Origin of the sequence: Peribacillus simplex (assembly GCF_900156045.1) — a bacterium.
GTDB classification, from domain to species: Bacteria; Bacillota; Bacilli; order Bacillales; family DSM-1321; genus Peribacillus; species Peribacillus simplex_D.
On record NZ_FTMX01000003.1, the window covers coordinates 288,358 to 346,028 of the forward strand.

General features: G+C 41.0%; 49 protein-coding genes and 1 pseudogene (2 of these 50 only partly in view). 16 read left to right on the forward strand and 34 right to left on the reverse strand.

Translation table 11 applies throughout. The annotated features are described in order from the left end of the window. The 19 genes from hpf to BW986_RS12885 all read right to left on the reverse strand — a co-directional run. Positions 1-165, reverse strand: the 5' end (the start) of a protein-coding gene (gene hpf / locus BW986_RS12795; RefSeq protein WP_076368278.1) for a ribosome hibernation-promoting factor, HPF/YfiA family. The gene continues 393 nt to the left of window position 1, outside the view; only the first 165 of its 558 coding nucleotides appear in the window; it begins with the start codon at positions 163-165; its stop codon lies off the left edge, out of view. Positions 166-417: 252 nt separating this feature from the next. Further along, complete coding sequence (fliT, locus tag BW986_RS12800; protein WP_076368279.1) at positions 418-762, reverse strand: flagellar protein FliT; 345 nt, start codon at positions 760-762, stop codon at positions 418-420. Further along, complete coding sequence (gene fliS, locus BW986_RS12805; RefSeq protein ID WP_076368280.1) at positions 762-1,163, reverse strand: flagellar export chaperone FliS; 402 nt, start codon at positions 1,161-1,163, stop codon at positions 762-764. The genes fliT and fliS overlap by 1 nt, the downstream gene beginning before the upstream one ends. Before the next feature lie 24 nt (positions 1,164-1,187). Further along, entirely contained in the window at positions 1,188-2,699 is a 1,512-nt protein-coding gene (locus BW986_RS12810) for a flagellar hook-associated protein 2 (protein ID WP_081395602.1), read from the reverse strand. A 14-nt stretch (positions 2,700-2,713) separates the two neighbouring features. Next, positions 2,714-3,076 carry a flagellar protein FlaG gene (flaG, locus tag BW986_RS12815; protein WP_076368281.1) on the reverse strand — a complete coding sequence of 121 codons (363 nt, stop codon included), beginning with the start codon at positions 3,074-3,076 and terminating at the stop codon, positions 2,714-2,716. Positions 3,077-3,884: 808 nt separating this feature from the next. After that, positions 3,885-5,108: a flagellin N-terminal helical domain-containing protein gene (locus BW986_RS12820; RefSeq protein WP_076368282.1), complete on the reverse strand. Its 1,224-nt coding sequence runs from the start codon at positions 5,106-5,108 to the stop codon at positions 3,885-3,887. 137 nt (positions 5,109-5,245) lie between these two features. Then, entirely contained in the window at positions 5,246-5,479 is a 234-nt protein-coding gene (gene csrA / locus BW986_RS12825) for a carbon storage regulator CsrA (protein WP_076368283.1), read from the reverse strand. Next, on the reverse strand, positions 5,479-5,922 hold the full coding sequence (fliW, locus tag BW986_RS12830) for a flagellar assembly protein FliW (RefSeq protein ID WP_076368284.1): 444 nt from the start codon (positions 5,920-5,922) through the stop codon (positions 5,479-5,481). Before fliW ends, csrA begins: the two co-directional genes overlap by 1 nt. Positions 5,923-5,930: 8 nt before the next feature. Next, complete coding sequence (locus BW986_RS12835; protein WP_311316556.1) at positions 5,931-6,512, reverse strand: DUF6470 family protein; 582 nt, start codon at positions 6,510-6,512, stop codon at positions 5,931-5,933. Positions 6,513-6,553: 41 nt separating this feature from the next. Further along, positions 6,554-7,432, reverse strand: coding sequence for a flagellar hook-associated protein FlgL (gene flgL / locus BW986_RS12840; RefSeq protein ID WP_076368286.1), 879 nt, complete (start codon positions 7,430-7,432; stop codon positions 6,554-6,556). A 15-nt stretch (positions 7,433-7,447) separates the two neighbouring features. Further along, positions 7,448-9,007, reverse strand: a complete 1,560-nt coding sequence (flgK, locus tag BW986_RS12845) for a flagellar hook-associated protein FlgK (RefSeq protein ID WP_076368287.1) — start codon at positions 9,005-9,007, stop codon at positions 7,448-7,450. Positions 9,008-9,036: 29 nt separating this feature from the next. Then, the gene (locus BW986_RS12850) at positions 9,037-9,525 is read right to left on the reverse strand and encodes a flagellar protein FlgN (protein ID WP_076368288.1); all 489 of its coding nucleotides are present in this window, start codon (positions 9,523-9,525) and stop codon (positions 9,037-9,039) included. A gap of 77 nt (positions 9,526-9,602) precedes the next feature. Further along, on the reverse strand, positions 9,603-9,866 hold the full coding sequence (gene flgM, locus BW986_RS12855; RefSeq protein ID WP_076368289.1) for a flagellar biosynthesis anti-sigma factor FlgM: 264 nt from the start codon (positions 9,864-9,866) through the stop codon (positions 9,603-9,605). Between the two features lie 322 nt (positions 9,867-10,188). Continuing rightward, positions 10,189-10,506 (reverse strand): TIGR03826 family flagellar region protein, encoded by a 318-nt coding sequence (locus BW986_RS12860; RefSeq protein ID WP_081395604.1) that lies wholly within the window; start codon positions 10,504-10,506, stop codon positions 10,189-10,191. 95 nt (positions 10,507-10,601) lie between these two features. After that, entirely contained in the window at positions 10,602-11,294 is a 693-nt protein-coding gene (locus tag BW986_RS12865) for a ComF family protein (RefSeq protein WP_076368290.1), read from the reverse strand. Next, positions 11,287-12,678, reverse strand: coding sequence for an ATP-dependent helicase ComFA (locus BW986_RS12870; protein WP_076368534.1), 1,392 nt, complete (start codon positions 12,676-12,678; stop codon positions 11,287-11,289). Before BW986_RS12870 ends, BW986_RS12865 begins: the two co-directional genes overlap by 8 nt. A gap of 123 nt (positions 12,679-12,801) precedes the next feature. After that, entirely contained in the window at positions 12,802-13,644 is an 843-nt protein-coding gene (locus tag BW986_RS12875; RefSeq protein WP_076368291.1) for a DegV family protein, read from the reverse strand. 184 nt (positions 13,645-13,828) lie between these two features. Then, on the reverse strand, positions 13,829-14,512 hold the full coding sequence (locus BW986_RS12880) for a response regulator (protein WP_076368292.1): 684 nt from the start codon (positions 14,510-14,512) through the stop codon (positions 13,829-13,831). 47 nt (positions 14,513-14,559) lie between these two features. Next, positions 14,560-15,702, reverse strand: coding sequence for a sensor histidine kinase (locus BW986_RS12885; protein ID WP_076368293.1), 1,143 nt, complete (start codon positions 15,700-15,702; stop codon positions 14,560-14,562). A 619-nt stretch (positions 15,703-16,321) separates the two neighbouring features. Here BW986_RS12885 and BW986_RS12890 point away from each other — a divergent pair. Both BW986_RS12890 and BW986_RS12895 read left to right on the forward strand, forming a co-directional pair. Next, positions 16,322-16,957: a YigZ family protein gene (locus tag BW986_RS12890; RefSeq protein WP_076368294.1), complete on the forward strand. Its 636-nt coding sequence runs from the start codon at positions 16,322-16,324 to the stop codon at positions 16,955-16,957. Positions 16,958-17,135: 178 nt separating this feature from the next. Next, positions 17,136-18,158, forward strand: a complete 1,023-nt coding sequence (locus BW986_RS12895; RefSeq protein WP_076368295.1) for an LCP family protein — start codon at positions 17,136-17,138, stop codon at positions 18,156-18,158. A 210-nt stretch (positions 18,159-18,368) separates the two neighbouring features. On the opposite strand, the gene BW986_RS12900 is transcribed toward BW986_RS12895, so the two are convergent. The 3 genes from BW986_RS12900 to BW986_RS12910 form a co-directional block, all read right to left on the reverse strand. Beyond that, the gene (locus BW986_RS12900; protein ID WP_076368296.1) at positions 18,369-19,430 is read right to left on the reverse strand and encodes a glycosyltransferase family 4 protein; all 1,062 of its coding nucleotides are present in this window, start codon (positions 19,428-19,430) and stop codon (positions 18,369-18,371) included. A gap of 76 nt (positions 19,431-19,506) precedes the next feature. Next, positions 19,507-20,610, reverse strand: coding sequence for a glycosyltransferase family 4 protein (locus BW986_RS12905; RefSeq protein ID WP_076368297.1), 1,104 nt, complete (start codon positions 20,608-20,610; stop codon positions 19,507-19,509). Positions 20,611-20,628: 18 nt separating this feature from the next. After that, a complete protein-coding gene (locus BW986_RS12910) occupies positions 20,629-21,372 on the reverse strand; it encodes a WecB/TagA/CpsF family glycosyltransferase (RefSeq protein WP_076368298.1) in 744 nt (247 codons plus the stop codon). Positions 21,373-21,483: 111 nt separating this feature from the next. Here BW986_RS12910 and BW986_RS12915 point away from each other — a divergent pair, with 111 nt between their 5' ends. From BW986_RS12915 to BW986_RS12925, 3 genes are read left to right on the forward strand one after another with little or no spacing between them, the layout of a single operon-like run. Further along, the gene (locus BW986_RS12915) at positions 21,484-22,914 is read left to right on the forward strand and encodes an O-antigen ligase family protein (RefSeq protein WP_076368299.1); all 1,431 of its coding nucleotides are present in this window, start codon (positions 21,484-21,486) and stop codon (positions 22,912-22,914) included. 4 nt (positions 22,915-22,918) lie between these two features. Beyond that, positions 22,919-24,445 carry a murein biosynthesis integral membrane protein MurJ gene (gene murJ / locus BW986_RS12920; RefSeq protein ID WP_076368300.1) on the forward strand — a complete coding sequence of 509 codons (1,527 nt, stop codon included), beginning with the start codon at positions 22,919-22,921 and terminating at the stop codon, positions 24,443-24,445. Positions 24,446-24,469: 24 nt separating this feature from the next. Next, entirely contained in the window at positions 24,470-25,636 is a 1,167-nt protein-coding gene (locus BW986_RS12925; RefSeq protein WP_076368301.1) for a glycosyltransferase family 4 protein, read from the forward strand. A gap of 37 nt (positions 25,637-25,673) precedes the next feature. Here the strand turns inward: BW986_RS12925 and tagH are convergent, their stop codons facing one another. The 5 genes and pseudogenes from tagH to BW986_RS12950 all read right to left on the reverse strand — a co-directional run bounded on the left by tagH (position 25,674) and on the right by BW986_RS12950 (position 33,600). Then, the gene (gene tagH, locus BW986_RS12930) at positions 25,674-26,471 is read right to left on the reverse strand and encodes a teichoic acids export ABC transporter ATP-binding subunit TagH (RefSeq protein WP_076368302.1); all 798 of its coding nucleotides are present in this window, start codon (positions 26,469-26,471) and stop codon (positions 25,674-25,676) included. A 17-nt stretch (positions 26,472-26,488) separates the two neighbouring features. After that, positions 26,489-27,286, reverse strand: coding sequence for an ABC transporter permease (locus BW986_RS12935; protein WP_076368303.1), 798 nt, complete (start codon positions 27,284-27,286; stop codon positions 26,489-26,491). 3 nt (positions 27,287-27,289) lie between these two features. Then, positions 27,290-28,495, reverse strand: a pseudogene (locus tag BW986_RS12940) (CDP-glycerol glycerophosphotransferase family protein); the annotation flags it as partial. Positions 28,496-28,634: 139 nt separating this feature from the next. Then, entirely contained in the window at positions 28,635-30,170 is a 1,536-nt protein-coding gene (locus BW986_RS12945) for a glycosyltransferase family 2 protein (RefSeq protein ID WP_076368305.1), read from the reverse strand. A gap of 100 nt (positions 30,171-30,270) precedes the next feature. Next, positions 30,271-33,600, reverse strand: a complete 3,330-nt coding sequence (locus BW986_RS12950) for a CDP-glycerol glycerophosphotransferase family protein (RefSeq protein WP_081395605.1) — start codon at positions 33,598-33,600, stop codon at positions 30,271-30,273. Positions 33,601-34,440: 840 nt separating this feature from the next. Here BW986_RS12950 and tagD point away from each other — a divergent pair. The 4 genes from tagD to BW986_RS12970 all read left to right on the forward strand — a co-directional run bounded on the left by tagD (position 34,441) and on the right by BW986_RS12970 (position 38,517). Next, positions 34,441-34,839 carry a glycerol-3-phosphate cytidylyltransferase gene (gene tagD / locus BW986_RS12955; RefSeq protein ID WP_057278149.1) on the forward strand — a complete coding sequence of 133 codons (399 nt, stop codon included), beginning with the start codon at positions 34,441-34,443 and terminating at the stop codon, positions 34,837-34,839. Next, entirely contained in the window at positions 34,832-35,995 is a 1,164-nt protein-coding gene (locus BW986_RS12960) for a CDP-glycerol glycerophosphotransferase family protein (protein WP_076368306.1), read from the forward strand. Before tagD ends, BW986_RS12960 begins: the two co-directional genes overlap by 8 nt. A gap of 288 nt (positions 35,996-36,283) precedes the next feature. Further along, entirely contained in the window at positions 36,284-37,324 is a 1,041-nt protein-coding gene (locus BW986_RS12965) for a C40 family peptidase (protein WP_076368307.1), read from the forward strand. Between the two features lie 266 nt (positions 37,325-37,590). Beyond that, on the forward strand, positions 37,591-38,517 hold the full coding sequence (locus BW986_RS12970; protein WP_076368308.1) for an LCP family glycopolymer transferase: 927 nt from the start codon (positions 37,591-37,593) through the stop codon (positions 38,515-38,517). 20 nt (positions 38,518-38,537) lie between these two features. Here the strand turns inward: BW986_RS12970 and BW986_RS12975 are convergent, their stop codons facing one another. From BW986_RS12975 to secA, 3 genes are all read right to left on the reverse strand, one after another. Next, on the reverse strand, positions 38,538-40,325 hold the full coding sequence (locus tag BW986_RS12975; RefSeq protein ID WP_076368309.1) for an LTA synthase family protein: 1,788 nt from the start codon (positions 40,323-40,325) through the stop codon (positions 38,538-38,540). A gap of 238 nt (positions 40,326-40,563) precedes the next feature. After that, positions 40,564-41,025: an SLAP domain-containing protein gene (locus tag BW986_RS12980; protein ID WP_076368310.1), complete on the reverse strand. Its 462-nt coding sequence runs from the start codon at positions 41,023-41,025 to the stop codon at positions 40,564-40,566. Further along, positions 41,022-43,409, reverse strand: coding sequence for a preprotein translocase subunit SecA (gene secA / locus BW986_RS12985; RefSeq protein ID WP_076368311.1), 2,388 nt, complete (start codon positions 43,407-43,409; stop codon positions 41,022-41,024). Before secA ends, BW986_RS12980 begins: the two co-directional genes overlap by 4 nt. A gap of 261 nt (positions 43,410-43,670) precedes the next feature. Here secA and BW986_RS12990 point away from each other — a divergent pair, with 261 nt between their 5' ends. Further along, complete coding sequence (locus BW986_RS12990) at positions 43,671-45,104, forward strand: alkaline phosphatase (RefSeq protein WP_260320845.1); 1,434 nt, start codon at positions 43,671-43,673, stop codon at positions 45,102-45,104. 135 nt (positions 45,105-45,239) lie between these two features. After that, positions 45,240-45,470 (forward strand): hypothetical protein, encoded by a 231-nt coding sequence (locus tag BW986_RS29605; protein WP_142244591.1) that lies wholly within the window; start codon positions 45,240-45,242, stop codon positions 45,468-45,470. Between the two features lie 50 nt (positions 45,471-45,520). Here BW986_RS29605 and BW986_RS12995 read toward each other — a convergent pair whose 3' ends face one another. The 3 genes from BW986_RS12995 to BW986_RS13005 form a co-directional block, all read right to left on the reverse strand. Further along, the gene (locus BW986_RS12995) at positions 45,521-47,587 is read right to left on the reverse strand and encodes a SpoIID/LytB domain-containing protein (protein WP_076368312.1); all 2,067 of its coding nucleotides are present in this window, start codon (positions 47,585-47,587) and stop codon (positions 45,521-45,523) included. Between the two features lie 343 nt (positions 47,588-47,930). Beyond that, on the reverse strand, positions 47,931-49,937 hold the full coding sequence (locus BW986_RS13000; protein WP_076368313.1) for a penicillin-binding transpeptidase domain-containing protein: 2,007 nt from the start codon (positions 49,935-49,937) through the stop codon (positions 47,931-47,933). A gap of 155 nt (positions 49,938-50,092) precedes the next feature. After that, positions 50,093-51,529 carry a hypothetical protein gene (locus BW986_RS13005; RefSeq protein WP_076368314.1) on the reverse strand — a complete coding sequence of 479 codons (1,437 nt, stop codon included), beginning with the start codon at positions 51,527-51,529 and terminating at the stop codon, positions 50,093-50,095. 465 nt (positions 51,530-51,994) lie between these two features. Here BW986_RS13005 and BW986_RS30220 point away from each other — a divergent pair, with 465 nt between their 5' ends. Next, positions 51,995-52,138 (forward strand): hypothetical protein, encoded by a 144-nt coding sequence (locus BW986_RS30220; RefSeq protein WP_179086066.1) that lies wholly within the window; start codon positions 51,995-51,997, stop codon positions 52,136-52,138. Between the two features lie 28 nt (positions 52,139-52,166). Here BW986_RS30220 and BW986_RS13010 read toward each other — a convergent pair whose 3' ends face one another. Further along, the gene (locus BW986_RS13010) at positions 52,167-52,481 is read right to left on the reverse strand and encodes a hypothetical protein (RefSeq protein ID WP_076368315.1); all 315 of its coding nucleotides are present in this window, start codon (positions 52,479-52,481) and stop codon (positions 52,167-52,169) included. Between the two features lie 547 nt (positions 52,482-53,028). Here BW986_RS13010 and BW986_RS13015 point away from each other — a divergent pair. From BW986_RS13015 to BW986_RS30225, 4 genes are all read left to right on the forward strand, one after another. Beyond that, a complete protein-coding gene (locus BW986_RS13015; protein ID WP_076368316.1) occupies positions 53,029-53,922 on the forward strand; it encodes a helix-turn-helix domain-containing protein in 894 nt (297 codons plus the stop codon). Between the two features lie 140 nt (positions 53,923-54,062). Next, a complete protein-coding gene (locus BW986_RS13020; protein ID WP_076368317.1) occupies positions 54,063-54,296 on the forward strand; it encodes a hypothetical protein in 234 nt (77 codons plus the stop codon). A 246-nt stretch (positions 54,297-54,542) separates the two neighbouring features. Continuing rightward, the gene (locus tag BW986_RS13025; RefSeq protein ID WP_076368318.1) at positions 54,543-56,168 is read left to right on the forward strand and encodes an SWIM zinc finger family protein; all 1,626 of its coding nucleotides are present in this window, start codon (positions 54,543-54,545) and stop codon (positions 56,166-56,168) included. After that, positions 56,161-57,671 carry the 5' portion of a DEAD/DEAH box helicase gene (locus tag BW986_RS30225; protein ID WP_076368319.1) on the forward strand. 1,462 nt of this gene lie beyond the right edge of the window, so the window shows 1,511 of its 2,973 coding nt (coding positions 1-1,511); its start codon is at positions 56,161-56,163; its stop codon lies beyond the right edge, outside the window. The genes BW986_RS13025 and BW986_RS30225 overlap by 8 nt, the downstream gene beginning before the upstream one ends.

A 57,671-nucleotide genomic window follows, 5' to 3' on the forward strand; every position in this document is an offset into this window, starting at 1 on the left:
CGTCACTTCGACCTTAGATGTATTATTGTTCACTTTTAAATTCACTAACACATTTGCATCTGGTGTATTGTTAAAATATCTTTCTAACTTGCCAATTTTCTTTTCGACGTATTCTCGAATTGCTGGAGTTACCTCAATGTTTTCACCGCGTACGTTGTAATTCATAAAGTGAGTCCTCCTTAAATTAAGACTATACAGTTAGATTCTACAATACCCCTCCGGTTCCCTTTAGAAACACATCATGAAATATGTCGAAATAATAAAACAATTGTCGGAAGGTTTGGAAAGGGTTGATGTCTGCCCTAGCTTCATTATATCAAATGCTATGCTATAAAGAAAAAATTAAGCCTATATTATTTACAGAAAATTTAAAAATATTTAACATAAAAACCGTTTGGAATCCAAACGGCAGGATAATCAATTTCTTTTATCATAAAACATGCCATCCACTGATAGACTTTCATACGGGTTCGTGTATTTACTGGATGATCGTTTCTTCTTATTTATTTCAAGGATATCCCGCTGTATCTCCTGCTTTTGGAGCTTCAGCAAGTGATCGACCTGCTGGTTGAGCGACATGACTGCATGTCCCAATTGTTGCTCTTCACCAGTAAACGGCGGTTTGATTTGGGAAAGAAGCCCATCCCGCCGATCAATCAGCTTTGTAACCCTTTCTATTTTATCATCACGCTCTGTAATCGTGCGATCTTTCAGAACGGCAAGCAATTCAGCAGTCAAATCATGAAAGGCTCTAATCACCATTACACTTGACCGCTTTGGGTAAATTGTTTTTTTCGATTGATCTGGATTACTTCCTTCCAAGTATTCCTGAACTCAGTAACAAGTCCCTCCACTTCTTCCAAGGCAGCAACATCATTTTTCATATTCGCTTCGATCAGACGCCGGTTCATGAAATCATACAGACTCATCATATCTTTGGATACATCCGCATCCATATTCAGCGTCACCATCAATTCGCGGATAATGTTTTGCGCCTTGATGATGTTCGTATTCTTCACTTCGATATTTCCTGCTTCAATGGCCTTCTTCCCAAGCATGATGAACTTCAAACAGCCATTATAAAGCATTAATGTAAGCTCTCCCGGGGATGCTGTATTGACCGAATTTTGCTGGTACGATTGATATGGATTATTTGTCGCCATACTTAACTTCCTTTCCGACTTACCTTAACTAAAATAAGAAGCTAACGATGCACTTTGGCTGTTTGCCTTTTGAATCGCTTTTTCCATCGCCGTGAACTGGTTGTAGTAACGCGATTCCAATTTCGTTAACTTTGCTTCAAATGTTGAAATCTTCTTATCCAGCCCATCAACCAATTTTCCGATTGTAAAATTGTTATTAACATAGCCGGCCTTTCCGGCTTTTTCAGTAATCACCTTCATCGAGGATTCTATATCATCCCTTAACCGGCGCGCGAGGCCTTTGTCGCTCTTTTCCGAACCATTGGCCATGAACATATCATAAATCGCATTGGGATCCTCACTAATGGCCGCCCGGAGCTTGTCCTCATCAATCGTTAATTTACCGCCCTCCAAATAATTCTTGGTCGTGGTGATCCCCAAACTGCTGAGATTGTTTTTTCCCGTGATTCCATCCACCGAGGTGTATAGGGATGACCTCATCGTGGTCAGGAGACTTTTTAATGTCGAATCGCTTTTTAACGTTCCGCTCTTCGCTTTTTCTTCCCACAGCTTCACTTCATCCTCTGTCATTGCCTTCTTTTGCTCCGAGGTAAGCGGCGTAAAGGAGCGATATTTCGCTTCACCCGTTTTATCTTGAACCTTTTTAATGACTCCATTGTATTTATTCACAAACTGTGTGATTGTATCCAGGATGGCATCCACATCAGCTGTTGATGAGAATGTGACTGTATCGGTCGTTTTTTGCTTTACCGTTATTTCCGCTCCATTAATCTGAAACGTATTCGAAGGCCGGGAAATTTCCAGTCCATTATAAACAATCGACGCATTTTCCCCTTTTGAGCCGCCAGTCCCTTCATTGTTACTGCCCATTTTTAACGTATCGAAAAAATCTCCGGTGCCTCCCAATTCAATTTCAGGCCGATCTTTTACATCACCGGTATTTTTAGCAGTGATGGAAAACTGCTGGGACGTTTCATCGAAAAATAGAGTCACTCCCGAGTTAGCGTTAATTTTATTAATGACACTCTCTAACGTATCGTCCGCATTAAGGGTAAGCGTATACGGTTTTTCCACTATCACTCCATCTTTTACTTCCGTATCAAAACCGCCATCTTTATTGATGGCGAGTATCGTAATATCTTGTGGTGTCGTGAAACCCAATTCCGATAGTTTCTTTTTGGGGTCGGTAACAGCTGATTTATCCGTACTTGTCATGGTTGCTGCTTTGGCAAGTCCATTCACTTGTACATTCCCGGAAAAATCACTGGTCGAATTCACATTTCTCACTGATACAGCATCTGGATTCGATACCGAAACCTTCTTTTTAATAAAGGAAGACTGCTTCCCGATTCCATCACGAATGAGCGTATCCAATTCTGATAAGGCTGTATTGATAGAGCGGTAATCATCCCGCTGCCACTCGGAATACTGCTTTTTCTGTGTTAATTTATCCAATGGCACCCGTTCTGCCTGCATCATGCTCTTAACTAGTTCATCAATGTCCATCCCGCTTGCTAAACCACTGATTCGTACCAAAATTGATCACCCGCTTATATTTTTTCATCCACCATTATGCCGACAAATTCCGTCATTGCCGCATAAAAATCCAATAACTTCTTCGGAGGTATTTCCCTGATCGTCTCATCCGTCACGTCATCGACTACCTTGACATAGTACTCATTCAGCTCCTCATGATACTCAAAACGAACGGCCGTATGTGCCGGGTTCAGGAAGGTGTTCAAACTATCCACCATTTCCTGCACCTTTTCCTTTGTAGGCTCATCAGTAGATTCCACACTTTGCTCCGAATAGGCAAGCGTATTCATTTCCCGCTGATAATATGAACTGATTCCTTCCGAGATTGCTGTTCTAAGTTGTGAGGAAAGAATATTCGTGGACAAACTCTCCAGCATCTAAATAGCCCCCAATATGATGTCTTTACTTTTTATATCGGTTCTTACAGTATTATATTTAGTCACTCTTAGATTTTGGTTGCACCTGCAGACATTCATTAAAGATCCTTGGCTATAAAAGAGATTCTACTAAAAAAACTCCAGAAAAATATCTAGGCTTTTAAATTTTGGCCGTTGATTTCCACTCCAGGCACTCGCTTTCCGCGGGCGGTCCGGGAGCCTCCTCGGCGCCTTTGCGCCTGTGGGGTCTCCCTTGGACTCGTATTCCCGCAGGAGTCTCGTACCTTCCGTTCTAATTAGATCTCCATGAAATATAAGGTGGAATCCCTATTGCCCATACGTATTGAGGGTTTATACTGTGACCGTTGACTTCCACTCCAGGCACTCGCTTTCCGCGGGCGGTCCGGGGAGCCTCCTCGGCGCTTTGCGCCTGCGGGGTCTCCCTTGGACTCGCATTCCCGCAGGAGTCTCGTACCTTCCGTTCCAATCAACTTTGTTTTAACAGTTAGATTGCTCCTTTTACCTAAGTCTTTTTTATAATAGAAGGATTAAAACTGAGGTGATAATCGCTTCTCTACTTTTTGAAAAAATTATGACTGACTATTTAATTTTAGGACTTCTCTTTTTATTCATCTATTAGGATTGTAGCCATAAGATTCCTTGGTGACGTAACGAATGACCCCCTACTTTTTAAGGGGCAGTAATCTCTTTTTTTATACATGTAGTGTTCCTTGCAACCTACAATCAGTACAAACAAAAGAGCCTAACACAAAGTGTCAGACCCTTTATTGTTAGGCTAACGATTCAATTAACGAAGTAACTGAAGAACGCCCTGCGGTTGCTGATTTGCTTGAGCTAACATTGCTTGAGATGCTTGCGCCAAGATAGAATTTTTAGTTTGCTCCATCATAGTTTTAGCCATATCTGTATCACGGACACGCGATTCAGCAGCAGTCAGGTTTTCAGAAGAAGTTCCTAAGTTGTTGATCGTATGCTCTAAACGGTTTTGGTTAGCACCTAGTTTAGAACGTTCAGCTGATACTGTATCGATCGCTGTTTGGATTTTTGTGATAGCTGCTGATGCGTTTTTAGCATTAGAAACATCCAGGCCGGATTCAACACCTTTAGAATCTGTACCATTGCTTACATTTGTACCAGCTGTGAAGCCTGTACCTGTACCAGTCAATCCAAGAGCACTTGCACGCATGTCACCAATTTCAAGTGTCAGGCTTTGGTTTTCGTTAGCACCGATTTGGAATTGCAGACCTGCGCCAGCTTCTACAGCTTCTTTGGCCTCAACAGCTTCTTTTCCTGCTGTATCTTCTGTGAATGTTGCACCTGATGGGCCTGTAGAAGATTCTTGACCTGTTTTTTGAGTTAAAACAAACTTACCTGAATCTTCGGTTGCGGTATACTTAGCGGACAAAGTAGCATCTGCATTCACTAAAGCAGCTAATTCAGCAGCATCACTAAACTCCCCTGCACCTGGTGTACCGTTATAAGTAAATGTTGTTCCATCAATCTCAATATCGCTTGTACCCGGTGTAAGGGAATATACACCAGCAACTGCTGCTTCTGCTTCCACTGCTGCTTGAGCTTCTGTTGCTGAATCCTTAGAACCATTCAATAATTTTTGTGTATTGAATTCAGTCGTGTTACCGATACGGTTGATTTCAGATGTTAATGAATCCATTTCCTTTTGGATTTCTCCACGGTCACTAGTTGTATTAGTATCCGTTGATGCTTGTGTAGCAAGTTCACGCATACGTTGAAGGATGTCAGTCGTTTCGTTCAATGCACCTTCAGCCGTTTGGATCAATGAGATGGCATCTTGTGAGTTACGGGAAGCTTGGTCCAAGCCGCGGATTTGCCCACGCATTTTTTCAGAGATTGCAAGACCGGCTGCGTCGTCGCCTGCACGGTTGATGCGCATGCCTGATGCTAGTTTCTCCATTGATTTGGATTGCGCATTCGTTGCACTTGATAATTGACGGTGCGTGTTTAGAGCTGAGATATTGTGATTGATAATCATTTATGTTTCCTCCTTGAGTCTTAAGTCCCCACGTCCATGTGGTTGTTTACGATGGGCAGTGAATAAGTCGGCCGCCTATTTCACTGCCATCGTTGTATAGTTAATATCGACCTGCTTGGAAACATATTTAGCGGATTTCACGATTTTTTCTTGAAATACTCATTTATATTTTCCAGAAAATTGGTTTCTGTTTTTGAGGCTTTTTTATTTTCCTGCTGGATGGACAGGTAGATTTCCTTCCTATGGATATCGACGTTTTTAGGGGCATTAATCCCCAATTTGATCTGTTCCCCCTCGACGGACAGGATCGTAATTTCGATATCATCGCCAATCATGATCGCTTCATTTGGTTTTCTGGTCAATACGAGCATCATTTCCCCCCCTGTTCTTCTGGAAGTTCAAACAGTCTGTGCTTTGTACGGTATTCACTAGCATTCATGATAAATTGCTTACCGACTTTTTTGGGGCCGTTCATGATGATGGGAGCCTGGAGATTGGCCGTCGTTTCATTGAAAGGATCCTGGATCGTTAAGATGACCAAAGTGATGACTTCCAGTTCCGTTTCAATTTGTAAAGAAGATAACACTTCATCCGTTAGCTTCACTTCGTAATCATGAAACACTTCGAAAGGATCCGTCACAATGAAGGCAAGCTCTTTTGTTTCTGTCGATTGCAGGACGAAAAATGGCGTGTCATCCAAAGCTAGCAAGCAAAACTGTTTTTCTTCTGAAAATCCTGGTATCCCGCTTTCAAATATATAAATCTCTTTCTCTGCCAATTCGAGTTCACCATGAAATTTTGTTTGTATGATCATCTATGTTTTCACTGCCCTATCCCATCTGGAAATAAATCGATGAAATCTATATCCAGCGCATTTTTTTGTAGAATTTCGAGATCCACAATTCCTGGTGTGTATGTATGGTCCGCCCCATTGATTTGAGCATCAATGATCGGTTTTTGTACGGTTGCTTCAATCTCCACTCGTGCTGGCTCGTAATCCAGCTTCACGCTGAAATGAGAGGGAATCCAGCCGAGATTGAATTGCTTATCAGGCCCTTTGCTGTTTTGCCTGGCCTGTTCAGCGAGTGGATTACCGCCTTTTTCAATATGCCTAAGCTCCGTTCCCTGCTGGGCACGTCTTGCCATACCCGCCAGCCAATCTTGATATCCCTGCTTCGCAAATTCATCGACTCTTCTTGAGAGGCTTTTCAAATCCATGTCTTCCCTTGCTTGTGACTGATCGATCGTCAGCTTGCCTGGGGTCGTTTGAATTTCCAGTATGGCTTGCGGCTGTTCGATGGATTGGACCGCCGCCTTCTGTACGATTTGCTGTACAGGCTGCTCTAGATTCAATCCAATCTTCATCGGGGTGGATTGCAATCTGATTTGTGGAATCTGCATCATCAACACTCCTTATAGAAAAAAGCTATCCATTTAAGAATAGCTTAGCGAAGAAAATCCAATAAACTCGGTTGCATGATTTTTGCTCCGATACTTAATGCTGCACTATGGACACTTTCCTGGGTCGTCAAATCCATGATCGCCTTTTCGATATCGACATCCTCATTTTTCGAAAGGATTTCAGTGGCAAAAACCTCCTGCTGCTTGAGACGGTCCGCCATCAGCTCCATCCGATTCTGTCTTGCGCCAACCTGTGCCTGCATGCCTAAGAAAGTATTTATCGTTGCGTCAAGCCCTTCAAGCGTCCCGCTCACATCCCCGCCGTTTTCGAGTGCATCGATCGTCTGGTCGATGCTTCCGCCGGCAGCGAGTGCCTCACCAAAAATCTTGGAACCGTCCGTATTGATTTTGAGGGAAATCCCGGAAAACACTTCAAGGTTTATGTCCCCTGTGCCATACACCGTATTTCCATTTGCATCTTTAACGGACGATGGCCTCACATTCGTATCCTGGCCGTTGAAAATATACTTCCCGCCTATTTGTGTGTCACCGAGAGTTACGAGATGTTCTTTTAATTGTTTAATTTCTTCAGTAATGGTTTTAAGTTGTTCCCCTTCATACGTGCCATTACTGCCTTGAACTGTTAATTCACGAATCCGCTGCATGGCGGAAACCGCTTCCGTAATGGCATCATCCGTGCTGTCGATCCAATTGGCCGCCTCGGCAATGTTACTTTGATACTGCCCTATTTGATTGAGGTTTGTCCGGTACCCCATCCCCATCATGGCCGCAACAGGGTTATCGGATGGTTTGGAGAATTTCTTTTGAGAGGAAACCTGCTCTTGCAGCTTGGACATCTTTTCGTAACTGCTGCTTAAATTGCTCAACATATTATTGGTTAGCATCGATTGCGTTACCCGCATGTTCGTCCCCTCCTATTATCGGCCTGCCGTACCCATTCCGTTTATGATTTTATCGAGCATTTCATCCATCATCGTCATCATTCTTGCAGATGCGTTGTATGCCTGCTGGAATTTGATCATGTCCGTCATTTCTTCATCAAGGGATACGGAACTGACGGACTCCCTATTTTGATTGACCGATGCAGCAAGCACGACAGAATTGGAAAGGTTCTTTTGGGCGCTTTGGGAATCCACGCCAAGCTTTCCGATGATACCGGAATAATAGGTGTCGAAGCTTCCCGTCAATTCGTCAGAGTTTTGGTCTTTAGTCGAGTACTCACTGAACTCCTTCTTTTTAAGGTCAGCCAGGAGTTTGGCATTTTCATTATCACCGGATGCCCCTCCGCTTTTTCCGCCTGCGGCTATTTTTGTTGGATCCTTAACGATTTCACCATTCACCTTGATGCTTTGGGCGGCACTCTTACCAGGTTCAAGTTCAAAGAAGTTCAATGTTGAAGTGTTGTCATTACCTAAGGCATACCCTTGTTTATGGATGGCATTGAACTCATTCACAAAAGCCGTCGTCATATTATCGAGCTTTTTCAGCATATCAGGATAAGCGCCGCCGATCGTGCCATCAGCCTTCTTATAGCCGAAGCTTTTGATCAAACCGGATAGTTCTCCAGAGAATTTGTAATCCGTCAATGTTTTCGAACCAAACTTCAATCCGTCTACCATACCTGTCTTTTTATCATGGCTAACTACAACTTTTGAAGTTCCCACCATCCCGCTTTGGTTAACACTGACAAGATTGATGGGCGGCACAAAAGACGAACCGTCTTCTTGCATCAATTCGATGTTGTATAGCCCTGTAGCCACATCGCTGGCCCTGCCGTAATCCGTCGGAATGACGTTATTCACTTTAATGCTGACAAGCTGCGAGAGATTGTCCACGAGTACATCCCGTTTATCATAAAGGTCATTGGGGATATAACCATGCGGCTCCACTTTACTGATCTGTTGGTTAAGCTGATCAATACTGCTGATGAGCGTATTGATTTCGTTCGCTTTGACGTTTATCTGATTGCCGATATCCGTTTGAACATTCGTTAGCGAGTTATAGTAGTAGTTCAGGGTATCCGCGACCATGACCCCCGCCGAGGCAACGACTTCACGGGCCCCGGAGTTTTCCGTATGGGCCGTCAGCCCCTGCAGCGAATTCCAGAACTTCTCCATCGTGGCTGCTAATCCGCTGTCGGTCGGTTCGTTCATGACCCCTTCCATTTTCGTCAGGGATTCGCTCATGGCCCCGTAATAACCGATTTTATTACTTTGTGTCCTGTATTGTACATCCAGAAAACTGTCGCGGATCCGCTGAACCGTTTCAGCTGCCACCCCTGTCCCGATATGGCCGGCAACACGCGGGCTGTTCAAACCGACAGTAGGAAAGCCCGACGTCTGGACCATGTTGACCCGCTGCCTTGAATATCCTAATGTATTGGCATTGGCCACATTATTTCCTGTTGTATACAAGGCTCCTTGAGAGGTGGATAATCCGCGCTTGGCAGTCTCAAGACCCATAAAGGTTGAAATCATTTGCTCGCCCCTCCATCTTTTTCTGCTTCTTATGCTTTGGAATCAAACATTCCCATGCCGATTTTCGCCGCTTTCCTAACCGAATCCCCGTAATTCAAATTCTGGTTCCGCGGTCTCAGAATATCCAAAGATACATTGATGAATTGAAGGGACTGATAGATCAATTGCTGATTTAAACCGTTCCTCTCCTTCAGCTTTGCCACTTCATCAATCAATTCCGCTTTTAGCATTGCAAGGACTTCCGTATCTTCAGGTCCTGTCAGTTCCGTCACGGTATGGATGGAGGCAGGCTGTCCCGCCATTCCATTGGCTACAAGAAATTCCCCGACTGCCCTTTCCCTTTCCTTATCCGTTTGACCGATGGCTTTAATATGCTTTTGTTCCGAAATCAGCAGGGCAGTAATCGCCTCGGTATCATTTGCTTTCAAAATGGCCGTTTTCCTTATCGCCAATTGATTGAAGCTTTTATGAAGCTTGATCAATTTTTCAAGCGATCCGATGATGTTCCGTGCAGACATGTTCCTGCCTCCTCCGCTCATAAATGAAGGACGGAAAATGGCTCCGTCCACTTCATTCAAGCTTTTACATTGAAAATTCATTTCCGGTAAAAATCGATGAGACCCTTTGCCGTTGCTTGTGCATTCAATTTATAATTTCCTTTTTCAACTTGGATTTTCAATTCGTCCACTTTTGCTTGTCTTGCAGCAAGAATCGGGGATGATTGCTGCATTTCTTTTGCCGCTGAAGAAATTTCTACTTTATCCGAGGGTTTGACCTTGGACTCTTTGATATTCCCCGTTTTATTGGCTTGTAGTTTATAAGGGTTAACACCTGTCATACCGACGTTATTGATTTTCATATTCCAGATCCTCTCCTTCGGTCGATTTTATAAATCCCATAATGTTTCGATTCCTTAACACATGAAAATGGCTCTGGACTGTGTTATTCTCCCTATCTTTAATATCGACAAGGATTGGATTTCTTTAATTGTTTCCTGTAATCTTTCCTTCGACACCCATTGTCGAATTTCGTTCTCAATATCGAATATTTTAACAAATAACGCATCATGTTACCATGATTTATCCTTTTTGATCATCCTTCATGTAGTACGTATTTTTTTTATCATTTCCTTGAATTTCAGTCAGGCGCTTTTCCTCATTTTCAAATGCCTGTAAATCCGATCACAGTGAATCGCCGCATTTGCCGCATAACCTTCCGCTCTTGATATTAGCGCCGCACTTTTCACATGGAATTCCTAGATTGGCAAACTGCGCAATCCTCAGTTTTCCGGTTCTCACAAATTTGATTATTAACGTTTCTTCAACGCCGGTGTCCTTAACCACCTGCACCATGGACGCCGTTCTATTTATTTTCTTGCGAATATATGCATATACTTTATCATATTGGGCTTCTTCTTCTTTATAACAGGCATCGCATACATCCCGGAATTTCGTCATAACGAATAACGAATTACAGTACGGACAGTTGAATACTTCCATCGAGGCCCCTCCTTCACCATCACAGCGATTATTCTTTAGTGTATATATCGAATAATCCCGGCGATACTTTAGGATATTCATTAAAATAAGCTGTTTCACCTAGCTAGGGTGATGGATGATACTTCTTTGGCCCCAGCCATTTTCAATGCTTTCGCTGCATGCCTGAGAGTTGTGCCTGTCGTGTATATGTCATCGATGATCAAAATAGATTTATGCTCCAGCAAATCAGATTGCATGACCTGAAAAACCTGCGGTAATGAGATTCTTTCTTGCCGTGATTTTTTTGATTGTTTTTCCGTATGGATTCTGGTCAAGGTCTCAACCGTGTGAAGTCCAATGAGATCTGCCAAAGCCTGCCCTTGGTTGAATCCCCGCTCCCTAAGCCGTTCATGACTAAGCGGGATGGCCGTTACCAGGTCAAATTCCATGTCCTTTAACCTTTCTTTCAAAAAAGGGGCGAAAACCTCAGCTAATGCATAATCCCCCCGGTACTTATATTTAGCAATAATATCTTTTAAGTGTTCATTATAATGAAATAGAGATATGTTCTTCGACAAAAAGCCTCCCCATTCACCATCCCTTTCCCATCTTAAACAATCCAGACAGAGGTCACTGGTCATATATTCCCCGTCCAACTCCCTTGAGCACATTGAACATGTCTTTCCGGTAATCCTATTAAGTTTCCCCTCACATACTTCGCAGATTGCCCTTGCCTCGGCTCGCTTAAGCAAACTCCTCCATGTCAATGCCCGACTCATTCCATCATCACAAACAAGACATCTATTCATCCAGCAGCCCCCTTTTCATGGCATCATTATTCATTATTTGTATATGGTGAACCGCATCGACCATCGCTTTACTTTTACCGTAATGAAAAAAGGTTATCGTCCCGGCGGGGTTAGCAAAGCTTCTCCCTACCCTGCCGGCAATCTGAACGAGGGCACTTTCAGAAAACACTTCATGTTCAGCACCGATCACGGCTACTTCCAACCGATCAATTGTCACGCCGCGTTCCAGGATGGTCGTTGTCAGTAATCCTGGAACCATTCCATTCCTTAGTGCCATTACCTTTTCCTTTCGATCAGGGTGCCTGGAGTGGACAATCGATAATTTCGGGGACAGCCTTTGGAACAGCGGAATGGCCTGCTCCATCACTTGAATGCTTGGAAAAAACAAGAGGAAGGGGATTTTCTGCTTAAGGCGTTCACTTACCCATCCGGTGATTGCGGGGGGAATCTTTTGTTGAAGAAATAGTTTTTGCCAATTGCCGCTCCACTTCATTCCAGGGACAGGAATTGGCTGACGATGATAACGGGCCGGGATTATGACGGCTTTCAATTTACCGCTTCGGTATAGCCGCTGCATCCGTTTTGAAGGTGTGGCGGTCAAATAGATGGTCGCCGCAGAAACCTTTTTCGATTTATTTACCGCATAATGCAGCGAATCATCAATTGAGTAGGGAAACGCATCGACTTCATCAACGATGATGACATCGAAAGCTTCAATAAAACGGAAAAGCTGATGTGTCGTGGCAACGGTCAGCGGTGAAAAGCCATGTCTATCTGCACTGCCGGCATGGAGGGTCATAACTTCAATCGCAGGAAAGGCTTTTTTTAACCTTGGGGAGAGTTCGAGAACGACATCGGTCCGCGGTGTTGCCAAGCATATCCGTTTCCCTGCATGCAAGGCTGCCTCAATCGCTGGAAATAGGACCTCTGTCTTCCCCGCCCCGCATACAGCCCATACCAGGAATTCATCTTTTCCGTTCACGGCTTCAACGACACGGTCGGAGGCATTTTGTTGACCTGACGATAAAGTGCCTGCCCACCTCATCACATTGTCAGGAACCTTAAACGGAATGCCGGGCCCGGTCCACCTATAAAGCTTGGCACATTCACTGACCCGTCCCATCATGATGCATGAGCGGCAGTACGTGCAATCTTGCTTGCAAATCTTGCAAGGGAATGTATAAAACAACGTTTGATTTTTGTTACCGCAACGTACACAGTTATAACTGCCGTTTTTGGATTGCACGCCGAAGGTTTCCGAGACATACCCATTTTTGAGGTGCTCTGCGAGGAGTTCTTGGGAGAAGGGGATTTCGAAGGCCAAAAGGTGTTTTCCGGTGAGATGGCTCTGAAGTTCCGGGGAATAAGGGGGGGAAATGCTCATGTTTTCCAAATTGTAACCTCCATTTCCTGATAAATTAAACTCCTCCTTATCATTCGCTTTTTACTCCCGGATTCCTTTTTGAATCCATAAAAAACGCCTTCCACTTAGTAAAGGCGTCACAACTTAAATTTTATACCAGCCCATCCCCATTGAACCTTCGCCCAGATGTGTTCCGATTACCGGACCGAAGTAGCTGATGTCGAACTCGACATTTGGGAAACGCGCTTCAAGTTCGGCTTTCCAGTCTTTAGCTTCACTTTCCCGTTTTGCATGAATGATGACGGCTTTATATTTCTCGCCGCTCGCCGCGTCTTCCCCAAGTAAATCGGCAATCCGTTTCATCGCTTTTTTTCTTGTACGGATTTTTTCGAATGGGACGATGACTTTATCAACAAAATGGAGGACCGGCTTCACTTGAAGCAAACTGCCAATCAATGCTTGGGCACTGCTTAAGCGGCCGCCGCGCTGCAGATGGGATAGGTCATCTGCCATGAAGTAGGCCCTTACCGATGGTTTCATTTCTTCGAGCCTTGCCATGATTTCTTCTGCACTTTTACCATCAAGTGCCATCATTGCCGCCTCGATCACGTAAAACCCCTGTACCATGCAGCTGATTTCCGAATCAAAGGCATGAACCCTAATTCCTTCGACCATTTCACCTGCAGATACCGCTCCTTGATACGTTCCGCTGATGCCGCTCGATAAATGAATGGAAATAACATCATCATATTCTTTTTGCAATTCCTCGAACTTCTCGACAAACTTCCCGATTGGAGGCTGTGAAGTGGTCGGCAATTTCTCCTGCATCTTCACTTCCTCATAAAACTCATCCGCAGTTATATCAACTTCCTCACGGTAAGCTTCATTGGAAAAAATGACATTAAGCGGCATCATATGTATATGTAAACGATCACGAATTTCCTTAGGTATATATGCAGTGCTATCTGTTACGACTGCGGTTTTCATAATAGTACCATCCTTATAAAAATTTACTCTGTATCATATTCACCATTCTATCCGAAAATGCCTTTATTTGCATTAATAGCTTTCTGCATTACCAAGTATTTGAATCGGGTCATCCATCCAAAAAAATCCAGCCCTTCAGCACGCATTGCGGTACTTGAAGAGCCGGACTTATCGAACACTTTAATTACTTCACTTCCACCCAGCCATTTTTAATAGCTAGGACAACCGCTTGTGTACGGTCATTCACATTCATCTTCTGAAGAATGTTACTCACATGGTTCTTGACTGTTTTTTCACTGATATATAGAGTTTCGCCGATGGCCCGGTTGCTTTTCCCGTCCGCTAAAAGTTGAAGCACTTCGCATTCGCGTCGAGTCAATAGGTGAAGCGGCCTCCTGATTTCTATCGTATGTACGGAATCACGATCAGCACCCTCTTCAGCTGCTAAGCGGCGATATTCTTTAACCAAATTATGGGTCACCTTCGGATGAAGGTACGAGCCGCCTTCAGCGACTACACGCACAGCATCAATCAACGCATCTGCGTCCATTTCTTTCAAAAGATAACCTTGTGCTCCTGTTTTCAATGCGTGCTGCACGTAGTTTTCATCATCATGAATAGAAAGGATGATGACTTTTGTTTCAGGGTAACGGTTCACGAGCATTTTTGTTGCTTCGACCCCATTCATGGTCGGCATGTTGATATCCATGATAACAACATCAGGTTTATGTGTTTCAACGAGGTCCATCGCTTCGCTTCCGTCATCACCCTCGGCAACAACATCAAAGGATGATTCAAAATCTAATATGCGCTTTACGCCTTCACGGAAAAGCTGATGGTCATCGATAATGATGATACTAGTCTTCAACGGCTTCTTCCTCCTAGTTTCTATTTAATATGTCTATTCTCTATAATTTATAAATGGTAGGGAACTTGTATAAATACCAAAGTGCCTGCCCCCGGTTGTGAATCGATCGTCATTTCACCTTCCAGCAGCTCGACTCTTTCCCTCATTCCTACCAAGCCAAATGAACCTTCTTTTTGAATCGAAGAGTCAAACCCCTTTCCATCATCTTTGACGACGACGGTCACCATCTCCTTGGAAATGGACAGTTTAACTTGAATCTGTTTTGGGTCCGCATGCTTCAATGAATTTTGTACAGCCTCCTGAACCAGCCTGAATAAAGCGACCTCCATATCGGAAGGAAGCCTTTTGACCTGTCCAAGGTTGACGAAATTCAGATTCACACCATTATTATAGTCTTCGGTCGTTTGCAGGTACTTTCTGAGGGTAGGTACAAGGCCTAAATCATCAAGCGCCATAGGACGAAGGTCATAGATGATCCTGCGCACTTCATATAAAGCATTCCTTACCATGACCTTTAAACTGCGGATTTCCACTAACGCTTCATCAGGACCTCTCTCCCGCTGCACTCGTTCTATCAAGTCTGAGCGCATCATGACGTTTGCCAGCATTTGCGCAGGGCCATCATGAATTTCACGTGAGAGCTTTTTACGTTCCTGCTCCTGGGCTTCGATTATTTTCAGGCCGAAGTCCTGTTTGCGTTTCGCTTCTTGAAGGGCTTCCCCCACAAATTTAAGATCCTGGGTCAAATAATTCTGCACTACCGATATTTGCGAAACGAGATGCACCGCTTTATCGATCGTCTGCTGCAGTCCCCTTAACCTTAACTCAAGCTCATCCCGGCGATTACGGAGCTCTTTCTCCAATTGCCGGTTAATTTGTAAATCGACTTGCAGCTTATGTGCCCTTTCATAAGCATCGCGCACCTGTTCTTCAGAAAAATGGTTGAAGTGCATACTGACTTCTGAAAGCCTTTTTCGAGCAAACCTGGCTTTTGAATCCAATGCATCGCTGTCGGTTATCACAATGGCAACCCTGATTTTCACATCATCAAGCTCTTTTGATAATGACTCGAAATCCTTTCGGCATTGTTCGCCGATATCAAAGACTTCATCCTTACTCTCACTAACAGTGCTCACCATTGTTTCTAAGATCTTGTCCAATGCTTTAGCATCAACCTTTTTTATGGACATTAAGATCCCTCCACTTAAATCAAAAGACTTAAACAATTTATTGTCTTAAAGACTATGTATATGGAAAAAAGTTCTTTCCCTTTTTCATGAATGGTTAAATTTCAGGAAAAATTTGTATGAAGTAACCTTCATGAACATATTGTACCAAAAAAAGATTAAAAATACGTTAATTCCCTTTTATGATTTCCATAAAATGTACCAATTTATTACTATACATCTCATATTTTGGCATTTACGTCTGCCTATTAAAGGCAGAAAGCCATTTCAATTATCCTAATACAAAATATCCTTTTCAATCAAATGGAATATTCCGCTCCATTGATTATCATATGAAATAGATGCATTTATTAAATGGCAAAATCCCTGAAATGAGAGGACGCGTTAAAGTAAAGTCAGGATAATGGCACGGAACTCATGTTTTTCCTACAATGTTATTCTTTTAAGCATATATGACCAGCTACTAACAATAACAGGCAATGAAATTAATTATAACACGTCCAGCTTTTTCTTATATTAAAGTTTCTTTACACATGCGGTATGTAAATGAATCGTCATTGCCACTTTTTCCGCAAAGCCTTATAATAAATCAACTAATAGGAAGTACGAAGGTGGAATGGTAATGCTCACTAAATATTTAACGGTGGCAGGTCGCGGCGAACATGAAATCGTCATTGAAAAATCCCGTTTCATTTCCCACATCGCCCGGGTTGAAACCGAAGATGCCGCACAGGCCTTTATCCAGGAAATCAAGAAAAAGCACAAAGATGCTACACATAATTGTTCCGCTTATATGATCGGGGAACAAAATCAAATCCAAAAAGCCCTCGATGATGGGGAACCGAGCGGAACGGCAGGCGTCCCTATCCTGGAAGTGCTTAAGAAAAAAGACCTGAAAGACACCGCTGTTGTTGTCACACGATATTTTGGCGGCATCAAACTTGGTGCTGGCGGCCTTATTCGCGCTTACAGCAAAGCGACTTCAGAAGGAATAAATACCACTGGTGTGGTCGTAAGAAAACTAATGCGGGTCATTTCGACAACCGTCGACTATACCTGGCTTGGAAAATTGGAAAACGAATTGCGATCTTCCATTTATCAAATAAAGGAAATTCAGTACCTTGATCAGGTCATTATCCTTGTATATGTTGAGGAAACACAAAAAGAGACATATACCGCTTGGATTACAGAGCTGACAAATGGTCAAGGCCATATCACTGAGGAAGAAATGCTTTATTTGGAAGAGGAATTCTCCTGATGAACTCCTGCATATTTTTCCTTTTTTACGCTGTAATATAATTGAAAAGAAATATTTATTTTACGAAATTATTAAATCATTGTAAAATTAGGTGTAATATATGACGAAATATAAACTGCAGGATTCGAAAAATAGCGATATATGTCTGATGTTCGTTATTTAAAAGGAGAAGAAAAAGATGTCTACTACTAGGCGTGTTTATAAAATTAAAAAAACAAAGAAAAAAAGGCGAAAGAGGCTTTGGTTATTGCTTGTTCCCCTGCTGGTACTTGGTCTGGGAGCTTCTACGTATGCTGCAACCCTGTATATGAAAGCCCAGAATGTATTCAGTGATTCTTATGACCCTGTGGAAGCATCAGCAAAGCGAAGTGAAGCGATCGACCCGCTCGAAGATAATTTCTCGATCCTTTTCATAGGAATCGATGATAGTAAGGACCGTGACTTAAAAGGAAATTCCCGCTCGGATGCCTTAATTCTGGCCACATTCAATAAAGATCAAAAATCTATCAAACTATTAAGCATTCCACGTGATTCCTATGTGTACGTGCCAGCCAAGGGCGTAACCACGAAAATCAACGCGGCCCACGCAGCCGGCGGACCAAAAGCGACGATGGACACCGTAGAGGAGTTATTCGATATCCCTGTCGATTATTATGTTCGCATGAACTTTAATGCTTTCATCGATGTCGTAAATTCATTGGATGGTATCGAAGTCGACGTCCCTTATGAAATAAATGAAATCGATTCACATGACAAAAAGAATGCCGTCCATCTCGAAGAAGGATTACAGACCGTTGATGGTGAAGGAGCATTAGCGTTTGCACGGACACGTAAAAAGGACAGTGATATCCAACGTGGTGAGCGTCAGCAGGAAGTCCTAAAAGCCATCATTGCCAAAGCAACCTCTGCTGGATCACTGACGAAATATACAGACGTAATGGAAGCTGTCGGTGACAATATGACAACGAACCTTAAATTCTCACAAATGAGAGGTTTCATAAAATATGTAACTACCGATAAAGGACTGAATCTTGAAACCATCAAACTTGAAGGTCAGGATTCTACCATTAACGGAAGCTATTATTATCAACTGAACGATACATCATTAGCGAACACTAAGCTGTTGCTTCAATCCCACTTAAACCTGGGACCGAATGAAGGCAATCAAACCGAAGCCGCTCAATCACAAACACAAGAATAAAAGGAAACCCCCACTCATGAGTGGGGGTTTCCTTTTTTGAAGCGTTCGCCTCCATATTACTTAAATGAAATGACATGCTTTGCAGACAGCCTTAAATGATCCACACTCAATACAACAAAAAAAGCCACCAACCGTTACTTTAAACGATTCGTGGCTTTTCATTTTTACACTAGCAAAATTAGCTAATCTAGTAATCTACTTCCATAACGATCATGGTTTGTTTTTAAAGTTGAGCATCTTGAGCAACGGCTGATAGTTTGAATTGACCAAACCAATCTTCTCCACGAAAATCTCAATGATCAGCAGGAGTCCGGTCACAAGGATCAAAGCTCCCCACATCGTTGCAAATGAAAAGATTATGGCCGCTAAGCCAAAGCAAGCAGCTAAAGCGTATATGAGCAAGACAGTCTGCTTATGAGTGAATCCCAAGTTTATCAAACAGTGATGTAAATGGGATTTATCAGCAGCCGAGATCGGCTGTTTATTGACGACCCTGCGGATAATCGCGAAGAATGTATCCGAAATGGGAACACCCAAAATGATGATCGGTACGATCAATGAAATCATCGTAACGTTTTTAAACCCTAGCAGGGATAGAACGGCAATGATGTAACCTAAGAATAATGCACCTGTATCTCCCATGAAAATCTTTGCCGGATGGAAGTTATATTTCAAAAAGCCAAGAGTGCTTCCAATCACGATCAATGCGATCATAGCAACAAATAGGTCCCCTTGAATAAGGGCCATTGTTGCAATTGTCACTAATGCGATCGTTGAGACACCGCCTGCAAGACCATCCAGTCCGTCTATCAGGTTGATTGCATTAATGATGCCGACAATCCACAAAATGGTGATCGGTATACTAAAAACACCAAATTCAAGTGTATCGGTAAAGAACGGTAAATTGATGAATTCCACTTCAAGACCGCCCCATAATACGATAATGAGGGCCGCCAAAACCTGGCCCAGGAATTTGGGTGCAGCTCTTAATTCAAAAATATCATCAGCCATCCCGATCAAAATGATGACAAGGGCTCCCACCAGAAGGGGCAACTGCTCCCCAAAGTCATTCATGAAAAACTTCATGAAAAGTAAGAAGGTAATGAAAAAACTCAAAAATATAGCTAAACCGCCCATGCGCGGCATAATTTTACTATGCACTTTTCGCTCACTCGGTTTATCGGTAGCTCCTAATTTAAAGGCCAGCTTTCCGACAAAAGGAGTCAAAAAAATGGATAATAAAAAGGCTACCAACAAGGCCCCTATTAACATCAAGAACCACCTCAATTCCACTAAAAATCTAATACCCGTAACGATCTATAAGAAAACCTATATATAAATGCTTATTTTAATTTTTCATCCTCAAATAAACATTATATACGTTTTTGGCTAAAATCTCTATAGAAAAGTTGCTTTTTGCAAATTTTTGTAAATCCGACCCTATCTTTGTCAGGTCTCCGGATTTTTTTAATTCCATAGCATTGCAGATGGCCAATTTGAGCTGTTCGACATTGCCGATTTCCGTAATCCAGCCCTTGCTCCGATCGGGAATCAATTCCTGTACACCGCCGACATCACTTGTGATTGCCGGAAGACCCGATCTTGCTCCTTCAAGTAAAACCAGTGGAAAACTTTCGCTTAACGAAGTCAATAACGTGATGTCCCCTAACGGGTAGATTCTTTCTAAATCTTCACGATACCCTAAAAAGTGCACATGATCGGATAATCCCTTTTCCGAGACCATCTCTTCCAGAGCGGATCTCCTGCTCCCGTCCCCTGCAAGCAACAGCTTTATATAAGGGAATTCCGATACCACTTCACTTAATGCCGCTAAAGCAAATTCATGACCCTTCACCGGTTCAAGCCTTGCAGGCATGATGACGATGAAATCATCCTTCCCAAACCCGAAATCTTCTCTTTGAAGCGGGAAAGCCAATTCCTTTTCAAAGTCAATTCCGTTCAGAATCTTTGTTATTTTTGACGAATGGATTCCTTGGTCAATCAAGTCCTGCTTAAAGCGGTCGGAAACTGCCAGTATATGATCGGCATATTGAAATGACCTTACATGAAGGCCGGTAAACAATTTTCCTTTTACACCCTGCCCCAAAAAGTCATGATGAGGTGAACTGTGAACAGTAAGGAGCCAAGGGCATTTAATGAGGCGCTTTATAAATGCACCATATATATTCGCCCGCGGACCATGTGTATGGATGATGTCTATATTATTTAGACGGATAAAGTCCCGTAAAGGTTTCAAAATTGAAAGGTCATATTTGGAATGTTGCTTGAAAAGTTCGGTTTGTATCCCGGAAGACCTGGCCCGCCGGTAAAGTTCACCCTCTTCAAATACACCAAGCAAACATTCCTCTTTATTCAATTGGTTCAGTAAGGACATAATATGAAACATTCCGCCGCCAGTTTCATTACCAGCGTTTAAATGCAAGATTCTCATCCAGTCCACTCCTTATGTTCAGGAACGCTGCACCGTTCTCCTTAACCGCTTAACCTTTAAAACGAATCTTGGCAGCGCAAGCATCCGTTTCCAGCGCGAAGGTTGCTGGATCAGTCGGTACAACCATTCAAGACGCATCTTTTGCCAGATAACCGGGGCGCGGTTCACCTTTCCCGCAAGGACATCAAAGCTTCCCCCAACTCCCATGAATAACCCCTTATTGAATAGCCCATAGTGCTTGGAAACCCATTTTTCCTGCCTAGGGAACCCTAATGCAGTCAAAATGATGTCCGGTTCAAGGTCCGCTATCGACTTAGGCAGGGCATCATCCTTTATATCAATGTAACCATGGTTGTATCCCACCAACTTGAGACCCGGGTATGATTCTTTTACTTTCAGGGCCGCTGCTTCAATCACGCTTTCCTCCGCTCCAAGCAGGTATACCTTCAGCGCTTTTTCATCAGCGACCCGAAATAATTCATTCATCAAGTCGAATCCGGTAATCCGCTCTTGTAAAGGTTGATTTAGCCATTTAGAGGCCATAATAATACCAACGCCATCCGGAGTGATGTAATCAGCCGATATAATGATGTCTTTATAATCCTGATGTTCATTTGCATACTCAACTATTTCCGGATTTGCCGTAACGATAAACGTTTTTTCCTGATTCATCAATCTTGGATAGATCATTCCATTCATGAATTCATTCATATTGCTATCAATGAATGGTATGGATAGTATCTCAACAAACTTCTCTGTCATTTCACTTCAGCCTTTCATATGTACTATACATCTAAAGGGTGGGGTATTATTCAAGAAATTTTTTCATACACATCATAGAACGTGATTTTTGATTCAAAGGTGGTTAATCAATTGAAGTTTATAGAAAAGCAATCGTTACCCATTCTATTTCTGTGCCTGCTCGTCCCATTGGCAGTGCCTCACCCTATCGCCGGTTACATCGCAACGGCGCTGATGCTCATTTTTATCGGTATAAATAAAAAAAACCTGTTATTAATTCTATTCATTTATTTCCCTGCCCGTCCCTTATTGATGGAACTGAATAGCGGCTTAACCTATACAGGTGATCTGGTCATCCTCACCTTATTCATTTCTTTGCTTATTGAAAGATTCAAAAAGAACGAATGGCAATTCTCGAAATATCATTTTACCGCGCCATTTTGGTTGTTTTGTTTAATTGGTGCCGGGGCTGCACTCATGAACGGAGTGGGAATCCTCCCCATCCTATTTGAACTCCGTGCATTGCTTATTACATTCTTGCTTCTTTACATTATCGGTGAATTAAATCTAGAAAGAAAGGATATCTTTCGCTTTTTAAAGGTTATCCTAATATTTACAATCTTACTTTGCCTGCATGGCATGGTGGAGAAAATCTTTTCACGTACAATCCTGCTTCCCCACGCATGGGAAATATGGAATCTTTCACCAACAAACCGGATGAGGATTTATGGAGCACCCGCCAATCCTAATGTATTTGCCTTATTCTTAAGCATCCAGTTATTCCTTAGTTTCTTTCTATTTCAGTCGTTGAAAAAACATAAATGGATCGTCTTCCTGGCAGCCATCCTGCTTTCCGGAACGTTACTGCTTACCTATTCACGGGGCACGATGATTGCATTCGGGTTCTCGGCGCTTGTCTTTATGATATGGACTAGAAATAAACCATTTCTCAAATATGCTGTAGGAGCATTTTGTCTCGGCCTGCTTCTTATTTATTACCCAGTTTTATTTGCATCAAGTAAAGTGGAGGTATCCGCATCGATTCCTATGGAAAATGTAGTAATTGGCAACACCCCCTCTCCTGAACACGAACATGCCCTCTCCAATCGTTTTTCAGAAATGTTCTCTGATAAAACACTGCACCAAAGTACGGAATGGGGCCGGTTATATGTCCTAATCAAAGGGATTGAAATTTTCACAGATCACCCGATAATCGGTACCGGTCTAGCAACCTTCGGGGATTCTGCCACACTTTCCTATTCCTCACCAATCTATCAGGAATACCAAATTGGTGAAAGGATGTATACCGATAATCAATATATCCAGATTCTGGTCCAAACTGGTGCACTGGGATTTCTTTCAGTTCTTACATTCATCTTTTTCACCTGCCGTAAAATCCTGAAATCGGGAAATGGCACTTTAGCAGCGTTCACCATCTGCCTGATGTTGGCCGCATTATTAGCAGGACTTTTCTACAATATTCTCGAAGATAAAACGTTTACGCTGATATTTTATAGTTGTTTGGGAATCTGTTTACAGAAGGACATCATTTTAAAGGATTGAAAATATGCCTACTCTTTCACATGTCATTAAATCGGTCGGGCTCGTCACCATTATTGCAGCCATTGGAAAAGTCCTCGGATTCGGGCGGGAATCGATCATAGCCGCCTATTTCGGGGCATCATCAATGGCAGATGTTTTTTTCGTGGCAAGCCTCATACCGACCATTCTTTTTACGGCTCTCGGCAGCGGTCTTCAGGCCGGCGTTATTCCCATTTACTTGGAAAAGAAAGCGGACAATCCGTTGAAAGCTGATGAATTCATCAGTGTTTTAGGCTCTTTCTTTATGCTGGTAGCCGGAGTCCTGACCATTGCCTGCATGATATTCATAAAGCCGCTCGTCATGTTGACAGCCCCGGGTTTCTCTAGTTCAGAGCTTGCCCTGACGGAGTCACTGACCCGGATCATGCTGCCAAGTTTACTATTTTTCACGCTATCATACATGGCGACGGGGGTCCTGAATGCGAATAAGCGTTTCATTCTGCCGGCACTCACTTCAACTGCACAAAACACGGTCATTATAGCAGCCACTGTATTGTTCGCTGCTCCGTTTGGGATTGAAGGATTGGCTTGGGGGTTTTTATTCGGTGCAGCAAGCCAGTTCCTTATTCAATACCCATCATTGAAGAAATACGGAATCCGGCCCATCGTCGCTTTCCTGCCTCATAAAAGGCAGATCGTTCAAACACTGTACACCTTTTATCCAATCATCATCGCCGCTTTGGCGATCCAGTTGAATAGTGTCGTCGATCGGATTATTGCGACTTCGCTCGAAACGGGGAGCGTATCGGCACTGAACTATGCGAATCGCCTGCTGTGGCTGCCATTAAGCATTGTCCTCACGCCGCTGATTACCGTATTGTATCCTTCAATCGTCGAGCGCGCACTTATAGGCTATCAACCTTTCCTTAATTTGACCTTAAAGGGATTGAAGTCGCTATTATTTTTAGCGATTCCGTTCATGGTCGTCATGTTAATCAGCGGAAACAGCTTAATCACTCTCGCTTTCCAACGCGGGGCCTTCGATGCTTCAGCAACCGAGGTGACTCATGGGGCATTCATCTTTTATTCAGCTTGCCTCCCGTTCTTTGCACTGCGGGATTATCTGATGAACGCCTTCTATGCCTTGAAGAAAACGAAGGTGGCCATGTATACCTGCCTGATTGCCGTATTACTTAACGTCCTGCTCAGCTGGGTCCTATCACGTTATCTAGGCGTCGGCGGAATCGCTTTAGCATCGGGCATTTCCATGTTCCTGCAATCTCTCTATCTTTTCGGCTACCTATGGCTAAAGACAGAAAGAACGGACAAGGCAGCTTTCAGGGATGTTTTTCAGGAAAGCAGCAAGCTTGCGATCATCGGAATCATCATTTACGGACTCGCTCTCTGGATCCATCCGCTTACCATGACGTTGCCCATCATCATGGAATTAGTGATCATCACGCTGCTGGTATTCGGATTATATCTCGCATTATCCATTCTTTTTAAAGTAAGCAGCCTGCAAGCGATGAAAAAGATCAGATCATCCAAGTAATACATTAGAAGAAGGAGTGCCATTATGAACATTTTAATCACGACGATTTTCAACTACCCTCATGAAGGAGGGCTATCGAGCCATATCACTACGTTAAGAAAGGGTTTAATGTCGCGGGGCCATAATGTGGACATATTATCTTTCTCTCAATTGCCGCCTTTCAAGAGGAAGATGCTCGCCCAGGCTCCAGGATTTTTATTAAATAAAGTAAAACAGGGGAGCGGCCAGCTTTTCAATGACCGGCAACGGCAAAAATTATTGGCTTCATCTATTAAAGCCTTGAAAAAGAACTATGATGTCATTAATGCTCAAGACATTTTCGCAACGCTTGCCTCCATCGAATCCGGGATACCAACGGTGCAAACCGTCCATGGGTATTATTCATTCGAGGCAGTCAGCAGGGGCGCCCTTCTTCCGGATAGTGAAGAAGATTTGATCATTCGGGAGCTGGAAAGAAAAGCTTATCAGACTGCTGCAAAAGTGGTGACGGTCGATCAAAGAATCAAAGACTATATAAATCATTTGGCACATATAGAGGCGGAAACGATCAAGAACTTCATTGACGTGACTGCTTTCAAACCGGAAATGGCAAAGCGGGAGCAAACTCGCCGGGACTTTCAAATACCGCTACATAAAAAGATGCTTTTCGTTCCAAGAAGAATGACGGAAAAGAACGGTGTCATCTACCCGCTCCTTGCTCTGCCGGAGGTGCTGGAAAATCATCATGAAACGGTATTGGTCTATGCAGGTACAGGGGAACAGCGAAGCCGGCTTGAGGAAACGGCAGGCAGGCTCAAAATATCAGATTCCGTACTTTTCCTGGGTTCAGTGCCGTTCGAGAAAATGCATAATCTCTATGAAGCATCGGACATCGTACTCATCCCAAGCGTTCATTCCCACGGGGTGGAAGAAGCGACTTCCATTTCTGCATTAGAAGCGATGAGTTGCCGCTCACCCGTCATTGCAAGCGCAATCGGAGGTTTAAAGGAGATTCTCATTGACGGTGAAGATGGTCTGTTGGTGGAGGAAAAAAATAAGGAAGCACTTGCACAAGCCATCTCCATACTGCTTAACGACACTGAATATGCAACAAAGTTAGCAGCAAAAGCAAGATATAAAATGGAAAGCGAGTACTCCCACATTTCAGCTGCGGAGCGGTTTGAGAAAGCTTATGATGGAGTGCTTAACTAAAAAAGCAGACCCGAAGCCCGGGTCTGCTTTTCACTTTTCATACCAGTGCGGAACTACGCCTTTTCATTTGTTCTTCACGGTATTTTTTCTGTTCTTTTTTAGACATCGCGTTATATTCTTTTAAGAATGCTTCATATTGTGGCATTACTTCGTTCATGGCACCGTATGCCTTTAACTCTCCATATTCAAGCCATAAAGCCTTTTGGCAAAATTTCTTCATCTGACCGATTGAATGGCTGACAAAGAACATCGTTTTGCCCTTCTCCTTAAATTCGTTCATTTTCTCCAAACACTTTTCAGCAAAGTTTTTATCCCCGACTGATAAAGCTTCATCAATAATCAGGATATCTGGATCGATATGCACGGAAATGGAAAAACCAAGCCTGGACTTCATGCCGCTTGAGTAGGATTTCACCGGTTGGTCAATGAACTTGCCAAGCTCTGAAAACTCGATGATTTCAGGCTCAAGTTCTTTGATCTGGTTTTTGTCGAATCCGAGCATCAGCATTTTCAGTTCGATATTTTCTCTGCCCGTCAACTGATTATTCAGGCCCGATGCAACGGCAATCAAAGCCGTTTTCCCGTTAGTTTGGACATTTCCGTCCGTGGGCGGGATAATGCCTGCAATAATATTGGACAATGTGGATTTCCCTGATCCGTTGACCCCGACAAATCCTATTACATCGCCCTTTTCAGCTTCAAAACTTACATTCCTCAGAGCAAAATACTCTTCCCCATAGCTTTTGGGCAAAAGGAGATCCAATAATTTTTCCGAGTTTTTATTATATAATTTATATTTTTTTGTTATATCTTTGACAATTACCGATTTTTCCATTTTTTCTCACTTCCAGTTTACTTAAAGTCAACAAAGCGATCTCTGAACCTGACATGCAGTGAGGAACCTATCAAAAACAAGATGATAACGACTGCCCAGAAATAAAGCGTATATTCCCAATGCGCTATCAGATACCATGATTCCCCCAACAACGAAGCTCGATACCCTTCCACAATATAATATAGTGGATTCAGCTTCATGATGTTGACTATGGTAGGGTGGTCCTTAGCATCCAATACCCAAAGGATTGGTGTTAAATAAAACATGACTTTCATTAAGGACACGATGATATTATGAACGTCACGAATAATGGTTGATAATGTTGAAGTGATTAAACCCAATGAAAATAACAGCAAGACCGTCGCTGCAACATAATACGGCAGTTGCAAGATGTAGACTGTAGGGAGGTATCCAGTAAAACCTAATAGGATGATGATGACTCCCAGCAGCATGAGATGCTGATACAACTTGGCAAAGATGACATACGATGGAATGACACTCATCGGAAAGCTCATTTTGGATACCATATTCATTCGGGAATAGACGGATTTGGACGTTTGGGTTATGGCCGGGTTCACAAAGAACCAGACAACGATCCCTGCCATCAGCCATGGAAGGAAATTTTCCCCGCGACTTAAGATGATAAATCCAAATACAAACCAATAAATCGCAATTTGTATCATCGGATTGATGATTTCCCATAGGATTCCCAGGTAGTTACTGCTGTTGGCACTTTTCATCTCATAAACAGATAAACGCCTTACCAAATAAAAATGTTTGATTTGTTCTTTTAAAACGGTCAAAGCTGAACTCATAAATTACACAGACCTTCCTAAAAACACTTTTTCTACGACACGGCGTGAAGCCTGGCCATCCTCGAGTGCACAAAACCGCGCGTGAAAATGATTGATATCATTGGTATTTTCATTTTTCATCGTCTTGATACTATCAATGACCGCATCAGATGTTTTGACTAACAAACCAGGTGCATTTTTTTCAAAATCAAAGTAAAACCCGCGAAGCTTATCCCTGTAATTTTCAATATCATATACATAGAAAAGCATCGGACGCTGTAAATTTGCATAATCAAAGAATACGGATGAATAATCAGTTATTAATAAATCCGAAATAAGATACAAATGACTAATATCCTCGTAACTGGATAAATCATAGGCGAATCCTTGATACGCCGATAAATCCAAGTTCTCTGAAACCAAATAATGAAGACGGAGCAAAATGACATACTCCTCCCCCAATTCCCGTTTCATTCGATCCAGATCCAGTTTTATTTCAAACTTATATTTTCCCTTGCTATAAAACTCATCGTCCCTCCAAGTCGGGGCATATAAAACGATCCTTTTCTCTATTGGTATACCCAACTTCTGTTTCAATGAGTCGATTGTATCACGATTATTCCCATTGTAAAGTATATCATTACGAGGATAACCGGTTTCCAGAATTTTAGAAGAATCGACATTGAAGGCCCGGGCAAAAATTTCACTGGAATAAGCATTCGGTGAAATTAAATAATCCCATTTACTTGATTCGGCATGGAAATTTTCTTTATATTTATCCGTCGTTGTTCCAGGCATATGAACTTCATCCATATCCGCCGCAAGTTTCTTTAATGGAGTACCATGCCACGTTTGCAAATAGATCGTGTGCTTCGGCTTCGGAATCCAAAGCGGGAGCCTGCTGTTCGTTACCCAATAATGGGCTCTTGTCATTTTGAGCAGCCAACTAAATGAAAAACGATTGAGATATGGGATGCCTGCCTCTTCGAAATGAGCTGTATATCTTTTATCTACGCTCCAATACATTTTATATTCCGGATGGTGACTCTGCAAGTATTCATAAATCGCCCGGGGATTGCAGCTATACTGCTTGCCCAAAAAGCTCTCAAAAATAACCAGCTTCCGGTCCACCGGCAATACTGTGCCCGCCATTGCAAAAGCTACTTTGTATCCACTTAAAATAATTGCTTTAACCTTATTTTTAACTAGCGATAGAAAGGAAGGTCTCTTTGAGGTTTGTATTTTTTCATTTGACATATCCGATCTCCCTTTTTATTGATTAATGATAATGGAACCATGCTAATAAATCGAATTAAAAATAAGCTCGCCCAATAGAAGGGAGAGCTTATTTTTGGTGTACTTCTAACAGCTACTCCAAAGACTTTATTGCCAGTCCCAAATTATTTGCCACTGTTGTATAAAACTCCACATTTTTCTTATTATACGTCATCTTATTTTTCAGGATCCTTTTAATATTCACCAATTGATAATCATTGTAGCGAATGAACACCGTAAATAACGACTTCTCCATTTCATCAATTTCATCTAATGAAACAGTGAAATGGCCTCTATTACCTTCTATTTGAACTCCGCAATTGATTTCATTGTCGATTCTTGTCCTATCACGTATCAATACTGAATTTATGTTATCTATATCATCACCATAAATCTCAAAACTTTGGTGGTAGACATTATCCAGAATATAAGAATCCAGTGCACGGGCAAGCATCGGTATCCTGACAAAGCGATATTCATCTTCCAGAAATGGAAGTTCATAATAAGGCAAACCATCTTTTATATGATATTTTTTATTGGAATCCCGCTTTAACCATTCAAACACCTTTACGAAATCATCAATACGACCCTCCATGAATAATTCAAGTGCTACTTTATAAATAGGTACTTTAAATTCATTCTTGAAGTCATATGACAAGTTTTTCGCAGTTTCGACAGCTTCCCTTAATATTTCAATAAAATCTTCTTTATTCTTGGATTTCACAAAGGTTTGACTGTCGAACGTTTTTACAATATCGTACTCATAAATCCGGTTAAGAGCCACCCTTTTCAATTCGATGGAAATATCCTTGGATTGAATATACTTTATTATGTCAACATCCGCTTTTCTTTTGTCTAACATATTCGTAACACGTGTTAAAGAAGATGAGTTTTCCGAAGTTCTATTGACATAATAAATAGGTTTTTTAGTAGTTGATACAGCTCTGACTTTAAAGAAAACATCAGTAAAAAACCATTTATCTTCACCGAATTTCATATCCGGAAAGCCAATTTCATTTTCTTTAACCATATGCAGATTCATCATCCTGGCCGTTGGTCCCATATGATAAAAAAAGTGCGGAACATCCATCGGGGTGATGCTTCTTCTTTCTTTAATTGAAGCAAACTCCCCGATCACACTCTCTGACTCAGATTCGACTTTTACCGTTTTGCCCACTACATAATCATCACCGGTTTCCTCCAGGATGTTATAGAGGCTTTCAAGTCCATCATGGGCAAGCCAGTCATCCGCATCTAAAAAAGTGATATATTTGGATGTTCCCAATTCTATTCCAATGTTTCTCGGGGTCCCAGGTGACCCATTATTTCCTTGAAGGGTAACGGAACAGATATTTTTATATTTAGCTGTATACTCTTGAATGATTTTATTGGTGCCATCAGTCGAACAATCATCAATGATGATATATTCAATCTGATCTATGCCCATGGTTTGATTGATCACTGATTCAATCGTTTTCCTGATGAATTTTTCAGCATTATATGCAGCAGTGACTACAGTGACTTTTTTTCCTTTTCCTAAAAATTTATTCCTTAAGCTTACAGGATTATTTTTGATTGGGATATTGCTCTTTAAAAGTTCCCTCGCTTTTTGACGCACCAAGAAATTCATACTATTCCTCCCCTTTTATATCTAGAGGTAACATAGATGTTTTGACCAGGCAGCCAATTTACCAGTTACTTAAAAGCAACAATACCCTTTATTTAAGGAATCAATCATTAAAAAATTTATCCACGATTCTCTGTGTAGCTTTACCATCCTCTATCCCACAATACTTCTCTCTAAATAAACCATATCTCTCTTTATATTGCATGTTTATTTTATCAATATTGGTAATAGTTTCGATAATCTCCTCGGTTGTTTTTAAAAATGGACCGGGTGCTTCCTTTTCAAAATCCATATAGAATCCACGGATGTTATCTCTGTAATCTTCCAGATCATACGTGTAATACAAAATCGGCCGAGCGGTATTAGCAAAATCGAACATTACTGAAGAATAATCCGTAATCAATATATCGGAAATCAGGTAAAGTTCCTGAATATCTGAATAATTGGATACGTTTATCACGAAATCCTCAAATTCGCCCGGGATGCTGAGATTATTACTTATAACAACATGCATCCTTAACAACAGGATATATTCATCCCCTAATTCTTCCTTCATTCTTTCCAAATCAAATTTCAGTTCGAAAATAAATTTATTGTTTTTCGATGTTTGATTATCCCGGAATGTAGGAGCATATAAGATGACTTTTTTTCCTTTTGGTATCTTCAGTTTTTCCATCACCGACTTGGCAATTATTGAAGAATCTTCTCTGTAAAACAAATCATTTCTTGGATATCCCGTTTCCAATATTTCGCCCTCATATTTGAAAGCACTCCTGAAGGCCGTGGATGCGTATGGACTTGGTGATATTAAATAATCCCAAGTTCTCGTTGCACCATGCACTCGATTTAAGTACCCATCGTCTCTTCCTTGGATATTGTCTATATCAAATAGCATTTTTTTCAAAGGGGTACCATGCCAAGTCTGAATATAAGTCGTTTCCTTCCTTTTGCTTAAATAGGTAGGGAAGTTTTGATTATTTATCCAATAACCTGCCTTGGCCAAATAATAATAGTATTCCGGACTTAAGCGTTTTATCAGCTTCGTATTTTTTCCTTTTATCGGTAAATTACCATTATACACCCAAACTTTTTTATATTTATTATCCCTTTTGACCAATTCTTCATAGATATACTTGGGGCTATCGGCGAATTGCTTCCCTATCCCGCTTTCAAAAAGAATTAGGTTCCGGTCAACCGGGATAACCTTGGACATGATTTTATAAACTTTTTTCATGACAGGGAAATATTGATCACTTTTCCTAAACCGATTCAAAATGAGTTTGGATATCGGATGGTTATATAATTTAGTTAGTGAATTTTGATCTTTTTCTGCGTTTTGAATCACTTCGAATATCCTTGAATTAGAATGGACATCACGATATTTAATAAAACGGTTGGCCTTGTCCATGTACTTCTTCTTCATGACAAAATCAGTATTGGCATATTCGGCTAATACACCTAGCAATTCATCCAATTCATCAACGATTTCACCCGGAAGATCGTTATCCAAATCCAAATGTGACGGTCTTTTCCCTATGAAACGATCTCTATCAAATTGATAGTAAATGACCGGTTTATGCAGGAAACTAAAGTCAAAAGCTACACTTGAATAGTCCGTAATCATAATCGCACTTTCCTTGATTAATCTTTGGACATCCACTTCACCCTGACTAATTACCCTAACTGGGGCATCCTTAAAATAAGACGTGAATTTCTGCATATTAGGGTGAAGGCAAAAAATGATTTCGAACCCACTGTTTTTTGATAAATCATGTAATACCGGGTGATTCACTAATTTCTGATACCTTTCAAAATACTCGCTTTCCAAAAATATTTCATCGGAAGTAATCCAATCTCTCCATGTCGGAATGATCAATAATTGCCGCTTTGTTGAAACATCATCCTTAAACAGCGAGTCGAACCTTGAAAGTCCCGTAGCGAATACTTCTTTTTCGTTGTAACCAAAATCAGTTACAATCATATCCTTTTCGAAGTCTGAACTTACCAAGAAAACATCCGTACTAAAACCGGAGACTGCATTTTTCCCGTAGTTTGCCACCATATTCTTAGTGCCCATAACACCATGTTGAAGAAAAACCTTAACTCCCTTAACACGATTTTTAAATTCAGATGTCCTTAAAGGATATAAATAATCCGGGTGATGTGATGAAATGATACGTGTCGATTCCATCGTCTTTTTAATATGATCCTTTGACTTGAAATAAAGTACATTTCCAAAGGGCTCGACGTTCTTGGCTTCCACGGAATTTTCTTCTATTACATAATACACTTCTTTTTCTGGATGATTTTCCCTCATATATTTAAAAAAGTGATATCCGGTATCCTGGGCTTTATACGTTCTTTCTCCAACTAGCCAGACATCCTTTTTCTTTTTAAATAAAGCCAGGAATCTCCTCCACCCCATCATCCTTTTTAAATATCGATAACTTTCTGTAGAGAAGTTAAACACTTCCAAAGATAAATTGGATGCTTTAAAGGTATAGTAAGGATTGACGATAGCAACTCCATCATTCGAGCTGACATCAGTATTTTTAGTAAATAATTTAGTTCTGGTGGTTGGTCTTCCGACGCGTACCATTTTCGGCTCTTCCTGATCATGTAAATGTAGTTTCATGTAAATGTCATATACATCATCTTCCAAATCCACACTGACTAATTGTTCCAGATCCAATCCCAAATCATATACATAACGATTCAGTCCATATTTCTTAATACTCATTTCCTCATTATGAATAAAAGATATATTTGCCAGATATTCTTTGCCGCTTTGCCTTCCTCTTACAAGTCCATCACCTTTTATGATTCTTGAATGCTTGGTGAAAATTTGACCATTAATTTGCATGGTTTTCGACTTGTTTTTAATTTTTTCAATTTGAGACTTAATCGAAATTTTAGGAGCCATATTGAAGTAAAGAGATATATTCCCTTTATTCGTTATAGAGAATATACTTTGTTTATCTTCATAGGTGTAAGTACTCAAATTGTTCGCGTACGTTTCCTGAAAACGCCCGAGACGAATTGGATATTCGATATGAACCTGTTCGTTCACTTCTACATATTCAGCTTTATGTTCAATACTAAGTATCGCTTTTTTGCTTAGCTTTTCGACCGGAACGGCAACCTTTATATAACAGTCATAAACAGTCGGTTCATCATCTTCTAATTTCCGCATTAAATCTTTCATATCTACTTTAAACTCAAATTTAGATGAGCTCACTGATTCAGCTATTTTTATTTTTTGATCTTCGTTTTCCCTAGAATATAGCCATAGTTCTTTTGCGCAATAATGTTCTATTGAAAATTGCCCTTTTATCAACAGCGTATTTTCCTCTTGCACAATGGTCAGAACTTGTTTCAGCTTAATTTTAGGAGCTTTTTTTGCTTTCCCTTTTCCAAGAAGCTTTTTAATCATTTTAGACCACCTATAACAAATTATTATTTAAATAAAAATGAATCATTCTTTGTACTTTAAAATCATAAACTTTTTTCGGTTTTTCCTCAATATCATTAAACAGACGGGTAAACCGCCCATAAATTACCTTTAATTCCTTCGATAAACAAAAAAGACAATATTGGTTAATGTAATGTCGAAAACGAACATACTAAAACTAAAAACATTTCGTAAATATGCACGTTCTTCCATGTTGCCAGAATGGAAAGGGAATAGCAAAAACATGTCTCTTAATTGCAAAGAAGACTTCTGAACATCAAAGTGAACGCTTTCAAAACAAGCCAACTGTTTATATTAATTGGGTTATTAGATATGAAGCGATAGATTGATGGCCTATACATGACCCATCCACTATAAACAGGGATTTATGATGCTCCTCTAGTTGTTCTCTCCTAAACGTGGTAAAATTGTGAATGGCTTATTCTGAATGCAGCATGAATAATGAAATAAAATTATTTTTAAATACCATTCAGTCATACACCAAGCATTTATATAGATACTTTATTATGCCCTACAGAGTAAGACAAATTAGTCAACATTTTATTTTAGCTTAAAAAATAATATTTACAATAATCATCAATGTAAAAAAATGTGGTTTATTTGTAAAAAAATTGTGGTTTATTTGTAAAGCTATTAAGTTATAATTAGTTAGAGAAAGTCATTGCCTGAAAATATAAGAAAACAAGAAGCGGGAATGAAATGCTAGTTTCCTGTTTTATTGTTCCATTTCATATTCTAATAGACCAAATATATATTAATTTGATTGAATAACAGTTTAAGAGTCTTAAAGGAGGAATAAAAATGAAGAAAGTAATCACTTACGGAACCTTTGATTTGCTTCATTGGGGCCATATCAATCTATTAAAACGCGCTAAAGATTTAGGGGATTATCTGATCGTTGCCATTTCAACGGATGAATTCAATGCTTTAAAAGATAAAAAAGCTTATCATAGCTTTGAAAACAGAAAAATGATCCTTGAATCAATTCGTTATGTGGATGAAGTTATACCGGAAGACAATTGGGAACAAAAGAGGGAAGACATCGTTCGTGAAGGTGTGGATATTTTTGTAATGGGTGATGACTGGAAAGGCCAATTCGATGAATTATCCGAAGTTTGTGAAGTGGTCTACCTTCCAAGAACGATCGGCATTTCGACTTCCCAAATTAAAGATGACCTTTTACAAGTTACAAATGGCTAAAGAATTCGCGATAGGGATTTATCTTTTTTGTTTCAAAGTTTTATTCTCTATCTTTAAGCTTTTCCCTTTATATGACAAAACGACCTTTGTCACATCATTCGGGGACAATTGCCAATATATCGCAGATGAAATGGACAAGCAGGACATTTCCGTTCAAAAAGTTTTTTTAATGAAATCGAGCAGTTCTATACAAGTTAAGGACGATGGTGAAACCATCGTCCTTCCGTTTGAATCAAAAAATATCATTGCCATGATCCGATCGATTTATCATCTGGCTACATCAAAATGGATCATCATTGATAATTATTTTGGCTTTCTTTCAGCTATTGCATTCAAGGAGCAAGTGACATGTGTTCAAGTGTGGCATGCAGCAGGTGCCGTTAAGCAATTCGGGGCAAAAGACCCTTCCATTCAAAACCGTTCCGCGGGAGCAAGGAAAAGATTTTTAGAGGTATATAAAAAATTTGATTATGTTACGGCAGGTTCAGAGATGATGGCCGGGATTTATCAAGAGAGTTTTCAACTGCCGGCATCCCATATCCTAAGGACCGGAATACCTCGGACCGATTTCTTTTTTAATGATGAATCAAAAAGGACTGCCCGTAATGCTTTGCTGGCCAAGTATCCAGAACTTGAGCATAAGAAAATCATGTTATATGCCCCTACATTTCGTAATGACGGCTTGAACGACGGAGAGATTGCCCTTGATTTGGAATTGCTCCATAAGGAACTTCAGGGCGAAAATTATGCGTTATTACTAAAACTGCATCCAGCTGTAAATGCAGAGAATGATTTACAAGATAAATTCCCGGGATTCATTTACCCTGTCAATAGTGAATTTCATGTTAATCAACTGCTGATCAGTACCGATCTACTAATAACCGATTACTCATCGATACCATTTGAATTCTCTTTTTTGGGAAGACCCATGATATTCTTTGCATATGACTTGGAAAAGTATGTGCAGGAACGGGGATTCTGGGAGGATTACTCATCTTCCATGCCCGGACCCGTGGTATCCACCACAGAAGAGCTCTTAAGGAAAATCCGTACCGCCGATCACTCATTAATGGATATCGCTTCCTTTAACCAAAAATGGAATGAATACTCAACGGGTAATTCAAGCAGGAATTTAGTTGATTTCCTTTTTAAATAAAACCACCCACTTCGTAAAACGAAGTGGGTTTTCATTTTTTCAATAACACCTCAAATGCACACCCTAAAAACAGGGACATTTTTACAGCAAATGACACGTGGAAAAACGAAACCCTACAATGTGAAAAAAGACTCACAATATAGAAAATATTGTAGATTGCAATACTCAAACCCCTCCAATATAAACCAGTAAAATACTACTATTTTCCCCTTGTAACAAAAATGTAATATAATTATTCCCATTTAATTTGCTAGAATAGGGAAAAAGACATATTAGAGGTGGAAAACCGTGAAAAAAAGTGTTGTCGCATTTTCGACATTAGCCATTCTTTCTTCGACTTTTGTTTCTCCTGCCCTTGCCGGTACATATACAGTCAAAAGCGGTGATAATTTAAGTAAAATCGCCCAGAAGCATAATACGACGGTAAAAGACTTAAAACAGCTTAATAACCTAAAATCAGACTTTTTGAGAATCAATCAGAAATTAATTATACCCAACTCCACAACGACATCCAATGATTCTTCTGTTTCCGTGACAAAAACAAAGAAAACCACATATACCATCGTTTCAGGTGATACCTTAACCAGGATAGCAAACAAGCATGACCTTACCCTTGCTGAATTGATGAAAATGAATAACTTAAAATCCGATAGAATTTATGCAGGCGCCAAACTTATCGTATCCAAATCAACCACCACCACTACCATAGATTTACCCGGCAGCTCCAAACCATCCAATGTGACACAGACCCCAGCCAATTCGTCTACTTACATAGTGGTAAAAGGTGATACTCTTTCCAAGATTGCCGGAAAAACCAACTTGACCGTAGCCCAGCTTAAAACAATCAACTCCTTAAAGTCCGATTTAATCAGAGTGGGACAAAAACTAAAATTAAGTAAATCGGCTAGCACTGCCCCTGCAGATAATAACGATACCGGAAAAGTGGAAGCCCCAAGTTCGGGGAACAAAGTGGTCAAGCTCGTTTCCGAAGCCAAGAAATTAATCGGTACACCATATTCTTGGGCGGGTGCCTCCCCATCAGGTTTCGATTGCAGCGGGTTTATTTACTATACGTTCAAAAAAGCTGGGTATGATATTCCCAGGCTTTCATCTTCCACATATTATGATATGGGTAAAAAAGTCACTTCACCGAAAAGCGGCGATCTTATCTTCTTTGCAACTGGTTCCAATAAATCAGTGATAAGCCATATGGGAATCTACTTGGGCGGCGGGGAATTCATCCATGCCTCATCAAGTAAGGGAGTAACAATCAGTGCTACTTCAAACTCTTATTTCAAAAGTAAAATCATCGGTTATAGAAGTTTATAAGATTTTCTTGCCAGACTTTCCTCTTAAAGTCTGGCAATTTCATGTAAAAGAATGATAGTTTACGAAACATTCGAATGATGTGCCAACGAAGGAATTCGGTTTCTCTAGAATCCTTCGTTTTTTTTGGATAAAAAAAGGAAAATATGCACTCTAAGTACAAAAAGAAACTATTCTATTTTTGACAAAAAAAAGGTATAGTTAAAAATACCGACTAGGTACTTTTTCACACCTTCCATTTTGTGGGATGGTTAAGGGAGGAATATTAAATGAGATCCGAACATAAAAAAAAGAAAAAGAAACGCAAAACGTTTAAAATAATCGGCTTCACCCTTCTTATCCTTTTCGTCGGCGCAGGTGTTTATGGCGCTTCAGTTTATCAATCATTAGCAGGTGCGATCAGCACCATGCAGGGTACGGCCCATAAAACGGATAAACGAGTAGAGGACATCAAGTTCAAAAGCAAAGATCCATTTTCATTACTAATTCTTGGTGTGGATGAAAGAAAAAATGACTCAGGCCGATCAGATACGATGATTGTCATGACGGTTAACCCTAAAAAGGAATCGATTGAGTTATTGAGTTTACCGAGAGATACGCGTACAGAGATCATCGGTAAAGGTACAACAGATAAAATGAACCATGCCTATGCATATGGCGGAGTTGCCATGTCAATAAATACAGTGGAAGCCTATTTGGATATTCCGATTGATTATTACGTCAAAATGAATATGGAAGGCTTTCAGGATATTGTGAATGCTGTTGGTGGTGTCACAGTCGATAATGATATGGACCTTGCCTATAAAGGATATACCTTCAACAAAGGCACAATCGACTTAGATGGTAAAGAGGCCTTGATTTATTCCCGAATCCGTAAGGAAGATCCCCGCGGGGATTATGGACGGCAAATGCGGCAACGCCAGGTTATCCAAGCTGTCATGAAAAAAGGGGCAAGCCTATCAACACTTACCAATTATGACGATATATTCGAAGCTCTAGGTAAAAACGTGGAAACCAATTTAACTTTCAATGAAATGTTAAGTATCCAAAATAACTACAAATCATCCCTCAAAAATATTGAACAATATACACTTGAAGGTGACAATCAACGGGTAAATGGCGTTTGGTACAACATCGTTCCAGAAGATACAAAGCTTGAAGCCCAAAATCGTGTGAAAGCACATCTAGGATTATAATGGATGGAGGATGGCTATTATCAGTCATCCTCTTTTTTTGCCTTTTTCCCAATTTGTTTAAAGTAATCGGAGCGTATCACTTGATCACTCAGATTTATCTCCTTTTGGTCTTCTGATGAAAATCCATCGACCTTGCCTTCCCCATTTATTTTCATTTGAGAACCATAATCCCCTTTCAATATCAAAGCATCTCCCTCTTCGCCATTCAGCATGCTCTCTCCAAAGTATGAAGAACTCTTAATATTGAACAGATCATATAGAGTTGGCAGAATATCGATTTGACCCGCTACCTTTTCAACCGTTCTTCCTTCCATATCCTCCTGATAAATGATCACGGGGATGGGCATATATTTTTCAATCCACTCTTCATCGCTAATTTTACTGCCGTAATATGCTTCAACCTCGTGTTTATCCTTTAAAAATAGACCATCATGATCTCCGTATATCACAATCACGCTGTCTTTCAATTTCCCGTCATCCTTCAACTTCTTTATGAAATCCCCAATGGCTGAATCTGTATAATGAATGGCTTCAAAATATTGGGTCAGGTAACTGTTCTCTTTTCCAACTTCAGGCTTCAATGTTATCTGTTCTTCCGGCAGTGAAAAAGGTACATGGCTAGTCAAAGTAACGAAAAAGGCGTAATAGGGATTTCGTTTATCTTTTAAGAAATCATAGCTTTGATTGAAGAAACTGCGGTCTCCCAAGCCCATCGAAATCATTTCATCCTGCTGCATATCCTCTATGGAAAGGTAGTCATCAAACCCTAGCGAGGGATATGCATGCTGCCTATTCCAAAAGTCTTCTTCATCTCCGTGGAAAGCAAAACTTTGATAATCCGATTTCTTTAATTCCTTAGCAAGGCCCGGAAAATCATTATAAGGGAATCGAAAAAAGGTCGCACCTTGCTTTAAAGGAAATAGTCCGGTATTCACGATAAGCTCTCCGTCAGATGAATTTCCAAATACCGTCTGTGGATATACATTCGGGAAGTACAGCCCCCCTTCCGCCAGTTCATTCATGAATGGCGTGACCTCCTGCCCGGCACTGCTTTGAAATAGCGGAAACGACTGTAAGGATTCCACCTGGATGATAATGAGGTTCTTCCCCTCCAAGGATCCGGAATGGACATTTTCCTTTCTTTTCTTTTTATTGAAGTAATCAGAAACGGCCTTCTTTTCTTCCGAGGACATCCCATGCCTTCCCGAGTCAGAAAAATAGGCATATGTATCCAATGCGTGATGACCGATAGGGCCCCAGTTGCGCAAGAAGGTATTCGCCTCATAACGCCGGGTTATATCTACTTTGTCGATAAAGATATTCTTGACCGGCTTTAATCCCGCTATCATCAGGAATATTACGGCCGGCACTAGTGCCATATGCTTGAGGGGGTATTTTTTCTTCACATATGATTCAGCAATTGGGATGACTACCAGAAGAAAGATTGCATCCTTCATTTCCATCATACTGAATATACTTTCACCTAGCCCATTCAGATTGCTTTTTTGCATCCACATATAGGAAGTTATAGGTGTCGAATAATAACGATAAAACCAGATGTCCCCAAGGAAAAAGGCCATGATCGAAAGAAGGGAAACTGAAAAAATGATGCCTTTTACGATTCGATTCGTTATCCATTCCTTCAGATAAACAATAAAACCGGCAACACCGATGATTATGGTAATGATTCCAATAGAAAGATCGTTACCCATCCTATCATTCGTATAAATGAAAAGTATGGCCACGATTGAAAATGACAATATCTCAAATAGCCTCTCCTTCAATCGTAGATCCAGGTTATTCTTCATGCTCCTGCCACTTTCCTCTTCATTATTTCCAAGCCTTAGTTAAGCCTGATTGCGGAAAATTACATATAAATATTACTTAGCGTTGCCATTTATGAGAAAATGCACACCGAAAACGGCATAAATATTTAATGACCACCCTTATAAACAAATAGCCTTCATCACTAAAAGGATGAGGGCTTTGCTTTGGCACTCTGGCAAAAAAGCTGCAGATTGCCGCTAGACTCATGCGGTTGTTTTCCTACTTTCTCTTCCATTCAAAAGCAATCTTCCAACCTTCATCTGGAATCGATTCCGCCAACATATCTCCTTCCTCGAATAAGAAACGCCATGGCATGCTTGAAAGTGCTGGAATCTCACCAAGCTCTGTAAGATCAAATGTCTTTTTTGCGAGGAATTTTCCATCTCCATCAACTAACAGTAAATCCACGATATCAAACCTGACAGCTTTCTCTATTGAATTTCGTAGAAAAGCCACTATGATTACATCATCTTCCACCCTGGTCAGCTTGATGCCGGATATTGAAATTTGGTTCGGTTTTAATGCTGGCAGCCTTTGATGGTGGAATTTATATACATATTCCTCTTGCTTGGAAATTTCCCACCCTTCGTGAAACATCAGGGCAGTATGAACGGTGTCATCCTGATTTAATAACTCATGTACATCTGAAGCCACATTATCCCTTTTTCCAAATAAACTCATCGTTCCTCACCCTCCTCCAAAGCAGTTGCATCTTCCTGATTGCTATTCATATATTCCATAAAACGGATGCTTATCTCCGTCTCAATTTTACTTAATAGAAGGTTGAATTGACTGAGAGCCGCTTTTTCAAACAGTGTATATGGGTCCTGCTGACCATATCCGCTTAAACCAATGCCTTCTTTCACACTGTTCATTTCATCTAAATGGTTCATCCAATTTGTATCAATATGCTGCAGCATGAAAGCACGCAACTGGTTTCCCCATTCTGCATCGTTTTGAAAGGTCATCAGCCTCAGCCTCGATTCCAATTCACCTAAAGCATCCAACACTTTTCCTTCAATTTGGCCTTCTAAATCCTGAAAATCACTTGCCTGCCAACCTAACGACAGGAAGACAAGGGAAAGCTCTTCAATATAGGCAGAGGGATCAGGTTCCACCATATGTTCAGGATAATATTTCACTGTAAGCCGAGTAATGTATTTTTCGATATATTCAAGTAAAATGGCCGACATCCGTCCAGGCTCCATATCAAGGATCCGATCTCTCATTGCATAGATGATTTTACTCTGCTCATTTAATGCATGTTCTAACTTCAATAAATGGTAACGGCTTGATTGATGCATCTGCTCTACCGTTTCCTGAACCATTTTAACGAATTTATCGGGTGCAGGGCCCAGCACCAATCCATTTTCATCCGTTTTGATTTTCTTGATATAACGTCCGATCTCTTCTTCATCATAGTAATCAAACAAATCATCTTCCAAAGAAATGATGAATTGGGTTGAACCGGGATCCCCCTGCCGTCCGGAACGTCCTCTTAGCTGCATATCGATCCGACGGCTTTCGTGTAGCTCCGTACCTATAATATGAAGGCCGCCCAGTTCCTTGACATCATTCGCAAGTAATATATCCGTTCCTCTCCCAGCCATGTTCGTAGCCAGCATCACTTGATTTTTTTGCCCGGCATTCGCAATGATTTCCGCTTCATCCTCTTCCGTCTTCGCATTAAGGATTTGATGTTTGATTTTCCCCTTCTCTAGTTGAACCGAAATTTTTTCAGATTGCTCAATGGAGGTCGTCCCGATCAGAATAGGTCTGCCTCCATCATGAATCCGTTTTACTTCCGTTACGATTTTGTTGATTTTACTGGTTTCATCTTTATAAATCATATCAACCTCATCAACTCGAATGATGGGCTCATTAGTTGGAATTTCAATGACGGGGAGTTGATATATTTCCTGGAATTCTGACTTTGATGGCATTGCACTGCCTGTCATCCCCGACATTGAGTGATATAATCGAAAATAATTTTGGACGGTGATCATGGCCTGTGTTTCATTCTCTTCGGAAATCTCCAAGCCCTCTTTTGCCTCAATTGCTTGGTGAAGCCCATCACTGAAGCTTCGCCCTTCCATCACCCTGCCTGTGAATTTATCGATGATAGCAACCTTTCCATCGATGACAATATAGTCCACATCCAATTTCATGATCGCATGGGCTTTTAGCGCCTGTGTAACATTATGTAATAACTCTTGATGCTCCATTCCATACAGATTGTCGATACCAAAGGCCTCTTCAATCTTGGAAGCACCTTGATCCGTAAAAAAGGCCGACCTTGACTCGCTGAAAATCTCGTAATCATCATTTTCTATAAATGTCTTCATGATTTGTGCCGTGATCTGGTGAAGCTCGGTTCCGTCGCTTGCCCTGTCCGCAATGATTAATGGTGTCCTCGCTTCATCAATCAAGATGCTGTCAATCTCATCGACGATGGCAAATCGATGTCCTCTCTGAACCTTTTCTTCTTTTCGGTAAACCATATTATCTCGCAAATAATCAAAACCGAACTCTGTTGCCGTTCCATACGTGATATCTGCCGCATACGCTTCACGTTTTTCGGAAGGCCCCATTTGGGAAATGTTCAAACCAACCGTCAATCCTAGAAATTCATGAACTTGTCCCATTAACTCAATATCGCGTCTGGCCAAATATTCATTGGCCGTAATGATATGGACACCATTACCGTACAGTGCATGTAAATAGCTAGGCAAAGTAGAGACAAGCGTCTTCCCCTCGCCCGTATTCATTTGTGCAATGCCCCCTTCACTCAGGACAAAACCGCCTGCAAGCTGAACATCATGGTGCCTAAGATTCAATACTCGTTTAGAAGCCTCCCTCACGACCGCAAAAGCTTCGGCTTGTATATCCAATATATTGTCACCAGCATCCAATACGCTTTTAAATATATCCTTCATTCCGCTTAATTCCAGATCTGAATAACTTTCATATTTACCCTCTAGCCGATTCACATCTTCTACCAACTTATAAATTCTCTTTAAGTCTTTAGAACCTTCTTTGAAGAACTTTTTCATACTGGATAGCATAGGGTTTTCTCTCCTATTAATTCAATTGAACTTTAGTGAAATTATATCAGTTAAATATTTACTGTTTATTAATTATCATCTTCATATTGTAATTATATAGAAATTCTTTCTTTTTTTGAAAGATAAATTACGTAATAGCCGGCTGGATGCCCTTCCATTAAAAACGCTAAAAAGATTAGCTCCATCCTGAATATCAGGGAGGAGTTTTTTTATCGATTTAAACAAATAATAGGAAGACTTTCACCAAATGGAGGATTACTGATGAATAAGACAAACAGAAAATTCATTCATAAACTTGCACAGCCGCATCACTTTGGATTATTCGTTCTTATATTTTGCTTTATTTACATGAGCTCCCCTATTCAAGCAGAGACAAAAAACACCCCCAAGAATGTCATATTGCTGATTGGCGACGGCATGGGGGTAGGGGCTATAGAAATTGCCCGGCAATTGGAATATGGAAAGACAGGCGTTCTACATTTGGAACAACTGGAGCATGTTGCCCTGATGCGCACCTATTCCGCCGATAACTTCGTCACTGACTCTGCAGCAGGAGGGTCCGCGATTGCGACTGGTATAAAAACCAACAACAAATCAATCGGTGTCGATGCCAATGGTTCCGAGGTGGATAGTATATTGGATGCGTTTCAGAACAATGGAAAAAAAGTCGGGATCATCTCAACCAATATGGTAGTCGATGCCACGCCCGCTGCCTTTGGCGCAAGTGTTCCTGACCGCTGGACAGGCGCCGCACATATTGCGAGGCAGCTATTTGATAACCGGATCGACGTCATTCTCGGCGGAGGTGCCAGCTATTTCGAGGCGGATAAGCAAAATGGCGAGGATTTAATCGCTAAATTTAAACAAGCTGGATATGGGATCACGACGACGAAAGAAGAACTTAGTTCCATTAATAAGCCGGAAAAACTTTTAGGGCTATTTCATCCAACCTATATGAATTTTAAACTGGATAAAGAAGTATTACATTCTCAAGAGCCATCCCTGCCCGAAATGACATCCAAAGCGATGGATATTTTATCAAGAGGTAATAAAGGATTTTTCTTGATGGCCGAAGGTGCGCGTATTGACCATATGGAGCATGCCGCCGATATCACTGGAATATGGAAAGAAACGATCGAATTTGACCAAACCGTGAAAGAGGTTGTAAATTGGGCAAAAAATCGAAATGATACATTGATTGTTGTACTTGCAGACCACGAAACAATGGGGACCTCCGCTTCTGAAACAATGGATATCACTGCATTGAAAAAAATCAAGGTTTCATCTGAATATATGTCCAAACAGCTTACATTCGATAAAAACAATGAAATCAATCCAGAAAGTGTCGTTTCCACATTCAAGAAGTATGCACATATATCCCTTACGGATCAGGAAGTCGACCAATTCATCGATAACGTAAGAACTAATAGAACGCTTGTCTATCCACAACATCAAATCGATTGGGAAATCGGAAGCACCATCGCCAGGCACCATAAGGCGGGTGTAGCTGATCGAAGCATACGGGCGGCCAGTTCCACAGGAGGGCACACAGCCAATATGATTCCCGTTTTCGCCTCGGGTCCAGGCAGTGAAGCCTTCGATGGAGTCATTGAAAATACGGATATTTCGAAAATCATCACAAAAGCCGCCGGCGTTCCCTTCACACCCGGTCAGCATAAAACAAAAGAGGAATGAATACATTCATTCCGATTTTTTCAGCATTCATTTCTATTGTGTTCCGTTAACACGAAGTTTTGGGGCATTTACTCACGAAATTGTGCGATATCACAGAGTTTAGTGCATTTACTCATGAGTTTGAGGCGTTTACTCGTGAGTTTGACGCGTTTACTCGTGAGTTTGCTCCTTTTACTCGTGAGTTTGGTGCATTTACTCGTGAGTTTGGCGCATTTACTCGTGAATTTGCTCCTTACTCGTGAGTGTGGCGCATTTACTCTTGAGTTCGGCGCGTTTACTCGTGAATTTGGTGCATTTACTCGTGAGTTTGGCGCGTTTACTCGTGAGTTTGCTCCTTTTACTCGTGAGTTTGATGAAGAGCCATAATGCCATTTATTAAAAACAAAAAAAGACGCCCTAATTGACGTCCTATTCATTCATTTTTTTACATGTATTTTTAATACATACCCAATTCGGCTTCCCTTTTTCACTTTATACCATTCATCTTGTTGAGCCAGGATCGTTACGGCTTGGTCCCTGTATAGATTCCCGACCTTTTCAGAAGATGCATTTTTATTTTCTTTAATATATAATTCGCTTGCTGTCACTATTCCCGTGGTCTTCCTAATGGAGACTTTCGTTGAAATGGATTTCTGGTTGTCACTCTTATCCTTAGCGGAGATTGTCACCGTAAACATCCCGTTGGACATATTTTTGAAATCCCAGGTTGCCGAGTGCCTGCCTTTATTGAACTGCCTTTCAGAAAGGATGCCAACAACCTTACCTTTACTGTTCTTGATTTCCACTGTTACATCAGCGTTTTCATTAATTGTATAGGTTATGTTCGCTTTCTCGGTACTATAATCACCAGATGTATTGACATCGGTGATTTTCGGTGCCGACGTATCTTTACTGATATTAATCGCCATTGTGGCCAAACCTTCATTCCCGCTTCGGTCCATTGCTGATATTTCTGCTTCATATGTACCGTTACTTACCGTTTTTGTGTTCCAGATTGCTGAATGGGTACCCTTTTTCATTGTTTGGTCACGGACTGGGGTAGCTAAGGCTTTCCCTTTACTATCTTTAATCGTGAGTGTTACTACAGCATCTTCTTTTAGGGAGTATGTGACTCCAACCTCATCATTAGAATGATCCGTTTCGGCTTTCATGTTTACTGAATTCGGTTCCGACTTTACGACAAGTTCCGTTTTAGATCCAGCACCTGGTCCATATTCCTTTTCTATAGTTGTGTCAGGATAATAAAACCCCAAAATCTCTTGAAATGACTGGCCTGCTTCCGCTCTGTTTTTCGCTCCAAACTGACTTAGTCCGACACCATGCCCATATCCTGATCCTTCAATAGAGATTTTGGAAGGATCGGCAGATGAATGGTCAACCAAATAGCTTTTCATCACCTCTTGTCCCACCATGCCCCTGATTTTGGAAGCCGCTACATTAGTAAGCTTAACCGTTTGCTGCAAAAGTTTCCCCCTGTCATCAACGAGATCCCTTACATAGAAATTCAGTTGGATGGAGCCCTTCGTTACACGGCCTCCCGTTTTTTCATCTGTAAATGTTAACACGGGAACCTCCGTTATTTTAATATCTTTATTCGCATATCCATTATTCTTCAGCCAAACCTTCAGCTTCGGCACAACCGTTTTATCTTTTTCCTCTACACTTGCCCACCATTCTTCCGGTTTAGATAAATCCATTTTTGAGAGGTCGATTTGCTGTTTGTCCAGCATTATCTCCCAATTGGTTTTCGAATCATAGAGATCTTCTTTTATGGATAAATATGCAAGGGGGTTGCCGCTTGACCAAACATTTGAATTCGATTCGGTCATTCCTCCATTGCTTGAGGAAAAGAACGCTTCGATTATTTCGCCATCATGTTTGATTACCATGCCCTTTGTCTGTTCAATGGCTGAATTAGTTCGATAGTGACCGGCAGCCCCGCCATATACTTGGTAAGAAACCGTATCATCAATTATTGTGGATTGATGGCGAAGTGCATAAGTCCGGGCGGCAATCGCCTGTGCTTTTAAGGCTTCGGAATGCCATAGAGCGGGCATCTCCAGCGGGACAACGCCTTTTAGATAATCTTCCATGTAAACATGATTGATTGGCCGGATGTAACCGTCCTCCGCTGTAAATGAAAATGAGCCAAGATACGAACGGCCGTTTATGGACAATGAAGCATCAGGTTTAACTGGAATTACCTTAAAGGAAGCATAAGATCCCGTTTTCTTAAAACCTTTGTATACGGCAAGTTTAGCCGACTCCACTTTCAAAGTCAGATTTTCACCCTCCCTAATGAATATCTCTCCTCCTGAAGTACGGTAGTCCCCGGTTGCCGTTATTTTGACGCTGGTTCTATTCCCCAAATAATTCTTCAGTTTCACTTCCATCATAGTCTCTTCCGCTGCCGTTGCTTCATGAGAAGGAAATGTTAAAAAAATGATAAAGAATGCGATAAACAAATACCTTAAACTTCTCATTGCTTTTCATCCTCATCCCTATTCTATTTATCTTTCAATTTATCTTTCAAAGATTTTAATCCTGTTCAATCTATTGGCATGGACAACGGCCTGGATGGTGTCACTGCTGCAGAAATCCCTGATGATTTCAGGACAACTGGGATCGCGGTCTTACTTGTGAACTCTCTTTTTACATTCTGTATGTACGACTCATTATCCTTCAAATCCATTTTTATTGTCTTAACAAATTGGAACCCTCAACGTGTGAAAAAATAAAAGCAGGACATGGAAGAAACCATGTCCTGCTTTTTAAATGATAAATGCTTGCTGCATTTTCACCTATTTCTGATGGATGACTTTTTCTTTACTTCAAATACTTCTTCAACACCGGTTTCATATTATCGACAACGACATGGCTGCCGCCTCGTCCTTTTACATCTTCAATCATCCATGCCATGAGAAGTTCCGGATCTTCTGTGTCCATGGCAACAAACCAGCCATTTTCTGTTCCGTCAGCATTTTTGGATGCCTTGATTTCGGCAGTTCCCGTTTTGGCAGCGATTTTGATTCCAAGATCATCTATTCCATGTCCGCTTCCCTTAGGATGCTCCACCACTTGTGTCAGCATCTTGGTGACCTGATTTGCTTGGTCTGCTGATATCGCATTCTCTTTCCATATTTTCTTTTCTATTTTATCTCCTGTTATTAACGAAGGTGCCAGGATGTTTCCTTCATTCAAGAAGGCTGAATAGGTCATGGCGAGATGTAGCGTGCTCATTTGGACTTGTGCTTGACCATATCCAGCGTCTGCCAAGCGTCCCTCACTGTCGATCTTACCGATGCTCGATGCTTTGATCGGATAATCGTAATTCAAAGGCTCATCAAATCCGAATGCCTTGAGCCCATCTGTGAATTTTTCCTTCCCTAGCCCCAAAGCTTTTTGGGCAAAGTAAATATTGTCTGAATAAATTAATGCCTTTTCCATATCGATTGGAACACCTGGGTCCGACACCCTTGTAATGGAATGATCTTTCCATGTCGATTTGGCCCACGTTTTCCCTTGGATATTAATCGACTCTTTCGGATCCACACCATTTTCCAAAGCGATTGCCGCAGTGATGGCCTTAATGGTTGAACCAGGTGCAAACGTCGAACTGAAGCGGTTCAAAAGTGGTTTTTCCGGGTCTTCTTCAAGCGCTTTTTGTTCCGCTTTTGTTATCCCGTAAATATATTTATTAGGATCGAATGAAGGACTTGAAACAAGTGCAAGCGTTTGGCCTGTCTTCGGATCAATTGCCGATGCAGATCCAGTTTCGTTCTTATATTGCTTGAAGATATCCTTTTGAAGCTCGGCGTCGATGGTCAAGGTAATTGTTTCTCCCTCTTCAGCAGGCTTTTCAGCAATCACTTTTTCTTCGCCATCTTCGGTTTTAATAAAGATTTTACCGCCAGGTTCACCTTTAAGCCGCGCTTCCAACACTTCCTCAAGACCTCGCTTGCCAATAACGTCACTTGCGGTATAACCTTTTCCTTTCAATTTCTCTAGATCTTCCGCCGATGCCTCACCGACATATCCAATTAGGTGGGCAGTAGCCTCTTTATACGGATATATACGCTCTTCCGTATTATTGACGGATACACCGGCAATGCTCAATAGCTTTTCCAAGGTTGCGGTATTATCATTTGACATTTTCTTGATGGGCACGAAATAGCTTGGCTTTACCCATGATTGTTTTAATTTCTGATTCACTTCGTCAGTGGACATATTGAGGATTCCAGCGACCTTTTTAACCGTTTCGGATTCGTTGGCCATTTTCTCTGGCACGATTCCCACCTCTGCCACCGTTCCATTCATGGCAAGGCCGCGTTCATTCCTATCGACAATTTCACCGCGAATGGCTGGATACGATTCAACCGATACCTTCTCTCCAGCTTCCAATTGAGGGAATATATAGCTTTCATCCCACTTGATGTACCAATTTTCTTCCTCGCCTTCCCCTTCCTTGACAAGTGTCGCTTTATGGTCAGAGCTGACTGCACCAGCCATAGTGGACATGTCAACGGTATATGAAAGGCTTACCTTTTCTCCATCTTTATGATTTTTCTCTTCTTTAGGCTGTTTATAGTCCACCTTTAATTGGTCGGCTTCTATGCCCGAATAGATTTTTTCATAACGCTTCCCAAATTCATCCGCACTGATTTCTTTCTTTGTCTCAGGCGACAGATACTCGTACATCTTCGCATAATCCTGTTTATTCCAAAGCTTCGTATATGCCGCAAAGCGATCTTCCGGACTAGGCTCATCCGAGCATCCGGCCAGGAACAATACGCTCATCAACAATAAGCTGGAAAATAAAGCTAGTTTCTTCATGATTTCCTCCTAATGAATAGTTAGAATGATATACCTATAGTTTAGCAAAATATTAGGGGAATGGGGGATTTTGCATCCCGAATTTCTTCATTTTTCTAATTGACCATGTTATTTCTAAAACAAAAGTCCTGTACATAGTGTACAGGACTTTTATATTAAAGCATTCTTTTTTTTCGGCTTTTTTTCTCTTGCAGCCATTTTTTCAAGAAGAAAAAGCCCAAGATGGCCGAAATGACTAGACCGCTTGTTGTAACAATGACAGCTACCCATTCGTATAAGGTGTAATCCATATAAGCTTTCCACGGTAATTTCCCTTTCCAATCTTCAATATATAGATTCATTCCGAAAATCCCGGAAACAACCGTATAGATCGTTAGTATTTGCAAGAGGTAATTACTGCTTTTCCCAGACAGTTTATCCTGATTTTGATAAAGGTAGGAAAGTGTTTCCTTCACTTCTCTGTAGAGAGCGGCAATCCTGAAGGCTTCATCCGTTTTTTTGAATAGCTCTTTACCGATTGCCGTACTATTGACTTCAGTGAATAGGTACTTTGCAGAAAACTGAGTGATCATGAAAATCAGCTGTTCCGTATCCGATTGATCTTTTTCCACATCTATCTGGGAATGTTCATGAGCCAATTTAAGCAGTACGATTTTATAATAGAAGAAAAGCAACACTGTATAAAAATGCTGGCCATACATTTCTCTTGCAAGTTCCTGCTCCAGTTTACCTTTCGCTTTCGTGACACACGCAAAATGATACATGCTAGTTATATAATAGGTCTCCTTGCCCCACCTGTCATATACCCTTTCTTGATAATACTTTTCTATATAATCGGGGTTTAATGCGCCTATATATGGCTCACCATCATTGTCATACCCGTTCAGCTCACTGATGCGGAATAAATCATTTTTAGTAATATCACGATTCTTGGGGAATGCAGTATAACTGATCACGTACATTCTTTCATCGATGAAGAAGGGCAGACTGCCAAAATATGTCGGGTTCCCTTGTTCCTCATCCATATATTCCTCAATTGGCGGCAATAGTTCATTGAAGATGAAATCCTTCACCTGTTCATACTGATTTTCACGACAGCTTACTTTCGTTTTTTCTTCATCATCAGCAATCGGTTCGAGGATTCGGAATGTATCACCAAAATAGAGCACATCGTCATAAGAAAGCCCTTCAGGCAAAGTGATGCGAAGATTCATCATGCCTATATGAAATGGGCATATGAAGATATCTATAGAGTTGATAATAAATGGGGTATTTAAATAGGGTGATTCGAAGGTACAATCAATGTCCAGTTTTTTCGTAAAACGCCGCAAGCCTTCCTTCTGTTTTGCATTACCTGGAAATAAAATCGGCTCGATGTAAGGCATGAAATACTTTTCCAATTTACGATGAGAAACTTTATGGCCACCGTAAAATTGATCTTGTTGTTCCATATCTTTCAAGTTCAAAAAAACGAAATGGTCCTCAAACAACTTTTCCACAAACTTTTCAATCATTTTTCCTTCAAGCGCAAATGGAAAAATGTACTGCTGGAAAGTTCGCTTCGTGGGATCATTCTTCACTTTCACATCCATAAATTATATTCCTCCGATTAAACTGCTGAAAACAGGTTTAATTTATCTTGTTTCTTATATTTACCCATGTATAGACAAACAAAACGAAACATATTATAGAAATAAAGTGGACAAATTCTCCAAATAAAAAAATCCCCCAAGCAAGTGCTCGGGGGCCATCGAAAAGAGTTCTTCAACCCTCTTCACTTTAGGGTACTAGAAACTGATGTTTCTAATGAAAAATCCGATATTCGGACCATTTTAGCATTTATTTAACGTATGATAAAACACGAAATCCCTCCATATTTAGGCATTACCACTCATTATTATCTAATTAATCCTTATATACAGGGATTCACAGAAGAAAATATAACTATAGGAATAATTATGTAATTTTTTTGGTTCATTATTTCTTTCCCTTTATCATGAGAATCATGTTTTAACTAATGAGAAATGGGTAAATAAAAAATGCAAAGGAGAGACATCATGAAATCCGATAGCAATAAACAACACTTTAAATTTTTTGAAAGAACAAATAACGCTAAACCAAGTGAACGGAAACAAATGAGTGATTTCATCAAAAAGAAGATGAATGCTCAAAACTCTCATTTAAATGGTAAAAACTCATGACAGGTTGGATGTCATGAGTTTTTATCGTTTAAAATGCGATTTCATTTCCCTGAAGGTTGTGCTTTACACATTTCTTGATACCGATTACATTCAAAAAATGTTTAATTTTCTTTATCGAGGTTGCCTGATATTCATCTACAATGGAAAACTCTTTAATATAAGCGATTTTTTCTTGTATACCTGTATCTATATGATCTTGGCTGTATTCTTTTTGATCTGATTTTTTGCATGTGTACACCACAGCTTCACCAATATTCCTGGTTGCCTCATCAAAATAAAAAGAAAACACAATGGCACATTCATCATCGTAAAAAGAGGGTTGAACTTTCATATTAATATCCATCGTTAAACTTACACCTCTCTCCGTTTTGTTATTTACACTATAACAAAATTATTAAAGGGAAATAGGCGTTACAAACTACACTCACATTTCTTCCACACCTACCAAATGGACCGTACACTCCCCATTCATAGATAATTATAACTACAGGAATATGCTCAAAAGAATAATCATTTAATAAAAATAAAAAAACATCTTCTAATGAAGATGCTTGAATGATTGATAAGGACGCAACATTACTTATTTATATAAACCTGGAAGTTCTGCGTAAAGGCCTGGTAATTCGCTTGGGACAATAACAAAAGCAGCGATGATAAGAAAAGATACGACTAATGCTTTAGTACTTTTTTTCATAGGTCATTCCTCCTTTTCTTTTAAAAAAATATTGGTTAAAATAGAAAATAATTCTATAGTTATATTTAACCACACTTCTTAAAACCATATATTTCGACTAAAGTTTCTATTTAAACCGTTCAGGACCTGTACATACCGCTTTCACCGATTTTTCATGACAAAATATAACTCTAGGCATATTTTAAGGAGAATCAAAATGGATTTTTTTGCAGTTGGACAAAAGATCAAAGAGCTACGTAAACAAATCGGGCTTTCCCAGGAAGAGTTGGCATCCGGTATTTGTACACAAGCACAGATCAGCAAGATTGAAAAAGGCGATGTCTATCCATATGCATCCACCCTCTACTTAATTTCCCAACGTTTAGGCGTTGATGTAAACTATTTTTTCGATATTGGAATGACCCCTAGGCTGGATTACGTTGAAGAAGTGATTTATCAATTAAAAATAGCCAGAAGAACCCGAAATTATGAGGAAATGCAGCAAATTGTAAAGGCTGAGGAAAACAGTCCCCTCTTTCTTCAGAATAAAAAGAATCATCAATTGATTCTTTGGCACAAGGGAATATATGAATATGAAAAAAATAAAGATTTGAATAAAGCCATAGAATTCATTAATCAGGCCATCGCCATTACTCATACGACCGACAAAATATATTCGGAACGGGAGCTTGAAATCTTAAGCAGCCTTGGTGTAATGTATGTTGCCGAAGAACAGTACGAAAATGCATTCGCCTTGTTAAAGAAAGCTTTGGATCACTTGAAAGCCCTACCCTTTTTGACGGATAAAACGCTAAAGACACGCCTATCCTATAATTTTGGCAGAGTGTTAACACGCCTGGTCCGATACGAGGAGTCCATTGCCTGCTGCCAAGATGCCATAAAGTGGTGCCTCGAACATGATCAATTATATGCTTTAGCAGATTTACACTACCATTTAGGTTACAATTTTGAACTCATTGGTAACTTTGAAGAAGCAAAAGAGTACTTGGAAAAGTCAGCGTTTCTATTCAATTTACAAAAAAACCATACCTTTGTTACATTCATCAACAAAAAGTTGGATAGTTGGAAGAACGAAATGAAAATAAATTAATTCTATATTTTTGGCCATTCCCACGGGAATGGCTCCAATTTTTTTAGGAATGCACAAATTGAACATTGCCTCCAGTCAACTTTTTTTAAACTTTTGTATAGAACCCCATTTACCTACAAACTGAGCCATTCACCAGGAGTATGTATAATTTCACACGCATCATTTTCAAAACCTCCATTCTACATTTTAAATTCCATGCCAAAATGAAGTATAATAAAGAGATGCTTCAAAAACGCACCTTTAAAGAAGGTTCCAGCCCCTCATCAATTGGTTTTGTGAAGCGTGATGAGGATGAAGGTTTTCAGGCATGTTTAACATTAATGCCAGTTATTCCTGTTTATATCCGAACCGCTTATATTCAAGGGGATTTTTGACGATATTGACTTTTACAGGGTTTTTATGAGTATACGGATAGAAGCAGTGATGGTTTGTTCGATTAAATGGATTAGAACGTAAAGAGAACGGCCATGGAAAAAGCCCGGCAGTCGATCTCGGGATGTAATATATGCACGGCCCCAAAATAACCGGGGCGGATTACGATAAGCTAAAGAACTGATGGTTCATGATCATAAAAAAATATAATTTTTGGTAAACAGGGCTTGTCCCTGAAGGAGGAGAGTATGGAGCGGGAGTTGTTGTTAGTTGGGGAGCGGCTGGCGGAATTTTTGGAGGCCGGGGATCCGGAAGATTCGGATGTGGTGAATCAAGGGCTCCAGTTATACCGTCAGGGGCTCGTTGATATTAAAGAGGAAGCGGTGGATACGATTGCGGCTGAGGTACAGGATGGGACACGCTTTAAGGCCAGGCTGAATCTGCTCTTCCCTCAGGATGGAAGCTGTACATGTGATTCAAGGTTCATATGCCGGCATCAAATAGCCGTTTTCTTTTCTGCATATTCTGAACACGCTAGTGTTTCCGAATGGCTGAGCGAATGGAAAGCACCAAAAAACACCTCAACTGCCCAAGCACTGCAGCAAGTTAAACGGGCAAGTGAATTACTTAAACAGACGGCGGGGAATTCCATCGTCTTAGATAAAAGCTACCCATCATGGAAGCAATTCGTCAATGATGCCTTTGAGGAACATGTCGAGCCTCATATAGGCGAGGCTACTTATATGATTGAAAACCATATACAAACTTACTTTAAACGCCTTAGCTCAAAAGCTCCAATGGAAAGGGAATGGAAGTTACTTTATCATTTCGTTACGCAATTTTGCACGATGCAGCAGACACTAAGAATGATTCAGCTGCATAAAAGTGAGACGCAAACGATCAGGGTCTTTTATGCACTTGCCGTCGACCTGGCAGAAGAGCTGCATGAATCGGTACAGCCGCTTAGCAGGCAAGCGAGGCCCTTCGCCTTTGATCCCTTCGTTTTCAGCATCAAGGAAGATGTAGCTAAACTACTGGATGGAGGAGAAGGCCTTGAATACGAAAAGATCGACCTCTACCGGGAGATATGGAGCTACTTATTCTCCAACTCCTCATGGCGTAAAGAGGAACTGGAACGAATCAATAAAGTACTTCCCGACAAATATATGGGGACCACCGAGCGGACGTCCTATTCCCTCGCAGCCATTCACCTATCCCTTTTGGAGAGCCATGATAAACAAGCGATTGAGCTTCTTCATGAATTGAAGAAGGAAGCCTGTCCATACATTTTTTATTGGCTGAATCTCCTGGCTGAATCTGACAACCGGTCACGTGCCATCCCTTTCATTGAATTCATCAATAATAATGTCCAGGAATTCCTTGCCGGTTTATCCGATTATTATAAACGGGTGGATTTCGTCCGAACGTTCACGACTTTAATTAACAGTTGCTGTTATAAATTAAAACGGACCGATTTGCTTGAGAAATTTTACAGGGCCACCCTTCCGCACAGCTATTGGAACTATGCAAATTTCCTTTTTGAACAAGGACAATATAAAAAATGGGTGGAGATGCATATTTACTCAGAAATCAGCATTGACTTAATCAGCAGTGAATCCATCAAAGAAGTGGTCTCAAAGGAACCGGAACTAATCCTGCCCCTTTATTATCATGCGGTCCAGGAAAAAGTTTCTTTGAAAAACCGTCCTGCTTATAAGCAAGCTGTCCGTTATTTGAAAAGGATGCGCACCATTTATAAAAAGAGCAAAAAAGAAGACGTATTCGATCGTTATATACTTTATGTAGCAGATTCAACCAAACGGCTTCGCGCTTTCCAAGAAGAACTAAAAAGGGGTAAGCTTATCGATGTTTAATCCAGGGAAATTAAAAATCAAAATAGCGGCTCTCGAAAATGGAACTTACGCCCTTGGTGTAGTCAATGAAGAGAATACCTTCCTCACTACGAATCATATACGCAGGCTGTTATTCAACTGGGATGACGCAAGCTTTTATGGTACTAAAATGACTACGGATCTAGTGGATGGAAATCAAGTATTCATTCTTGACGCTTGGGGACTTCTCAACTTTTTTGCTAGGGAAAGCTTTAACTCCTTCATAGAATGGGAATGGTCCGAGTTATCCTCCCTTTGCCTATCAGCAGCGCCCGTTCTTCATGAATCCATTGAAGCCGGAATCCCCGTACCGGATTTCACTAATCTTCAGTTGGACTCCATCGGCTGGAAGCTGCCGGAAGAAGTGGAAGAGGAATTCGTCCCTTCCTTTTGGGAAGAAGAAATATCATTGGATCTCCCTTCACCTGAACTGGAAACAAACCGTACTTTTATCGAAAAGTGGTATAACGGTGCCGCTAATATGTATTTAAAAAACTATTCACCCATGCAGCATAAATGGAGTGAAGCCGTCGGGGCATTAAAGGATACACGGCTTTCTCCCGAAGAATTGCAGGCCTTTTTTGACAAAGACAGCTGGCAGGAATGGCTCGGTACCCTGCCAGATCCCAAGCCATTCACCATAGGTCTCCGTTTAACTGAGCCTCCTGATGGCAATGGGCCTTGGATACTCGATGTTACCCTTCGGTCAAAAAGGGATGAGAATATCCTTGAAACATATACAGGAAAAAAACTGCCGCGCGGCTGGAATAAGTATGCAAGTGAAGTGGTGCGTGCTACGAAACGCTGGCAACTCGTCGTGCCATGGCTTGGGGAGAATGGCCGTCTGAAAAGGGAGATTTCGGAAACGGATGCATGGGAGTTTCTGACCGACGCAAGCGAAAAGCTCCTTTTTCTTGGCGTCGAAATTCTCCTTCCATCGTGGTGGCTTGCCTTGAAGGAGTCCTCATTGAAGGTCAAGGCGAAAGTGAAGAGCCAATCGAACCGAGGCCCGTCTTATGTCGGGTTAAAAGCTATAATGGACTTCGATTGGCGTTTCTCATTAAATGGCAAAGAGCTCACTGAGGCGGAGTTCGCGGAGCTCGTCAATGAAAAAAGGCGGCTTGTCTTCATCCGCGGCCAATGGGTCAAGCTTGATCCAGCTTTCATTAAACAAATTCAGGAGCTGATGGAAACAGCTAATGAAAAAGGCATCCAATTGACTGACTTGCTGCAGCAGGAACTGTTGAATGGCGTAAATGAAGATGGCGATGACGATTCTGAAAACGACGAAATGCTCCGGATTCAATTTGAATTGAACCAGGAGCTCCGTAAAATGGTTGGAAGACTCCGGGAAACCAAAAACATATCCATCCTGCCCGTCCCTAATGCACTTCAAGGTGATTTACGCCCCTATCAAAAACTGGGCATGAGCTGGCTCCTTTTTTTAAGGGAGCATGGTTTTGGTGCTTGTCTAGCCGACGATAT

Coding starts and splice junctions, on each gene's coding strand:
- fliT (WP_076368279.1), bottom strand. CDS start 762: ATGGTGATTAGAGCCTTTCATGATTTGACTGCTGAATTGCTTGCCGTT.
- fliS (WP_076368280.1), bottom strand. CDS start 1,163: ATGGCGACAAATAATCCATATCAATCGTACCAGCAAAATTCGGTCAAT.
- flaG (WP_076368281.1), bottom strand. CDS start 3,076: ATGCTGGAGAGTTTGTCCACGAATATTCTTTCCTCACAACTTAGAACA.
- BW986_RS12820 (WP_076368282.1), bottom strand. CDS start 5,108: ATGATTATCAATCACAATATCTCAGCTCTAAACACGCACCGTCAATTA.
- csrA (WP_076368283.1), bottom strand. CDS start 5,479: ATGCTCGTATTGACCAGAAAACCAAATGAAGCGATCATGATTGGCGAT.
- fliW (WP_076368284.1), bottom strand. CDS start 5,922: ATGATCATACAAACAAAATTTCATGGTGAACTCGAATTGGCAGAGAAA.
- BW986_RS12835 (WP_311316556.1), bottom strand. CDS start 6,512: ATGATGCAGATTCCACAAATCAGATTGCAATCCACCCCGATGAAGATT.
- flgL (WP_076368286.1), bottom strand. CDS start 7,432: ATGCGGGTAACGCAATCGATGCTAACCAATAATATGTTGAGCAATTTA.
- flgK (WP_076368287.1), bottom strand. CDS start 9,007: ATGATTTCAACCTTTATGGGTCTTGAGACTGCCAAGCGCGGATTATCC.
- BW986_RS12850 (WP_076368288.1), bottom strand. CDS start 9,525: ATGTCTGCACGGAACATCATCGGATCGCTTGAAAAATTGATCAAGCTT.
- flgM (WP_076368289.1), bottom strand. CDS start 9,866: ATGAAAATCAATAACGTCGGTATGACAGGTGTTAACCCTTATAAACTA.
- BW986_RS12860 (WP_081395604.1), bottom strand. CDS start 10,506: ATGGAAGTATTCAACTGTCCGTACTGTAATTCGTTATTCGTTATGACG.
- BW986_RS12865 (WP_076368290.1), bottom strand. CDS start 11,294: ATGAATAGATGTCTTGTTTGTGATGATGGAATGAGTCGGGCATTGACA.
- BW986_RS12870 (WP_076368534.1), bottom strand. CDS start 12,678: ATGAGCATTTCCCCCCCTTATTCCCCGGAACTTCAGAGCCATCTCACC.
- BW986_RS12875 (WP_076368291.1), bottom strand. CDS start 13,644: ATGAAAACCGCAGTCGTAACAGATAGCACTGCATATATACCTAAGGAA.
- BW986_RS12885 (WP_076368293.1), bottom strand. CDS start 15,702: ATGTCCATAAAAAAGGTTGATGCTAAAGCATTGGACAAGATCTTAGAA.
- BW986_RS12890 (WP_076368294.1), top strand. CDS start 16,322: ATGCTCACTAAATATTTAACGGTGGCAGGTCGCGGCGAACATGAAATC.
- BW986_RS12895 (WP_076368295.1), top strand. CDS start 17,136: ATGTCTACTACTAGGCGTGTTTATAAAATTAAAAAAACAAAGAAAAAA.
- BW986_RS12900 (WP_076368296.1), bottom strand. CDS start 19,430: ATGTTAATAGGGGCCTTGTTGGTAGCCTTTTTATTATCCATTTTTTTG.
- BW986_RS12905 (WP_076368297.1), bottom strand. CDS start 20,610: ATGAGAATCTTGCATTTAAACGCTGGTAATGAAACTGGCGGCGGAATG.
- BW986_RS12910 (WP_076368298.1), bottom strand. CDS start 21,372: ATGACAGAGAAGTTTGTTGAGATACTATCCATACCATTCATTGATAGC.
- murJ (WP_076368300.1), top strand. CDS start 22,919: ATGCCTACTCTTTCACATGTCATTAAATCGGTCGGGCTCGTCACCATT.
- BW986_RS12925 (WP_076368301.1), top strand. CDS start 24,470: ATGAACATTTTAATCACGACGATTTTCAACTACCCTCATGAAGGAGGG.
- tagH (WP_076368302.1), bottom strand. CDS start 26,471: ATGGAAAAATCGGTAATTGTCAAAGATATAACAAAAAAATATAAATTA.
- BW986_RS12935 (WP_076368303.1), bottom strand. CDS start 27,286: ATGAGTTCAGCTTTGACCGTTTTAAAAGAACAAATCAAACATTTTTAT.
- BW986_RS12945 (WP_076368305.1), bottom strand. CDS start 30,170: ATGAATTTCTTGGTGCGTCAAAAAGCGAGGGAACTTTTAAAGAGCAAT.
- BW986_RS12950 (WP_081395605.1), bottom strand. CDS start 33,600: ATGATTAAAAAGCTTCTTGGAAAAGGGAAAGCAAAAAAAGCTCCTAAA.
- tagD (WP_057278149.1), top strand. CDS start 34,441: ATGAAGAAAGTAATCACTTACGGAACCTTTGATTTGCTTCATTGGGGC.
- BW986_RS12960 (WP_076368306.1), top strand. CDS start 34,832: ATGGCTAAAGAATTCGCGATAGGGATTTATCTTTTTTGTTTCAAAGTT.
- BW986_RS12970 (WP_076368308.1), top strand. CDS start 37,591: ATGAGATCCGAACATAAAAAAAAGAAAAAGAAACGCAAAACGTTTAAA.
- BW986_RS12975 (WP_076368309.1), bottom strand. CDS start 40,325: ATGAAGAATAACCTGGATCTACGATTGAAGGAGAGGCTATTTGAGATA.
- BW986_RS12980 (WP_076368310.1), bottom strand. CDS start 41,025: ATGAGTTTATTTGGAAAAAGGGATAATGTGGCTTCAGATGTACATGAG.
- secA (WP_076368311.1), bottom strand. CDS start 43,409: ATGCTATCCAGTATGAAAAAGTTCTTCAAAGAAGGTTCTAAAGACTTA.
- BW986_RS12990 (WP_260320845.1), top strand. CDS start 43,671: ATGAATAAGACAAACAGAAAATTCATTCATAAACTTGCACAGCCGCAT.
- BW986_RS12995 (WP_076368312.1), bottom strand. CDS start 47,587: ATGAGAAGTTTAAGGTATTTGTTTATCGCATTCTTTATCATTTTTTTA.
- BW986_RS13000 (WP_076368313.1), bottom strand. CDS start 49,937: ATGAAGAAACTAGCTTTATTTTCCAGCTTATTGTTGATGAGCGTATTG.
- BW986_RS13005 (WP_076368314.1), bottom strand. CDS start 51,529: ATGGATGTGAAAGTGAAGAATGATCCCACGAAGCGAACTTTCCAGCAG.
- BW986_RS30220 (WP_179086066.1), top strand. CDS start 51,995: ATGAAATCCGATAGCAATAAACAACACTTTAAATTTTTTGAAAGAACA.
- BW986_RS13010 (WP_076368315.1), bottom strand. CDS start 52,481: ATGGATATTAATATGAAAGTTCAACCCTCTTTTTACGATGATGAATGT.
- BW986_RS13015 (WP_076368316.1), top strand. CDS start 53,029: ATGGATTTTTTTGCAGTTGGACAAAAGATCAAAGAGCTACGTAAACAA.
- BW986_RS13020 (WP_076368317.1), top strand. CDS start 54,063: ATGTATAATTTCACACGCATCATTTTCAAAACCTCCATTCTACATTTT.
- BW986_RS13025 (WP_076368318.1), top strand. CDS start 54,543: ATGGAGCGGGAGTTGTTGTTAGTTGGGGAGCGGCTGGCGGAATTTTTG.